The organism is Teichococcus oryzae, assembly GCF_008386565.1.
GTDB classification, from domain to species: Bacteria; Pseudomonadota; Alphaproteobacteria; order Acetobacterales; family Acetobacteraceae; genus Pseudoroseomonas; species Pseudoroseomonas oryzae.
Genome location: NZ_VUKA01000006.1, coordinates 1 through 55,733 on the forward strand (window position 1 = coordinate 1; position 55,733 = coordinate 55,733).

Below are 55,733 nucleotides of genomic sequence, written 5' to 3' on the forward strand. Positions count from 1 at the left end.
AGCGCCTCCTGCAGCGTCTGCCCCCGCGCACCGCCACCCCACAGCAACCCGCCACCCATCGCCAGAAGAAGCAGCGCGTTCCGGAGGGGGCGCGGTCGGGTCGGGAGCGTCATAGGGCCAGTCCTGCGGAAAGGGTCATCACGGCCGGGCGGAGGGCGTCAGCCCTTCGCTCCAGATATCGCCGGCTTCCGGCTGCAAGGGCGCCACGCTGGCGGCCTCGCCCCGGATCGCCTGAACGGTGGTGCCACGGGCGCCGCTGAAATCCGGCGCCGGTGCCTGGCCGCCGCAGCCGGCCAGCAGCAGCGCGGTTGGAGCGGCGAACAGCAAGGGAAGGCGCATCATCGGGACTTCTCCTCAGGATACCGGTGTTGTCGTGGCGCAAGCCAGAAAGCCCCGCACCGCCTCGCTGGCCTCCTGCGAAAGGCTGAAGCCGGAATCTCCGCGCAGCCATTCCAGAATGAAGCCGGCCAGTATCATGTGCAGGAAAAGCGCTGCCTTGTCAGGAGTCCAGGGCGCCGCCAGTTCACCACGATCCGCGACCATGCGGAACATTTCCCGCAGATTATCGCGAATCCTACGGTCCGCCTCGCGCCGGCGGGCAAGCGCCGGCTCCATCTCGGCGACATATTCGCAACGGTGGAGCATGATCGTCAGCAACCGCCGCTGGCCCGGATTGTTCTCCAGGTCTGCCATGGCAGTCGTGATCGCCTTCGCCATGCCTTCCAGGGGCGACATTTCCTGACACAGGCGCAGGCGCCGCATCATCTCGTCCTGGACCAGGACCAGCCTTTCATCGAGCGCCAGGAACAGGCCGAGCTTGTCACCGAAATGCCAATGAACCGCCCCTCGCGTGCAGCCGGCAACCCGTGCAACCTCGTCCAGGGAAGCCCTCGCCACGCCGCGCTCCAGGAAAACCTGCTCCGCGGCATCCAGCAATGCTGCGCGCGTTTCATCGGCTTCCTGTTTGGTACGGCGCGCCATTTGATATCTTGCTGTTGCGTAAGGTTACTTTATATACATACGCGAAGGTATCTTTACAAGCCGCCTGGCCCGCGCCCGGGCTTTTCTTTCTAGGAGGACGCATGACGCTCCTGTTCCGCCGCGGGCTTCCCGCGATCGGGCTCGCCCTGCTGGCTTTGCCGGCGCTGGCGGCCCAGCCGCCGGGCGGCGGCCCACCCCCCGCGGTCGGCGTGACGGCTGTGACCCCACGCGCCGTCACCGAAAGCAATGAGTTCATCGGCCGCATCGAGGCGATCAACCGCGTGGACATCGTGTCCCGCGTCACCGCCTTCCTGGAGAAACGCGAGTTCACCGAAGGCGCGGAGGTAAAGCAGGGCGACCTGCTGATCCGGCTGGAGCGCGGGCCGTTTGAGGCACAGCTGGCCCAGGCCAGCGCCTCGGTCGCGGAAGCAGATGCGCAATTGCAGAATGCCAGCGTCACGCTGAACCGAGCCCAGGCCCTATTGAACACGGTTGCGGGCCAGCGATCCGTTGTCGACAACGCTCTGGCGGCGCAGCGCAGCGCCCAGGCGCAGCTGATGTCGGCGCAGGCGCAGCAGCGGCAGGCGCAGATCAACCTGGACTACACGGAGATCCGCGCCCCCATCGACGGCCGCATCGGCCGCGCCATGGTGACGGAGGGCAATGTGGTGTCGCCCTCCTCCGGCACCCTGGTGACCATTGTCAGCCAAGATCCCATGTATGTGCTGTTCACCGTCCCGGTGCGCACCATGCTCGAAGTGCGCCGGCGCTATGCCGAGCGCGGCGGGCTTGAGGCCGTGACGGTGAAGGTGCATCTGCCGGACGGCACGCTGTATAGCGAAACCGGCAAGCTGGACTTCGTCGACATCAATGTGGGCCAGGACACTGACAGCATCACCCTGCGGGCGCGGATGCCCAATCCGGTGCTTCAGGGCGGGCTGCGCGGATTGACCGCCGGGCAGTTGGTGAGCGTGGTGATGGAAGCGATTGAGCCGGTGCCCATGCTGTCCGTGCCGCGCGCCGCGGTGATCACCGATCAACGCGGCGACTTCGTTTATGTGGTGGGCGCCGAGAACAAGGCCGAGCGCCGCGCCATCCGCATGGGTTCCGAATCCACGCCGCAATGGGCCGTGGTGCAGGAAGGCCTGCGCGAGGGCGAGCAGGTGGTCGTGGACGGGCTGCAACGGGTGCGCCCGGGCAATCCGGTCTCCCCGGCGCCTTGGCAGGGCGCGGGCCAGGGCGGGGGCGGCGCCGGCCGTCCGGCCCAGGGAGGCTGATCCATGTTCTCCGCCATCTTCGTCGACCGGCCGCGGCTGGCGATCGTCATCGCCATCGTGATGACCATCGCCGGGGCGCTGTCGCTGACCCGCATCCCCGTCTCGCAGTTCCCCGACATCGTGCCGCCGCAGGTGCAGGTCCAGGCGACGTATCCCGGCGCCTCGGCGGAAGTGGTGGAGGCCGCTGTGGCCCAGCCCCTCGAAGCGCAGGTGGTGGGCGTCGAGAACTCCATCTACATGCGCTCATCCTCGGGCAGCGACGGCAGCTACCAGCTGAACGTGTCCTTCCTGCTGGGCAGCGACGCCGACATCAACACCGTCAACGTCAACAACCGCGTCCAGGCGGCGATGTCGCTGATGCCGGAGGAAGTGCAGGCGCAGGGCATCCAGGTCCGCAAGCAATCCTCCTCCATCCTGCAGGTGCTGTTCATCTACGACACCGGCAACAATGGCTACGACCCGCTGTTCCTGACCAACTACGCCACGCTGAACCTGCTGGACGAGCTGTCGCGCACCCAGGGCGTCGGCTCCGCGACGCTGTTCTCGCGGCAGAACTACGCCATGCGGATCTGGTTCGACACGCAGCGCCTGGTCAGCCTGGGCCTCGCGCCGTCGGACATCATCACCGCCATCCGGTCGCAGAACGTGCAGGCGCCGGTGGGCCGCATCGGCGCGCCGCCCGTCCCCGCCGACCAGCAGGTGCAGCTGAACGTCCAGACGCAGGGCCGCCTCACCACGCCGGAGCAGTTCGGCGCCATCGTGCTGCGCGCCAACCCGGATGGCTCCGTGCTGCGCGTGCGGGACGTGGCGCGGGTCGAGATGGGGGCGCAGAACCAGGACGTTTCGACCCGCCTGAACGGGCAGGACGGCGTCGGCATCGGCGTCTACCTGGCGCCGGGCGCGAACGCCGTGAACGCCGCCGCGGCGGTGGGCGCCACGGTTGAGCGCGTGCAGGGCCGCGCGCCGCAGGGCGTGACCATCCGCCCGGTGTTCGACACCACCATCTTCGTCTCCGACACCATCAAGGAGGTCATCAAGACCCTTCTGGAAGCCTTCGTGCTGGTGGCGCTGGTGGTGTTCCTGTTCCTGGGCAACCTGCGCGCCACCTTCATCCCCATCATCGCGGTTCCTGTCAGCCTGATCACCACCTTCGCGGTGCTGCTGACGTTTGGCTACTCGGCCAACACCGTGTCGCTGCTGGCCATGGTGCTGGCGATCGGCATCGTGGTGGATGACGCCATCGTGGTGGTGGAGAATGTCGAGCGTGTCATGGAGGAGGAGCCGGAGCTTTCCCCGGCCGACGCCACCAAGAAGGCCATGGCGCAGATCACCGCACCGATCATCGCCATCACGCTGGTGCTGTTGTCGGTGTTCGTGCCGATCGGCTTCATCCCCGGCCTGTCCGGCGTGCTGTTCCAGCAATTCGCGGTGACGATTTCCGTCGCCATGGTGATCTCGGCGATCAACGCGCTGACGCTGTCCCCCGCCCTGTGCGCCATGTTCCTGCGGCATACCGGGCCGAAGCGGGGCATCATGGCCTGGGTGATGCGGCGCATCGACAATGTCCGTGATGGCTACGCCGCCGTGGTCGGGCGGCTGCTCCGGCTTTCCTTTGTGGCGGTTCTTCTGGTCGCCGTGTTCGGCGGCGCGGCGGGCTGGATCGGCTCCCGCGTGCCGTCGGGCTTCCTGCCTTCCGAGGATCAGGGTGCCTTCATTATCGCCTTCCAATTGCCGGATGGCGCTTCCCAGTCGCGCACCAGCCAGGTGGTGGCGGATATGGAGAACCGCCTGAAGGAGATGCCGCAGGTGCGCGATGCCGTCGCCATCATCGGCTTCTCGCTGCTCGACGGCGGCGCTTCCTCCTCCTCCGCCACCATGTTCGTGCAGTTGAAGGCCTTCGAGGAGCGCACGGAAGCCGGTGATTCCGTGCAGGCGCTGATCGGCCGCATCTTCGCCGAAAGCCAGCAGATCCGCGGTGCGCAGATCATCCCGATCAACCTGCCGCCGATCATCGGCCTGTCCACCGGCGGCGGCTTCGAATACCAGCTGGAAAGCCTGGAAGGCGCGCCGCCCACCGAGATCGGCAGCGTCATGCAGGGGCTGGTCGCCGCCGCCAACCAGGACCCGCGGCTGGCGCAGGTGTTCTCCACCTTCTCCTCCCGCGCGCCCTCGCTTTACCTCGACATCGACCGCGACAAGGCGCAGGCGCTCGGCCTCGCCATGTCGGACGTGTTCGCGGCGCTGCAATCCACGCTGGGCAGCGCCTTCGTCAACAACTTCAATCTGTATGGCCGGACCTGGCAGGTGCTGGTGCAGGGTGAGGCGGCCGACCGCCGCGATGCCTCCGCGCTGTGGAACATCCGGGTGCGCAACAGCCGCGGCGCCATGGTGCCGCTGCGCGCCTTCGCCAGCGCCCGCACCGTGACAGGGCCGCAATTCATCACCCGCTACAACAACTACCGCTCCATCACCGTGCAGGGCGGCCCGGCGCCGGGCGTGTCGTCGGGCGATGCCCTGCTGGCGATGGAGGAAGTCAGCCGCAACAACCTGCCGGCCGGCTACACCTTCGAATGGACGGGCACGTCCTATCAGGAGCGGCAGGCGGCGGGGCAGACCGGGCCCATCCTGGCCTTGGCGGTGCTGTTTGCCTTCCTGTTTCTGGTGGCGCTGTATGAAAGCTGGGTCATCCCGATCCCGGTGCTGCTGTCGGTCACGGTGGGCATCCTGGGCGCCGTGGGGGCGATCTGGCTGGCCGGGATGCCGCTCGACCTTTACGCGCAGATCGGCATCGTGGTGCTGATCGCGCTGGCGGCCAAGAACGGCATCCTGATCGTGGAGTTCGCCAAGGAACAGCGCGAGGCTGGCCATTCCATCCTGGAAGCTGCGCAGCAGGGCGCCAAGCTCCGCTTCCGGGCGGTGATGATGACCTCGATCGCCTTCATCCTCGGGCTCGTGCCACTGGTCTGGGCGTCGGGCGCCGCGATGCTGGCAAGGCGTGCGGTGTCCACGCCGGTCTTCGCCGGCATGATCGCCGCCTCCACCATCGGCATCTTCCTGATCCCGATGCTGTATGTGGTGTTCCAAAGGATGCGGGAAGCGACGCATCGCCGCTTCGGCGCCGGCCGCCACGCCGAGCCCGGGGACAAGCCGGCGCATTGACGGCAAGCCTAGAATGAAAATCGGGACGCCGGCGGTGGAACCGGCGTCCCTCCTGATCATTCAGAAAGCGCCGCCCTGTTCGGAGGGGCGGCGCTTTTTGTTGTCTGGAGGCTGCCGTGAGCGAAGCCATCACCCTTCCCACCCGCCCCACGGACGCCGAGACCCGGCACCCGCCGCAGCGCGGAGCAGGCCCCGCCCGCATCGTGATCGTCGGCGGCGGCGCCGGTGGCGTGCATCTGGCGACGCGGCTCGGCAAGAATCACGCGCTGCGGCGGCAGGCCGATATCCTGCTGGTGGACCGCGACGCCTCGCATCTGTGGAAGCCGCTTTTGCACGAGGTCGCGGCGGGCACGCTGGATGTCGGGCAGCAGCAGCTCGGCTTCGTCGTGCAGGCCAGCCGGCATGGCTTCCGCTACCTGCCGGGCGAGATGGAAGGGCTCGACCGCTCATCGCGGGAGGTCCTGCTGGCGCCGCTGCGCGATGCCGCCGGTGCCGAGGTGCTCGGGCCGCGCCGCGTGCCCTACGACGTGCTCGTGCTCGCTGTCGGCAGCCAGGCCAATGATTTCGGCATCCCCGGCGTCCGCGAGCATTGCCATTTCATCGACAGCCGCCGCCAGGCGGAAGCGTTCAACGAGGCGCTGCGCATGGAAACCATCCGGTGCCTGTCGGCCCAGGATGGCCGCACCCTGGACCTCGCCGTGGTCGGCGCCGGCGCCACCGGGGTGGAGCTGTGCGCCGAGATCGGCACGGCGCTCGACCTTGCCACAGGCTATGGCTTTCCCGGCCTGCGCGAGCGGCTGCGGCTGGCCTTGATCGAGACCGCGCCCCGCATCCTCGGCGGGCTTCCGGAACGGGTGGCCGAGGCGTCGCGGCGCGAGCTGGAGCGGCAGGGCATCCAGGTGCTGACCGGCGCCCAGGTGACGGCGGTGGACGAAGCCGGGCTGCAATTGAAGGATGGCCGCCACATCCCGGCGCGGCTGAAGGTCTGGGCGGCCGGCGTCGCCGCCCCGGCCTTTCTGCGCGGCATCGAGGGGCTGGAATTCGCGCGCACCGGCCAGGTCGTGACCCGTCCCACCCTCCAGGCCCAGGGCGATGACCGCATCTTCGTCATTGGCGATTGCGGCTGGCTGATCCCAGCAGGGGCGGAAAGGCCGCTTGGCGCCACCGCGCAGGTGGCGCAGCAGCAGGCTGTGCATCTGTCCCGCGCCCTGCCCGGCTTCCTGGAGGGCCAGCGCCTTCCCGGCTTCAGCTACCAGCATCGCGGGGCACTGGTCGCGATCGGGCATTACAACGCCTTCGGCAGCCTGGGCCGGCGCGGCCTGCTGGGCGGCGGCACCTTCGTGCAGGGGCGCCTGGCCCAGTTCAGCTATGCCTCGCTGTACCGCCGGCACCAGCTGGGGCTGCACGGCTTCTGGCGCTCCCTGCTGATCTGGGCCGCGGACGCGCTGCGCCGCGCTTCCACCCCGAAGGTGCGGCTGGAATGACCGGCTTCAGGCGGTGAACACCACCGTCTTGCCGCCATTCAGGATCACGCGGTCCTCCAGGAAGAAGCGGATGGCGCGGGCCAGCACCCGGCGCTCGATGTCGCGGCCCTTGCGCACCAGGTCGTCGGGCGTGTCGGCATGGCTGATGCGCTCCACGTCCTGCTCGATGATCGGGCCTTCATCGAGATCGGCGGTGACGAAATGCGCCGTGGCGCCGATCAGCTTGACCCCGCGCGCATGCGCCTGGTGATAGGGACGGGCGCCCTTGAAGCCGGGCAGGAAGGAATGGTGGATATTGATGCACCGGCCCGGCAGCTTGGCCGCCAGCCCGTCCGACAACACCTGCATGTAGCGCGCCAGCACCATCAGTTCCGACCCGGTGGCCTGGAACAGCCGCCAGATCTCGGCCTCCTGCTCCATCTTGGTGGCCTTGGTCACGGGCAGATGGTGGAACGGCACCCCGGTGAAATCGAGATGCGCATAGGTTTCGCGCGGATGGTTGGAGATGATCCCGGTCAGCTCCATCGGCAGTTCGCCGATCCGCCAGCGATACAGCAGGTCCGCCAGGCAATGGTCGAACTTGGAGACCAGCAGCATCACCCGCCGCTTCACCGCGCGGTCGCGCAGCGACCAGGCCATGCCGAAACGCTCCGCCACCGCTCCGAGGCTTCCGCGGAGCGCTTCCTCGCGGGTTTCGGAAGACACGTCGAACACCACGCGCATCAGGAAGCGCCCGGTGGTGACGTCATCCGATTGCTGCGCTTCCTGGATGTTGCCGCCGGCCTCGAACAGCGCGGTGGCCACCGCGGAAACGATGCCAGGCCGGTTGGCGCAGGTGAGTGTCAGGACATAGGAGGACGCGGGGGCGGTCATGCGGTGAATCCCGGGGGCAGCGAAAAGGAAGGCGGGTTAGGCATTCCGCGCGGTTCTTGCCAAGGCCGAATCGGCCCTTCCGGCGTGCGACATGCCTGTCCCCGGTGTAAGTGGCGGCATGCCCGAGCCTTCAGCTACCCTCTCCGCCACCGATCCCTTGCCCTGGGCCGCCATTCTCGGCGCTGGTCCCGCCGGGCTGATGGCGGCGGAAACGCTGGCCCGGGCGGGCTGCCGGGCGGTGGTGTTCGATCGCATGCCCAGCGTAGCGCGGAAATTCCTGGTGGCGGGGCGTGGCGGCCTGAACCTGACCCATTCCGAGGAACTGCCGGCCTTTCTCCGCCGCTACGGCCTGGCGGCGCCGTCGCTGCGACCCTCCATCGAGGCATTTCCGCCGGCCGCTCTGGTGGAATGGTGCGAGGCGCTGGGGCAGAAGGTGTTCACCGGCAGCTCGGGCCGCGTCTTTCCCTGCGCGATGAAGGCCTCGCCCTTGCTCCGGGCCTGGTTGGCGCGGCTGAACGCGCTTGGGGTGGAGATCCGTGCCCGGCATGACTGGCGCGGCTTCGCCGCGGATGGCGCACTGCGCTTCGCCACGCCCACGGGCGAGGTCCTGCAACGGCCCACCGCGGTGGTCCTGGCGCTGGGCGGCGCTTCCTGGCCAAAGCTCGGGGCCGATGGCAGCTGGGCACGCTACCTGCCCGAGGTGGAGGTCCATCCCTTCCGCCCCGCCAATTGCGGCTTCCGCATCGCTTGGTCGGCCCTGTTCCGGGAGCGCTTCGCCGGCGCGCCGCTCAAGCGGATCGTCCTGCATTTCGAGGGCCGTGTCGTGCCGGGCGAAGCCATCGTGACGCGGGACGGGATCGAGGGCGGCGCGGTTTACGCCCTTTCGGCAGCGCTGCGCGATGCCATCGACCGGCAAGGCGAGGCGCTGCCCCGGCTCGACCTGCGGCCTGACCTGAACCTGGAGGAAGTTTCGCGTCGGCTGGCGCAGCCGCGCCGCGGCCAGTCGCTGTCCGGTTTCCTGCGCAAGACGCTGGGACTGCCTCCTGTTTCCATCGGCCTGTTGCAGGAAGCGCTGCATGGCGGGGCCTCCCAGGCAGAGCTTCCTGGACTGGTTAAGGCGCTGCCGCTGCGGCTGGAAGCGCCGCAGGGCCTGGAGCGGGCGATTTCCTCGGCCGGCGGGCTGGCGCTGGCGGAGCTGGACCAAGGCTTCATGCTGAAGCGCCGCCCCGGCTGGTTCGCCGCCGGGGAAATGCTGGATTGGGAAGCGCCGACCGGCGGCTACCTGTTGCAGGCCTGCTTCGCCACCGGCCGATCCGCCGGGCTCGCCGCCGCCGCCTGGCTGCGGCGGACCGATCAGGGAGGCGCGTCCCTTCCCCGCGGATGAGCCTGGGTCAGGTCATCCCGCCAGATCCGCCCGCCCTTCATGACGAAGCGGATCTGCCGCACCAGGCTGATTTCCGATCGCGGATCGCCCGGCACCGCCACCAGATCCGCCTCCAGCCCCGTGGCCAGCCGGCCGATGCGGCCCGCCAGCCCCAGCGCCTCGGCGGCGGTTGCCGTGGCGGCTTCCAGCGCCTGTTCCGGCGCCATGCCGGCTTCCACCAGCAGCTCGATCTCCATCGCGCTGGGGCCCAGGGGTGAGGCCGGAGGGCCGACGAAATCGGTGCCGGCGGCGATCCGCACGCCGTGACGCAGGGCCTGCTGCAGGCTTTCCCGTTGCGCTGTCCGGTGCCTGCCCCAGGCCGAAGTGGCCGGCGGCGCGGCGGAGGCCGCCCGCAGGGCCGGCAACGACAAGGTGGGAACCAGGATGGCGCCGGCACCGGCCATGCGTCTCGCCGTATCGGCCGTGACGCCATGGCCATGCTCGACCGTGTCCACGCCAGCCAGGAGCGCCTGGCGCACGGCCGCATCGCCAATGGCATGGCTGGCGATGCACAGGCCGTTGCGATGCGCCTCCGCCGCCAGGGCCTGCATTTCCTCGTCGCTATAGGCGAGGCGCAGGCGTGCCGGATCGTCGCCCCAGGGCCGCAGCGTGTCGGTGTGCTCCCCGACGGAGCCGCCCACCTTGATGAAATCCGCCCCCTGGCAGATGCGCTCCCGCACGCGCTGGCGGCACGCATCCACGCCATCGGCATAGATGCCGAGCCCCTCAACCCAGCCCTGGGGAAAGCCGGCATGGTCCCAGGTGCCGGCGCGGGAGCAGATGAACTCGCCCGCCGCGACGATGTGCGGTCCGGGCAAGACCCCTTCCCGCACCGCGCGGCCCAGCGAGGGGCCGAGCGGCCCGCCCATGCAGCGGACCGCCGTGACGCCCTGCTGCAGCATCGCAGCCAGATCAGCCGTGGCGCGCGCGGCCCGGTAGGGCAAGGTCCATCCCCAAAGCGCCGCAGGATCGGCGAGGTCCAGCCCCCATAGATGCAGATGCGCGTCGATCAGGCCGGGCAACAGCCAGTGCCCGCCCAGGTCGCGCAGTTCCGCTCCGGGCGGCAGGGGCCGTTCGCCGCTGCGGCCGAGCCATTCGATCCGGCCATCGGCCACATGGATCTCGCCTGCGCCAGCACCTGCCCCGCCGCCAGCCACGCGGCCGAGGCGCGCAGCACCATCCGCTGCCGTGATGCCATCGCTGCCCTCCGTTCCCGTTCCAGCGCTCCGAACCGCAGCTTCCACTGGAATGAACTAACCGGCTAGTCCAGAATGTGGGGGATGAACCGCCGGCAAGGCGGCCCTGAGGAGGAACCATGTTCATCAACCGCCGCCAGATCCTGGGCTCCGCCCTGGCCGCAACCCTTCTTCCGCCCTTCGCCCTGGCCCAGGGTGGCGCCTATCCCAATCGTCCGGTTTCCGTGATGGTGCCCTTCGCGCCCGGCGGCTCCACCGATTTCGTGGCGCGGCTGCTGTCGCAGCATCTCAGCGCCCGCCTCGGCCAGCAATTCGTGGTGGACAACCGCGCCGGCGCGAGCGGCACGGTCGGCATGACCTTCCTGGCCCGCGCCAAGCCGGATGGCTACACGCTCGGCGTGGTGCCCAACGGCACCTTCGCCATGGCGCCCTTCATGTTCGAGAAGCTGCCCTACGACAACGAGCATGCCTTCGCGCCCATCGGCATGCTGGCCACCAATGCCATGTTCATCTGCGTTGCGCCGAACGCGCCTTATCGCACCCTGGCGGATCTGCTGGACGCGGCGCGGCAGAAGCCAGGCACCATCAGCTATGCCTCGGCTGGCTCGGGCGTCGCCAACCATCTGGGTGTCGAGCTGATGCTGGACATGGCGGACGCGCAGATGCTGCACGTTTCCTACCGCAGCGGCGCGCAGGGCGTGCAGGCGATCATGAGCCGGGACGTGGCGCTGTCCTTTGTCGATTCCGTGACGGCGGTACCCTATCTCCGCTCGGGGGAGCTGCGCGCCCTTGCCTTCACGGGTGCCGAGCGCAGCCGCCAGGCCCCCGATGTGCCAACGGTGGCGGAGGCCGCCAACCTTCCCGGCTACCGTTCCTCCACCGATTTCGGCTTCTTCGCCCCCGCCGGAACGCCGCAGCCGATCCTGCAGCAACTGGCGGAAGCGGCGCGGGCGATCATGCTGTCGGCGGAAGTTCGAGAGAAGCTGGAGCCGCTGTCCATCGACCCCGTGGGCGGCACGCCGGAGCAGTTCGGCCCCTATGCCGAGCAGGAACGCGCCCGTTGGGGCTCGCTGATCCGCAAGCGCAACATCAAGCCGGAATAAGCCACCGGCCGGGAGGGCCCGCATCCCTCCCGGCCACGGCCGGGATCAGGCCGGCTGGCGGATCTCGGTGCCGCTGTCCGGCCCAGCCTCGGGTTCCGGCCATGCGCCGCGGGCCGGCATCACCACCGTGGGGCGCGGCGGAGTCAACGCGATGCCCTCCGCGTCGAAGCGCTGCTTCAGGCGCAGGTTGAAGGCGCGGCCGACGCCCCATTGCTGCAGGGCACGGGTGCGGAGCCCGCCCATGATGGTGATGCCGTCCGGGGTGAACTGATCCACGCCCCAGATCGACAGCCCGCCCAGCATGTTGCCCGAGAAGGCAGGGTCGCGCTGCAATTCCTCGCCCACCTCGGTCATGATCCGCATGGCACGGTCGAGATCGGTGTCGTAGCCCACAACCACCTTCACCGTGTAGACGCCGAAGCCACGCGAACGGTTCTTCACCGCCTTGATCTGGCTGAACGGAATGGTGTGCAGCGCGCCCTCCCCGTCCCGCACGCGGACGGTGCGGATGGTGACGCTTTCCACCACGCCGGCACGGTCGCCCGTGTCGATCGTGTCGCCAATGGCGATGGTGTCCTCGATCAGCATGAAAAGGCCGGTGATCACGTCCTGCACGAGTTGCTGAGAACCGAAGGAGATCGCCAGGCCGATCACGCCGGCGCCGGCCAGCAGTGGCGCCACGTTGATGCCGAGATTGCTCATGATCGCGATCACGGTCAGCGCGCACAACACCACGAAGGCGAAGTTGCGCAGCATCGGCAGCAGCGTGCGGGCACGGGTGGAATGGTCCCGCGCGGCGCCGGATGGCGGCGTCGACAGGGCATGCTCGACGGCGGTGTCCACCAGGATCCACAGCACCCAGCCGATCAGCACCGCCACGCCAATGGCCGCCAGCGGCCGCACGATGGCCAGGCCGATGCCGCGGCTGGCCCAGGCCATGACGTCGATGTTCCAGATCTGCAGCCCCACCACCACCATGACGATCACCCCGGCGATGCGCAGCAGGATGCGCAGCAGCCCGAGGAAGCGCCATTGCAGCCGCCGCACCAGCCCTCCATTGCCGGAATCCAGGCCGTTCACCAGCTTCGCGAGGCCACCCGACAGCGCGAAGGTCACCGCCATGATCAGGGCGATGGCGCCCAGCGTCAGCAGGGCGCGCCCGAAGAACGAGCCCTGCCCCAGCCCGAAGAAGCGGGTGATCAGGTGGCCCGCCACCAGCGCGAGGCCGAGCAGGTGCCAGTTGGCGGCAATCTGCGTGACGACGTTGTGCAGCACGCCCTTGCGCTCGCCTTCCGCGCGGCTTTCCACCAGCAGGCGCTGCACGGCGCGGCGGTGGCGGATGATGAACATCAAGGCCACGATGCCGAGCGCGATATCCAGGGCGAGGGCCAGCAGCAGGGAAGCATCAGGGCCGATGATCCAGCGAAGGTCCGGGTCGCGGAAGCTGGAGCTGAACAAGGCCAGGCTCGCCATGGCCGCCAGCCAGGGCAGCAGGCGGCGCCGCGCATAATGGGTGGTCTGCCAGCCGCGCAGAGGCCCCAGCAGGAACAACAAGGGGAAGCCCAGGCGCCACGCCGCGGCGCCAACCAGCAGCGGGGTGGCGACGGCGAAGAACAGGCGCGCCTCCTGCCAGCCCCGCGGCAGCATCGCGGGCCATGCGAAGATGATGGCGGTGGCGACCGCCAGCGGCGTCAGCCGGCGCAGCATCTCCAGCCCGGCGCTGCGGAACAGGTCGCCCCGGTTGTCGGGATGGAAGCGCTCGCCATCCGGCCGGGGGCGCAGCCAGCGCAGGCGCGACAGGCCGTAAAGCGCCAGCGCCGCCAGGGCCCAGCCGGCACCGGCCCAAAGGGCGAAATCCAGCACGCCGCCATTGTTCCATGCGGTGCCCAGCCGACCGCTGATCTGTCGTGCCGCCCCGATGAAGCGGTTCTGCACGGCGCCGCCTTCCACCTGCTGCCGCACCGTCTGGCCGACATCGGTGAGGCCCGCCGCGACGGCACCCAGAAGGCCTTCCTGGGCTGGTGGCTCGGCCTCGGCGGGAGAAGTAACGGCCGGGGCCGCGCTCTGTGCCGGCGTGCCCTGTGCAGGCGCGCCTTGTGCTGGCGCGCCTTGTGTTGGCGGAATAGCCCGCTGCTGCGCGAGGCTGTCGCGCAGTTGCTCCAGTTGCCGCACAAAGGCGGCGCGGTCGGCGTCGCTGCGGAGGGTGCCCAGGATGCCATCCAGCGCGGCCACGGGATCGTCGGCCGCCTCGTCCGCCGGGCCAGCCTGCGCGGGGGCGGCCGGGGCCGCAGCCATGGTGGGCGCCTGCGCTTCCGCCGGAGGCGACAGCGCCAGGAACAGCAACGCGGCAAGAAACAACAGGATCGGGTGCTTGGGTCCGGCCACAGGGCCTCCTTCAGCGAAACGTTTGCCTGGGCGCGCTTTGTTCTCCCAGGTGCGCCGCGGCGCTAGGGGGACAGATCCAGGCGGTTCTCCAACACCACCAGGAAAGGCGCCTTGTCGGGCGGCGCCGGCAGCACAAGGCCGCTCCGGTCGGCAGGGAAGCGGCGCAGCGCCACCACGTCGATCACATTGCCGCCGACGGCCTGGATCTGCCCGGCGCCCGCCGCCACCACAAGATCGCAATGGAGCGGCCGGAACTGCCCTAGCTCGCCCAGCCGCTCCTGCCAATGCAGCAATGGCGAGGCCGAGCGGTCCGCACATAGCAGGTCACCCGCCCGCGGCGCGTAATGGCCTGGGTCATGCGGCACAAAGGCCGCCCGCTCGGGAGCCGCCCCGGCCTGGATCAGCAGCGGATCGAGGTAGCCGGCATGCGAACCGGAGGGCGGGAACACAAAGCCCGGCACGCCGGCCATGGACATGAGGTGGCTGATGAAGGCCGCGGACCAGGCAGGATATGCCCAAAGGGAGATGGAAGGCAGCATCGGGGGCGCCGCTTCCGCCGGGACCGCTTCGAGGGCATATGCGGCCGCTCCTGGGAAAGCGGGAGCCGAGGCCTGCATCAGGCCCGCGACCAGCGCATCATGAACCTGCTGGTGGCGCCGGATAACCCCTGGCCCGTCCAACGGCACGGCGTTCCAGTACAACAGCACCTTGTCGTAGAGGCGCGGATCGGCTTCCCGCGGAAGGGCCTCAGGCCACCCATCCAGCACGATGCCGCCCCAGTCGCGCCATTCCGCCAGGGCTGTGGCGACGAGCCTTCCGCGCCAGGGCGGCAATGCGGCCACATCCTCCGGCTGGGGTGGCGATGGCGCGGAAGCGCAGGCGGCCAGCGCCAGCGTGGCCAGCCCCACCAAGCATCCCCGCAGCCCTTCCGCCATGCCGCCACCTTCGCTCAAGCCGCGAGAAGCAACGCCGCAGTCAGGTCAAGGTCACCAATTGTTCCGCCTGCGGAGGAAAGTGGCGTCAGACGGCCATCCGGTTCAGGGTGCGGGCCCGCTCGGCGCTTGGGCGGCTGGCGGCCGGCGCGGCGGGCGGCGGAAGGTCCGGCGTGCGCGCCACCGGCGGGCGGCCGTCGCTGGTCGGAACAGGCAGCTTCGCACCCCAGAGGCGGCCCTTCACCAGCCGCCATACGAGATACAGCAGCACCGCCGCGCCGATCCCGCCAAGGGCGTATTTGGTGCCTTCCTCCCCCAGCCAGGCCACCACGAACCAGCCCGCGGCGACAAAGGAGCTCGCCCAAAGTCCGGCCGCGATGAAGTTCAGGATGGCGAAGCGGGGATGCCCCATGCCGGCAATGCCGCAGGCCGCCGAGGCCACGTTGCGCACGCCATAAACAAAGCGGAAGCTGAGCACGAACAGCGTGCCATAGCGGTCGAGGAAACGCATGGCCGAGGCCAGCCGCTTCTCGGCGTAGGGAATCCGCTTGACCGCCCGCACGCCATAACGGCGCCCCAGGGTGAACCAGAGCTGGTCGCCCAGGAAGGAGCCCAGCCAGACCGAGACGATCAACAGCCAGGGATCGATAAGCCCTGTCGCCTGCCCCGCCGCCGCCGCCAGGATCACAAAGGTTTCGCCTTCAAAGAAGGCCCAGGCAGCGGCCGCCAGATACGCCAAACCGCCCCAATCCGCCCAGAACTCGGCCACGCAGCATTCCCCCTCGCGGCCAGCGCCGCCGGCCAAACGATGCGGGAAATCGGCGGGGGAAGGAAACAGCAAATACGCGTCTCAGTACAAAAAAATTGCCTGCCCTCCCGCTGTTCAGGAGAAGGGCAGGCACTGGCGGCCGCGCCGCTGCATCGCAGCAGGCGCGGCCATCCTTGCCTCAGCCCCAGAAATAGTCGCTGGAGGACAGCGAGGTGGTGCCCGAGATCGTCACATGGGTCACGCTGCCATCGGCGGCGCGGATCGACCAGTCATCGCCGTCGTTCGACAGCTTCGCTCCGTCGCCGAAGCCCTTGAAGTTCACCTTGTCGCCTTCCGCGCGGCGGAAGTCGGTGATGGTCTCGTCACCCTGGCCCTTGCCGATGACAAAGGTGTCGGCGCCCTTGCCGCCTGTCAGCACGTCATTGCCACCCATGCCGTTCAGCACGTTGCGGCCGTCATTGCCGATGATCAGGTTGTCCAGCCCGTTGCCGTTGCCGTTGGCGTTGCCCCAGCCATAGAAGACCAGGTTCTCGACATTGTCCGGCAGCGTGTAGTCGTGGATCCAGGTGGTCACGGTATCCGTGCCGGCACCGGCCTTCTCCACCACGCGGTCGCTGGCGCTGAAGATCGAGTAGGTATCGTCACCCTTGCCGCCATGCATGGTGTCGCCGCCGCCCTGCGACTGGTACCAGTCATTGCCGTCGGTGCCGTGCCAGGTTTCGCTGCGGCTGCTGCCCCAGCTCTGCTGCGACCATCCGGCCGAAGCCTTAGCGCCCGAGCCATTCTGGCCACCATCGTCCGGGGTCGCGACGGGCGTTTCGGCCGGCGCTTCGCTTTCATTGCCGGTGGCGGGGCTGGAGCCCGAGCCGGAATCATTGTCGCCGGAATTGTCCTTGCCCGCGTCGGAATCCCAGTCGACCCCGTTAGAGGAACGGCCCGAGAAGGCGGACTTGAACGCCGAACCGGTCGCCGAATCGCTGCCGTCGGACAGGCGGCCGGGATAGGCGGCGTCGGAATCCCAATAGGTCTGGTAGACGACGTTGTGGCTGTCGAACCATTCCTTCGCGGCCTTCACGAAGCTGCCGGCATTGTTGCCCTGCGCGCCCCATTCGGAATAGGCGGTGGGCTTGCCATGCGCCTTGGCGAAGTTCTCCAGCCACTGCAGGCCGTACTTCTGATCGCGGATATGGGCGAAGGCAGCGGCGCCGTCATAGCTCTGCCACTGCGGATTGAAGTAGAAATCCATGCCGATGATGTCGACATAGTTGTCGCCCGGATAGGCCTTCGCCGGGTCCATGCCGCCATAGGCTTCGTTGACGTTCCACTCGAACTTGAAGCGGTCGGACACGGAGCGGAAGGTATCCACGAACTCGCGGAACGCGCCGATGAAGGCGTCTTCCTTGCCTTGCGCGGACCAGCGGAACCAGTCGCCGTTGAATTCCCACCCGGTGCGGACATAGATCGGGCCGCTGTCGTCGGAGCGGAGCAGGTTCTGCGCGACCTGCTTGTAGTACTTGTTGTAGTCGCCATTGGCGGCGGAATGCAGGTTGGCGCCGTTCACGGTGATCGGCACGGACCAGAACACCTCGCGTCCGGTCGGGCCCCACACTGAATCGACGGCCCAGCGCGAGCTGTCGACGAAGTCGCCCCAGCTGGCGGCACCAATCACCCCGTGAACACCATCCACATCGCGGCCAAGCCAGTTCTCGAACTGCTTCAGGCGCTGCGTGCTGTTTTCGACATAGACTCCGAGAAGAGCCATTTTGTGCTTCCTGTGCGTCGGGTACAGGCGTCCCATTCCTTGCTGTGGAGCACAGCAAAGTTGGAAAGCTTCTGTACGGGTTGCGCGAGGTTTGCTGGCGAATTGGCCGCCCGCCAGGCGCTCGGAACGCATCAGCCCTAGCTGCCCAGCGCGAACGAGTCGAGGCATTGCTGCAAGGCAACATGACGAAAACGTGTGGACGAATCGCGCAGTTGGGAAGTTTGCCGTGCAGCCCTACAGAATCTTGAACGTATTAAAAAAAAGAATTCGTGGATTTCTCCAGAAACGCGGCAACTCTGCGCGTCTTGCCACAACATCAATGGCGACTCAGCAGCACAAGAAGGCCGTTCTACCACTAATTGATGAGGCTTCTTCTGTAGCTGCCTATTCTACCATTAAGATATCCTGGTGTTTAATATTATCGTTTCAGGATCGTGCTGATGGTTTTCATCACGCAACCGGGCCGCCCCTGGGCGGCAACCTCCCCTTTCCGGTTGCGCTCAAGGCCGACGTTCCTGAAACCCTCCCCGTGCCGGAGTGGGTGGCGAGCGGGATTTTGTTCTGGAAAGGGAATTATTTTCGAAAGGAAGCTCCTCGGTGCTTTGGGCCTTGAGCCTGGCGCCGTCCGACCTTCCGGATCTTCTAAGACGAGGGGCCTGCTGCCTGCGCATGCTGGCAAGGACCGGCAAGCCAAGCCGAGAGCCTCTCACATCTTGTTACAATTTCAACTTACGGGAAACAAATACTCGCCTCGCGCGAACATCCGTGCAGAATATCATCGTCTTGCAGGAGGAACCTCCCGTGTCGTGCGAAAGCTTCTCCTCGACTGCTTCGGTTCCCCTGGCGGGCGCGCCTGGCGCGGCCCAGACCGGCGCGGCTTCGCAATTCGCCGAATTCATGGCGGCATGGCTGAAGCCCCTCCGGCCCGATTGGCGGCAGGCTTCCTCCAAGGATGCAGGCTGTTCCCCTGATGCCCGGTCCGGAGGCTGAGGAGCCACCGTCCCGGCGGCCCCACGGGCCATAGATTCCCCAAGGATGGGCGGCTCCTGGAACCATCCATCCCGGTGACGCGGCGTCAGTCTGCGTAAACGCCCGCATCCTGGATGATGGGCCGCCAGCGGGCCACCTCCTCGCCCAGGAAGCGACGGTGGAAGGCTGGGGTGGCGCGTTCCGGACTGGCGGGAGCTGTCACCAGTTCGCCGAAGCGGGCCAGCAGCCGCTCCTCCTTCAGGGCGGCGCGCAACGCTTCGGACAGGCGCTCCTGCACGGCCTCGGGCGTGCCGGCGGGCGCGTAAAGCCCGTGCCAGGTGCTCATGCTGATTTCCGGATGCCCGGCCTCGGCCGTGGTGGGCAGGTCCAGGCCCGGCACGCGCTGCGGCAGCGTCACGGCATAGGCCTTGATGCGGCCATCGCGGATAAAGGGCGCCGTGTTGGTGGCCTGGTCGCAGAACACATCGATGCGCCCGGCCATCATGTCGGTGATGGCGGGGGCGCTGCCACGGAACACCACCGTGGTCAGGGCCTGCCCAGCGGCGCGCTGCAGCAGCATGCCGCAAAGCTGGTTCGCTCCACCAAGGCCCGAATGCGCCAGGGTCAGCTTGTCGCCCTGCCGGCGGATCTCGGCCATCATGCCCGCCAGGTCGGTGGCCGGGAAATCCGGCCTCGCCACCAGCGTCATCGCCGCATCCGACACCAGCCCGAGCGGCGCGAAGCTGGTCTGCACATCATAAGGCAGCTTGCGGTACAGCGTGGCGGTGGTGGCGTGGCCGATATGGTGCATCAGCAGCGTGGTGCCATCAGGCCGCGCCTGCGCCACCCGGCCAGCAGCGATGGTGCCGCCCGCGCCTGTGACGTTCTCCACCACCACCGGGACGCCGAGTTGCCGGCCCATGCCCTCCGCCACCAGCCGGCTGATGACGTCGGTGGGGCCGCCCGCGGCAAAGGGAACGGTGATGGTGACGGCACGGCTGATTTCCTGCGCTAGGGCGGGAGCAGCCAACAGGGCGGCCCCGGCACCCAGCAGGGCGCGACGAGCGAGCATGGACATTCCTCCTTGTTGAAAGGCCGCGGCGGTTGCTCCGCCGTCGGCATGCTGGTCAGATATTGGCGCTGTGGATCGCGTCGCAAACCGCTTCCGTGACCTGCTTCGTGGTGGCGGTGCCACCGAGATCGGGCGTCAGCAGCCCCGATGCCGTCACGCGTTCCACCGCCGCCATCAGCCGGGCCGCGGCCTCCGGCTCGCCCAGATGCTCCAGCATCTGCGCGCCGGTCCAGAAGGTGGCCACCGGGTTGGCGATGCCCTTGCCCGTGATGTCGAAGGCCGATCCATGGATCGGCTCGAACATCGAGGGGAAGCGCCGCTCGGGATCGACATTGCCAGTGGGCGCGACGCCGAGGCTGCCGGCCAGCGCCGCCGCGAGGTCGGACAGGATGTCGGCATGCAGGTTGGTGGCGACGATGGTGTCCAGGCTCTGCGGCTTCAGCACCATGCGCATGGTCATGGCATCCACCAGCATCTTGTCCCAGGTGACGTCGGGGAACTCCTTTGAAACCTGCTCGGCGATCTCGTCCCACATCACCATGCCGAAGCGCTGGGCGTTGGATTTCGTCACCACCGTCAGCAGCTTGCGCGGCCGCGCCTGGGCGAGGCGGAAGGCGTAGCGCATGATCCGTGTGACGCCGACGCGGGTGAAGATCGCGACCTCCGTCGCCACCTCCTCCGGCAGGCCGCGATGCGCGCGGCCGCCATGGCCGGCATACTCGCCTTCCGAATTCTCCCGCACGATCACCCAGTCGAGGTCACCGGGCCCGCAATCGCGCAGAGGCGGCGTGACGCCGGGCAGGATCTTGGTGGGGCGCACATTGGCATACTGGTCGAAGCCCTGGCAGATCGGCAGCCGCAGGCCCCACAGCGTCACATGGTCCGGCACGTCCGGCGCGCCCACGGCGCCGAAGTAGATGGCGTCGAACTTCTTCAGCGTTTCCAGGCCATCGGCCGGCATCATCGCGCCCGTGCGCTTGTAGAAGTCCGAACCCCAGGGAAACTCCTCCACATGCAGCCGGAAGCTGCCCATGCGCCGCTGCAACGCCTCCAGCGCCTGAAGTCCGGCGGCAATGACCTCGGGCCCGATGCCGTCGGCCGGGATGGCGGCAATCGCGTATTCGCGCATGACTGGTCCTCCAACTGTTCGGGCGAGCGTAGCCTGGATGCGGGATGGTGTTTGCACGCGAAAGATTATGCAAATTATTGCATCAATCCCCTGCGCGGCGCAGGCTGCAATGCATGGAACTCAAGCAGCTACGCTGTTTTCTGGCGGTGGCCGAGGCCCTGAGCTTCGGCCGCGCGGCGCAGGGCCTGAACATGCTGCCCAGTGCGCTGGGCCGGCAGGTGCGGCTGCTCGAGGAGGAGCTGGGCTCGCCGCTGTTCCACCGCACCACGCGGCAGGTGACGCTGTCGGCCGCGGGCGTGACGCTGCTGCCCGAAGCACGCGCCATCCTGGAGCGGGCCGCCGGTGCGGCGAGGCTGGTGCGCGCCCTTGCCCCCCAGGGTGGCCCGTTGCGGATCGGTGCTATCGACAGCGCGGCGGCGGGGCTGCTGCCCGGGCCGCTGTCGCGCTTCCGGCAAGCCTTTCCCGGCATCCCGACCCAGCTGGTGGAGGCAAAATCGGCGCAGATCCTGCCCTGGCTGCGGGCCGGGCGCCTCGACCTCGGCTTTGTGCGGCCGCCGCAGCGGCCGGAGGGGCTGCAATGCCGGTGGCTGATGCAGGAACGGCCCGTGGCCGCCCTTCCCCGCCTTCACCCCTTCGCCGCCCGGCGGCGCCTGCGGCTGGAGGATCTTTCGCGGCAGCCCGTCATCCTGCCGCCACGCGCCACCCGGCCGCATAGCCGGGGCGTCGTGCTGCGGCTCTACGCGCTGCTCGGCGAGGCACCCCGGGTGGCGCAGGAGGCGGAGGAGAAGCAGACCATCATCGGCCTTGTCGCCGCCGGCATCGGCATTGCCCTGCTGCCGGAATGGGCGGCGCGGCTGCGGGTGCCAGGGGTGGTGTTCCGGCCGCTGGACCTGCCGGGCGAGGCGAGCCTGCCGGAATGGTCCCTGGTGGCGGCATGGCCCAGCGGCGCGGCGAATGCGGCACGGGACCAGTTCCTGTCCGTGTTGCAGGACGGGATCGGCTGATCTCCCCTCCCTTGGCTTGCCATCCGGCGATGGCGTCTCAGCCAGGACGGGCGGCGGCCCAGCGTGCCTCCTGTGTCCGGCCGCCATAGCCATAGGCATGCCCGTCCACGGCGTGGACAAGCACATAGCTTTCCTCATGCAGCGGACCGAGCAAGGACGCCATTCCATCAAAGGCGGAGCGCACGAAGCGCGCAGTGTCGTCCCGGGTATTGGTGCCGGCGGTGATCTTGATGTCCAGCCAGAAGGCGGAAAGCCCGGCTTCAGCAGGCCGCGCCCCGCCGGCGAACCACGCCACCGGCTCCGCAGGCTCGACCAGAACGGCCGTCACCCCGGGGTCCTTGCCCAGCGTCTCCGCGCTGGCACGGGCGGCGAAGGCGGCGATCTCGGCGCGCAGCTCGGGACGCGGCTCCGGCGTCACGTAGCGGATGGTGATCATCGGCATCTGACGGGTCCTTCAGGGCCATGGGTATGAGGAGCCCAGTCTGGATCTTTCGCCAGGGAAGCAGAACGCTATGGTTCGTGATAGCAAGCATAGCGGATTGCGATGATGCTCGATCTTGAATCCGTCCGGCTCTTTGTTCTGGCCGTGGAGTTCGGCAACCTGACCCGCGCCGCCGAAGCCGCCGGCACGGTGCAGCCGGTTGTCAGCCAGCGCCTCAAGGCCCTGGAAACCCGTCTCGGCCGGCGCCTGCTCGACCGCAGCCCCCGCCTGGTCCGTTTGACCGCCGATGGCCTCGCCTTTCTGCCCCGCGCCCGGGCCCTTCTCGCGGCGCATGACGAGGCGCTGACGCCGGCCGGCACCCCAGCCATCCGCGTGAAGGTGGGGTTCAGCGACCATGCGACCGGCGTCGCCCTTGAAGCGGTGCTGCGCCGCGTCCGCGTCGCCCTGCCACCTGAAGCGGTGCTGGAACTGCGCCTTGGCCCGTCGCTCGCGCTGCGTGGCGCCTTCGAGACCGGCGAATGCGACGCCATTATCCTCCGGCGCGAAGCCGGCGGCAGCGAGGGTGAGGTTCTAGGCACCGATCCTCTGGGCTGGCGTGCCGCGGCTGACCTCAGGCCGGAACAGGATGGTATGGTGCCGCTCGCCACGCTGGCCCCGCCCTGCGGCGTGCGGGCGGCGGCGATGCGGGCGCTCCATCAGGCGCGGCGCCCCTGGCGGGAAGCGTTTACCGCCGGTAGCTGCGTCGCCCTTCTCGCCGGGGCGCAGGCCGGCTTCGGCATAGCCCCCATGGGCCGCCTGGCGTCTGGCGGCACCGAAGACCGTGGCCCCGCGCTGGGGCTGCCACCCCTCCCGCCATCCGAGATCGTGTTGTTCGCCCGCACGGGAACGCCGGTTCTGGGCGCCGCCGCCCGTGCCCTTGCCGCCGGAATGCGGGCCAGCCTGGGCTAGGATGCCGCATCGACGGCGGGGACGAGCCGGCAAACAGGCGCGCGCCACGCACAGGACTGGCCGTTCATGATCGCACCGGCCGAGGCGACAAACCGCTCCGGATGGTGGCCCAAGGCCCTTCGCGTGAGCTCCGCAAGCAGCGGCTCCGCATCGCACGACAAAGACTGGATTTCCGCAGGCGAAGCGGCTGGCGTCCCCAACGGGATTCGAACCCGTGTTACCAACGTGAAAGGCTGGTGTCCTAGGCCTCTAGACGATGGGGACCTGCGCCAGTTCCGCGACGCAGCCTTTCGGGCTGCGGACGGGCGGGTAATTAACCCAGGCGTGGCGGTGCGTCCAGCCCCCCTGTGAACGGCGACGGACGAGATCACGCTTAAAGCGGAGCGGCGTCCTGGATATGCAGGGCCGCCGACACCTGGCCGTTCCAGGCTTCGGCCCGCAGCATCCCGGCGAGATGGAGCGGCGCGCCGCGGCTGCCCAGCAGCAATTCCGCCAGCGGCCCTTCCTTGGCCCGGAAGCACACCGCCTTCAGCCGCCCGCCCGTTTCCCCTTCGATAAAGGCGCGGATGGTATTGCCTTCCTTGCCGACACGGTCGGCGCGGCCGATCCGCACCCGAGGCAGCGCGAAGACCGGCTCCTCATTGCCTGCGCCGAAGGGGCCGATGCGGCTGATCTGCGTGGCCAGCTCGGCCGTCGCGGCTGGCACCAGAAGCGTGCCATCCAGCATCAGCTCGGCGCTGGCCGGAAGGTTCGCGGCATGGGCCAGGCGCTCGTTGAGGAAGGCATGCACCTCCTCCCGCCGCTCGGCGCGGAAGGAGAAGCCGGCCGCCATGGCGTGGCCGCCGCCCGTCTCCAGCAACCCGCCCTGGCGCGCGGCGATGATCGCGGCGCCCAGATCGACGCCCGGCACGGAACGCCCGGAACCCTTGGCCAGCCCTTCCGCCAGCCCGGCCACGCAGGCCGGCCTGTTGAAGCGCTCCTTGACCCGCCCCGCCACGATGCCGACCACGCCGGGATGCCATTCCTCGCCGCAAAGCAGCAGAACCGGGTGGCCGGCCTCCGCTTGCGCCTCGGCCTGGGCATAGGCCGCGGCCAGAATGCTGCCTTCCACCTCCTGCCGGCGGCGGTTCACGACATCGAGGCGCTCGGCCATGATGCGCGCTTCCACCGGATCGTCGCAGCACAGCAGGCGCAAGCCCAGATCCGGCTCGCCGATGCGCCCCGAGGCGTTGATGCGTGGGCCAAGCAGGAAGCCGAGCGTGTAGGTGGAAGGCAGGTCGCGGGCTTGCGCCACCTCCAGCAGCGCGGCGATGCCGGCGCGCTGCCCGCGCGCCATCACCTTCAGCCCCTGCGTGACAAAGGCGCGGTTCAGGCCGGTCAGCGGCATGACGTCGCACACCGTCGCCAGCGCCACGAGGTCCAGCAGGTCCAGCAGCCGGGGCTCGGGCCGGTCGGCGAAGAAGCCTTCGCGCCGCAATTGCCGCAGCGTCGCGATCGCCGCCATGAAGCTGACGGCCGCGGCGCAGAGATGGCGCAGTCCGGAGCCGCAATCGAGGCGGTTCGGGTTCACCGCCGCGGCGATGCGCGGCACCGGTCCTTCCGCCTTGTGGTGGTCCAGCACCACCACGTCGGCGCGGCCCTCGGCCGCTTCCAGCGCCGCATGGGCGGCGATGCCGCAATCCACGCACACGATCAACGTGGCGCCCTCGGCGCAAAGGGCCGCGATGGCGGTGGGATTGGGGCCGTAGCCTTCCTTCAGGCGGTCCGGAACATAGGGACGCACGCTGCATCCCAGTTCCCCCAGGAAGCGGGCCGTCAGCGCCCCCGCGCAGGCGCCATCGACGTCGTAATCGCCGAACACCGCCACCGTCTCGCGGTCGCGGATCGCCTGGGCGAGCCGCGCCGCGGCGGCATCCATGTCGATCAGGACCGAGGGATCGGGCAGCAGGGCGCGCAGCGTCGGCTCCAGGAACAGCTCCGCCTGCTCGGGCGCAACGCCGCGCGCCGCCAGCAGCTGACCCAGCAGTTCCGGCAGCCCCAGCCGCTGCGCGATGGCCAGGCCCATGCGCGCATCCGCCTGGCGCCAGGACCAGCGCCGGCCGGACACGGATTGGGCGACGCCGAGCACCGCCTTCGGTGCCTCCGGCGGCGCCTGCATGGCCCCGCCCGGAAGATCAGCCAACAAAAGCGCTCGGCTTCAGGCTGATGTTGTGATGCGCCTCGACATAGCGGACCGTGCCGGTCTTGCTGCGCATGATGATGGAATGCGTGTAGGCGGAGGTCGGGCCGCGGCGGACGCCATGCAGCAGCGGACCGCCGGTGACGCCGGTGGCGGCGAACATCACCTCGCCCCGGGCCATGTCCTCGACGGCGAACTTCTTGTTCGGGTCGGTGATGCCCATCTCCCTGGCGCGGGCGATCTGCGCGTCATCCTCGTACAACAGGCGGCCCTGCATCTGGCCGCCGATGCAGCGCAGCGCGGCGGCGGCCAGCACGCCCTCGGGCGCGCCGCCGGAACCGAGGTAAAGATCCACCCCCGTTCCCGCCTGCGACACGGCGATCAGGCCGGCCACGTCGCCATCGGGGATCAGCATGATGCGCGCGCCGGCCTCCCGGCAGGCGCGGATGATGTCCTTGTGGCGGTCGCGGCCGAGGATGCAGACCATCAGGTCATTGACCTCGGCCTTCTTGGCCTTGGCCAGCTCGCGCAGGTTCTCGCCCGGGGAGGCATCGAGATCGACCACGCCTGCCGGCAGGCCGGGGCCCACCGCGATCTTGTCCATGTAGATGTCGGGCGCGTGCAGGAAGCCGCCATGCTCGGCCACCGCCAGCGTCGCGATCGAGTTCGGCCCGCCGGTGGCGCAGATGTTGGTGCCTTCCAGCGGATCGACAGCGATGTCGACCTCGGGGCCGCCGGAGCCAATCTTCTCGCCGATATAGAGCATCGGCGCTTCGTCCATTTCGCCCTCGCCGATCACCACGGTGCCGCTGATGGCGATGGTGTCGAAGGCCTTGCGCATGGCGTCCACGGCGGCGCCATCGGCGGCGTTCTTGTCGCCGCGGCCGATCCAGCGGCTGGCGGCCAGCGCCGCCGCCTCCGTCACGCGCACCAGTTCCAGGGCGAGGTTGCGGTCTACGGGCGTCGTATCGCGGCGCATGGTGGCCTCCTGAGCTACGCGGGGAAGCGGCCCCCGCGGCCGAGCTATGGGCGGAACAGTCGCGTCAAAGCCAATCAAAGCGTTTCAATGCGGATCAGCGCCGGGGGTTCCAGCACCGCCTCCAGCGCCGCGATGCGGCCCAGCGCGTCGCGCATCGCAGCCTCCCCGCAGTCGTGCGTGGTCAGCACCACCGGCACCGCCCCCACCGCCGAGCGGCCGCGCTGGATCATGGATTCCAGGCTGATGCCATGGTCGCGCAGCACGCCGGTGACGTCGGCGATGACGCCCGGCCGGTCCAGCACCATCAGGCGCAGGTAATAGGCGCCCTGGTGGCTTTCCATCGGCCGGGACGGCACTGAGGAAAGCGACGCGGCGGCCGCGCCCCAGACCGGCGTGTGCCGGCCACGCGCGATGTCGATCAGGTCCGCCACCACCGCGCTGGCGGTCGGGCCCGCGCCGGCGCCGCGGCCTTCCAGCACCACGCGGCCCACGAAATCGCCTTCCGCCACCACCGCGTTGTAGACGCCATCCACCACGGCGATGGGATGCGAGACGGGCACCATGCAGGGATGCACGCGGGCCGCGACGCCCCCTTCCCCCGCCTCGGCGATGCCGAGCAGCTTGATGCGGTAGCCGAGCTCCTCGGCCAGCGCGATATCGGTCGCGGTGATGTTGCGGATGCCTTCCACATGCACCGCGCCGAACTCCACCGGGCGGCCGAAGGCCAGCGCCGCCAGGATCGCCAGCTTGTGCGCGGCATCGACGCCGTCGATGTCGAAGGACGGGTCGGCCTCAGCATAGCCGAGCTTCTGCGCCTCGGCGAGCACGTCGCCGAATTCGCGCTTCTGCTCGCGCATGCAGGTGAGGATGTAGTTGCAGGTGCCGTTCAGGATGCCGGTGACGCGGGAAATGCGGTTCGCCGCCAAACCCTCGCGCAGCGCCTTGATCGCGGGGATGCCGCCCGCCACCGCCGCCTCATAGGCGAGCGCGGCGCCGGCTTCCTCGGCCTGACGGGCCAGTTCCGCGCCACGCAGCGCCAGCAATGCCTTGTTGGCTGTGACCACCGGCCTGCCCGCCGCCAGCGCGGCTTCAACAAGGGCCCGGGCCGGTCCGTCCGAGCCACCGATCAGTTCCACCACCACGTCGGCCTCGGCCTCACGCGCCATGGCAACCGGGTCGTCATACCAGCGCAGGCCATCGAGCGGCACGCCGCGGTCGCGGCCGCGATCCCGCGCCGAAACCGCGGTGACAATGATGGGGCGGCCGGCACGGGCGGCGATCAGCTCCGCATTGGCGCGCAGCACGGAAAGCACCCCGGCACCCACGGTGCCCAGGCCGGCGATGGCAACGGAAAGCGGAGCAGTCATTCTTTCACCAGTTCAGCAGGAAGCTTCGGTGCCTCGGCCGGGCCACCATTGTCGGTCTGCAGGAAGGCGCGGATGCCGCGCAGCGCCTGACGGATGCGTTGGGTGTTCTCCACCATGGCGATGCGGACATGGCCGTCGCCATGCTCGCCGAAGCCGAGCCCCGGCGCCACCGCCACCCTGGCGCGCGCCAGCAGCAGCTTGGAGAACCCGACGCTGCCGAGATGGCGGAACCGCTCGGGGATCTCGGCCCAGACGAACATGCCGGCCTCCGGCACGGGCACGTCCCAGCCGGCCTGCTTCAGCCCCTTCACCAGCACGTCCCGGCGGTCGCGGTACAGGCGGCGCATCTCCTCGATGCAGTCCTGCGGCCCGTTCAGCGCGGCGGTGGAGGCGACCTGGATCGGCGTGAAGGCGCCATAGTCGAGATAGGACTTCACCCGCGTCAGCGCCGCGATCAGCCGCGGATTGCCAGCGGCGAAGCCCATCCGCCAGCCCGCCATGTTGTAGGTCTTGCTCATCGAGGTGAACTCGACCGCGACATCCCTGGCCCCCGGCACCTCCAGGATCGAGGGCGGCACGCGGCTGCCGTAATACAGCTCCGCATAGGCGAGGTCGGACAGGATGAAGATCTCGTGCCGCTTCGCGAAGGCGACGACTTCCCGGTAGAAGTCGAGGTCCGCCATCAGCCCGGTCGGGTTGGACGGGTAGTTGATGATCAGCGCCGTCGGCTTCGGCACCGAATGGCGCACCGCGCGGTCCAGCGCCTGCAGCATCGCCTCATCCGGCGTGTGCGGCACCGAACGGACGGAGGCGCCGGCGATGATGAAGCCGAACTGGTGGATCGGATAGGACGGGTTGGGCACCAGGATGGTGTCGCCGGGGGAGGAAATGGCGGCCGCCAGATTGGCCAGGCCCTCCTTGGAGCCCAGCGTCGCCACGACCTCGGTATCCGGGTCGAGCTGCACGTTGAAGCGCCGGGCATAATAGTTCGCCAGCGCCCGGCGCAGCCCCGGAATGCCCTTGGACGCCGAATAGCCATGGGTGCTGGGGTTCTGCACCGCCTCGATCAGCTTGGCCACGATGTGCGGCGGCGTCGGGCTGTCGGGATTGCCCATGCCGAGATCCACGATGTCCTCGGCGGCCGCGCGCGCCTTCGCCTTGGCCTGGTTGACCTCGGCGAAGACATAGGGCGGCAGGCGGCGGATGCGGTGGAATTCCTCGGTCATTGCGATGCGGTCCGTGACGCTGGTTGCGGCCAGGATAGTGCAGATCGCCCGGCTGCGGAAACGATGGGGGTGGCCGTCCTTACAGCCGGGGCGGCGCCGGGGCCAGGAATTCCGCGGGCGGCGGTTCCGGCGCGGCGGTGCCCGGATCCTCGGGAAGGCCCGGCGCGTCCGGCATGACGGAGGGGGATGGCGCGCCCACCGGCGGCGCGGCGGAAAGGCGCGCCGGGGCCGGCGGGCTGGCGGGGATCAGGCCGCTGCCTTCGGTTCCCGCCGGGCGTTCCGGCAGCGGCTGGCCGGGCTGCACCGGATCGCGGGACTGGCTGCGCGCATCGGCCAGGGCGCGGCTTAACGCTTCCCGCGCCGAAGGGCTGCCGCGCGGCGGCGGCGGCGGCACCGATGCCAGGTTGGGATAGTCCAGGTCGGAGCCCGGCGGCAGGGAGCGGCCCTGCAATGGCTCGCCGAAGGCGTTGCGGAAGAATTCGCCCGGCCCCTCGGCGGGCGAGCCCACGCAGGCCGACAGCGCGAACAGGCCGCACAGGCTAGCGGCACGCGCCCAGGCGCCCGGTTGATGCCGGCCGGTCCGGACACTACCCTCTAGACGGCTCCATCCGGTGCGCTGCGCCATGGTTCGTCCCATCCTCACCATCGGCCCTGGGCATTAGCCCGAAAGCCGGGGCGGGCGGAAGGCCAGGCCGGCGCCAAGGGGGTTTGGGCCGAAGGAATGCAGGCGCCCGGCAACGGCGCGGAGGGACGCATGGACAAGAATGAAACGCCGCAGGATTCCGGTCCCTTCCGCATGCCTGACCCAGCCCTGGTTTCCCGCACCATGGCGGATGTGGCCGAGCGCGGCCAGCGCATCGTCGCCGACTTCCTGAAGCGGCAGGCGCAGGACGGCGCCCATGCGGCGGTTCCCGGCGCCGACCCGATGCAGATCGGCCATGCCTTCATGGAGATGTCGGCCCGCCTGATGGCCAATCCGGCACGGCTGGTGCAGGCGCAACTCGGCTTCTGGCAGGATTACCTGACGCTCTGGCAGAACACCGCCCGCCGCATCTGGGGCGGCGACACGGCGGAGCCGGTGATCGCCGAGGACAGCAAGGACCGGCGCTTCAAGCACGAGGCCTGGCGCGAGAACGAGGTCTTCGACTTCATCCGCCAGTCCTATCTGCTGTCCGCCCGCTACATCACCAATGTCGCCCAGGCGGCCGACGACCTCGATCCCAGGACGGCGCAGAAGATCGATTTCTACACGCGGCAATTCGTTGACGCGCTGAGCCCCTCCAACTTCCTGATGACCAACCCCGAGGTGCTGCGCAAAACCGCCGAAACGGGCGGCGAGAACCTGTTGCGCGGCCTGCAGAACCTGCTGACGGATCTGGAACGCGGCAAGGGGCGGCTGCGCATCCGCATGACGGACGAGAAGCAGTTCCGCATCGGCGAGACCATCGCCGTGACGCCGGGAAAGGTGGTGTTCCAGAACGCCCTGATTCAGCTGATCCAGTACACGCCGACGACCGAGAAGGTTTTGAAGCGGCCGTTGCTGATCATTCCGCCCTGGATCAACAAGTTCTACATCCTCGACCTGCGGCCCAGGAACAGCTTCATCCGCTGGGCCGTGGAGCAGGGCCACACGGTTTTCGTTATCTCCTGGGTCAATCCGGACGAGACGCTGGCTGCGAAATCCTTCGAGGACTACATGCTGGAAGGCCCCTATGCCGCGCTCGACGCGATCGCGCAGGCCACGGGGGAAAAGGCGGTCAACGCCATCGGCTATTGCCTCGGCGGCACGCTGCTGGGCTGCACCCTGGCGCATATGGCCGCCAAGCGCGACAACCGCATCAGGTCGGCCACCTTCTTCACCACGATGCTGGACTTCGCGGAGGCCGGCGAGCTTTCCGTCTTCATCGACGAGGAACAACTGCAATCGCTGGAATCCAGGATGCAGAAACGCGGCTATCTCGAAGGCCGCGAAATGGCGACAACCTTCAACATGCTGCGCGCCAATGACCTGATCTGGTCCTTCGTGGTGCAGAACTACCTGATGGGCCAGGAGCCCTTCCCCTTCGACCTGCTGTTCTGGAACGACGACAGCACACGCATGCCGGCGGCCATGCACAGCTTCTACCTGCGGCGCATGTACCAGCAGAACGACCTGGTGAAGCCCGGCGGCATCACCCTGGCCGGCGTGCCGCTGGATCTTTCGAAGATCAAGGTGCCGGCTTATTTCCTGTCGACGCGGGAAGACCACATCGCGCCGTGGAAGAGCACCTATCGCGGCACCCAGCTGCTGTCCGGCCCGGTGCGGTTCGTGCTCGCCGCGTCCGGCCACATCGCGGGTGTCACCAATCCGCCCAGTTCCGGCAAATACAGCCACTGGGTCGGCGACAGCCTGCCCTCCTCCCCCGGCGAATGGTTCGAGGCGGCGACCGAACTGGCCGGCTCCTGGTGGCCGGACTGGCAGCGCTGGGTGGCGGCGCAGGACAAGGCCCAGGTGCCGGCGCGGCAGCCCGGAAGCGGCGCGCTGCCGGCGCTGGAGGATGCGCCGGGCAGCTATGTCAAGGTGATGGCGACGGATTGAAAGGAACGCGCCGCCCGGGTGGGCGGCGCGAGCCGTCAGCGGCCGCTGTCGCGGAAATCCGCCTCGCGCCAGGAACGATCCCGGCGGTCGCCACGCGGCGGCACCGGGCCACGGCTGGGCCCCTGGGGGCGGCCCTGGCGCTGCTGGCCCGGGCCGGCGTTCTGCGGGCGGCCCCGCCCGCGCGGCGGCTGCGGCTTGGCCTTAGGCAGGCCGGCGGCGGCCTCGGCCTTGGCGGCCGGGCTGCGGCGGTCCTCGGCGGGGATGCGCATGGCGATCAGCTTCTCGACCGCCTTCAGCTTCGCCACCTCATCCGGGGCGCAGAAGGCGATCGCCTCGCCGCTCGCGCCGGCGCGCGCGGTGCGGCCGATGCGGTGGACATAGGCTTCCGGCGTGTCCGGCAGGTCGAACTGGAACACATGCGTCACGCCATCCACGTCGATGCCGCGGCTGGCGATGTCGGTGGCCACCAGGATCGGCGCGCGGCCGTTGCGGAACTCCGCCAGGGCACGCTCGCGCTGGCCCTGGGAACGATCGCCGTGGATGGCGTGGGCATTGATGCCGTCCAGCACCAGATGCTTGGCGACGCGGTCGGCGCCATGCTTGGTGCGGGCGAACACCAGGGCGCGGCCGATGCCGGGCTGGCGCAGCAATTCCGACAGCAGCACGCGCTTCTGGGACGCATCAATGTGGATCAGCCGCTGATCCACCCGCTCGGCTGTCGAGGCAACCGGGGCCACCGACACCTTGGCCGGGTCCTTCAGAAGCTCATTGGCGATCTTGGCAATCTCGGCCGGCATGGTGGCGGAGAAGAACAGCGTCTGCCGCTTGGAGGACATCATGCCGGTCAGCTTGCGGATCGCGGGCCAGAAGCCGCGGTCCAGCATCTGGTCGGCCTCGTCCAGCACCAGGATCTCCACGCCCTGCAGGCGGGCGACGCCGGTCTGCACATGGTCGAGCAGGCGGCCCGGGGTGGCCACCAGAACGTCCACGCCGCGCTGCAGCGCCTGCACCTGCGGCCGCGCACCCACGCCGCCGAAGATCACGGTGGAGGTCAGGCCGAGATGGCGGCCATAGGCCCGGACATTTTCGGCGATCTGCGAGGCCAGTTCGCGCGTCGGCGACAGGATCAGGGCGCGGCAGCCACCGCGCGGCGCCTGGGCGCGGCGGGCGGCCAGGTGGTGCAGCAGCGGCAACGCGAAGGCGGCGGTCTTGCCGGTGCCGGTCTGGGCGATGCCCAGCAGGTCGCGGCCTTGCAGCACCAGCGGAATGGCCTGGGACTGGATCGGGGTGGGAGTGGTGTAGCCTTCCTCGCTCAGGGCACGCAGCAGCGGCTCGGCGAGGCCCAACTGGGCGAAGTCGGGGGTGGTCACGTCGGTCATCAGCACATCCAGAGAAAACGGCGCGCGCCATGACGGCCGCACCGGTTGCGGGTCAGGACGCCCCGCGTGTCTGGGTCGTACCGGGAAGAGAAGATCCGGACGGTTGCGCCCGGGGCCCTGACCAGAACCGAAGCCCGGCGATGCGGAGCTTTGCGGTCATTCACGCGGTCAGGACGCGGCCAGATGGCCCTTGGCGGCTCCGGCGGCGCTGATATGCGCGCCATGAAGCCATGATGCAAGCGCGAAGAAATCTGCGCTGCAAAAAGCGGCCGGGATGTTCGCCATCCCGGCCGCCCCGTCAGACGCCGTTAAGCAGCCTGCTTCTCGCCTTCCAGCACCGGCTGGACAGGGCGGGACGCCGCGATCGGGATGCGGCGGGGCTTCAGCGCCTCCGGCACCTCACGCTTCAGGGCGACGTGCAGCAGGCCGTTCGCCAGATCCGCGCCTTCCACCTGGATGTGGTCGGCCAGCACGAAGCGGCGCTCGAAAGCACGGCCAGCGATGCCGCGATGCAGATAGCGGCGGCCCTGGTCATCCTCGGCCTTGGCCTTGCCGCTCACCAGGAGGACGTTGTCCTGGCTGGTGATATCGAGATCGTCCGGCCCGAAGCCGGCCACGGCCATGGTCAGCACGTAGCTGTCATCGCCGGTCTTCTCGATGTTGTACGGGGGATAGGCCGGGCCTTCCGCGGCGGCGCGGGCGGTGTCCATCAGGCGGGCCAGGCGGTCGAAGCCGATGGCGGAACGGAACAGCGGAGCAGTGTCGAAAGCATTCATCGTCAAGCACCTTCTCGATCAAGCAAGGTCCTGTTGCATGGCGATCCGGCGTTTCCGGGCCCCCGATCGGGCGACCCGCTTGCAACCGTCTCGCGCCGGCAACCCCGAGAGCCGGGCGCTGCTGGCAGAGCATGAAATAGAAAACGCCGCCCCCTGGTTCAAGGGGCGGCGTGGCCGTAAGGCGTCAGAAAAAAGGGCCGGATCAGCCCTTCTTGCGGGCGCCGATGCCGGCGAACTTCTTGTTGAACTTGGCGATCTGCCCGCCCGTGTCGATGATGCGCTGCTGGCCGGTCCAGGCCGGGTGCGACTTCGGGTCGATATCGAGCCGCAGGGTGTCACCTTCCTTGCCCATGCAGGACTTGGTCTTGAAGGTGGTCCCATCGGTCATGATGATGTTGATTTCGTGGTAGTCGGGATGAATGTCGGGCTTCATGGCGATCGCTTTCTCGATGGAGCAGCCGATGCCGACCGGCCGCGCGGAAGCGCCGCTTCTACAGGCCCCGACCGCCCGGCGCAACCATTGGACGCGCGGCCATGAGAAGCGACAGCCGGATAAAGCTTCCCGGCTCCAGCCTGGTGGTCCTGATCCGGTTTAAGACTTAATCTTCGCCGCACCGAAGCAGGCGAGACCCGCATGAACATCCTTTCCATCCAGTCCTGGGTTGCCTACGGCCATGTCGGCAATGCCTCGGCCATGTTTCCGCTGCAGCGGCTCGGCGCCGAGGTCTGGGCGGTGAACACGGTGCAGTTCTCCAACCACACCGGCTATGGCTCCTGGCGGGGGCAGGTCTTCGGGGCGGATCTGGTGCGGGACCTTGTGGACGGAATCGCCGATCGTGGCGCCCTGCCTCGCTGCGACGCCGTGCTGTCCGGCTACATGGGCGACGCGGCGATCGGCGAGGCGGTCCTCGATGCCGCCAGCCGCGCCAAGGCGGCCAATCCCCGCGCCCTTTATTGCTGCGATCCGGTGATCGGCGATGTGGGCCGCGGCGTGTTCGTGCGCCCGGGCATCCCCGAATTCATGCGGGACCGCGCCATGCGGGCCGCCGACATCGTCACCCCCAACCAGTTCGAGCTGGAATGGATGACCGGCCGCCCCGTTTCCACGCTGCACGAAGCCAAGGCGGCGGTGGAGGCGCTGCGCGCCACCATGGCGCCCGGCGGCCCGCGCTGCGTGCTGGTGACCTCGCTGCAGGTGGCCGAAACGCCGGAAGACCAGATCGAGATGCTGGCCGCCGGGCAGGACGGCACCTACCGCATCCGCACGCCGATGCTGCCGATCTCGGTGAACGGGGCCGGCGACGCCATTGCCGCGCTGTTCCTGTTCCACCGGCTGCGCAGCGGCTCGACGGCGGATGCCCTCGCCGCCGCCGCGTCCTCCATCTACGGGCTGCTGCGCCGGACCGCCGAAGCGGCCTCGCGCGAGATCCTGACGGTGGAGGCCCAGGACGAGTTCGTCACGCCGAGTCGCGTCTTCGTGCCGGAACGCTGCTGAGGCCGCTTCCCGCCACGGCGTGCGTGGCGGGTTGGCAGGTTCAGCCGCGCTTGACGTTGAGCGGCACCGCCATGCCCTGCCGGAAGCCGGACAGGTCGCTGCGCCAGGCGCTGTCGATCAGGTACTGGCCGAGCGGGTAATAAGGCACGTCCACAAAGAACTGCTCCTGGATCTTCCGGCCGATCGCCTGCTGCGCGGCGAGCTCGGGCGCGTCGAACCACTGGTCGCGCAGGGCTTCCAGCTTCGGCGCATCGGGCCAGCCGAACCAGGCGCCATCCGCATTGCCACGCAGCAGCGGGTGACCGCCGGGATTGGCGAGGTCCATGCCGCCGAACAACGCCACCAGCATGTTCCATCCGCCCTGGGCCGGCGGGTTCTTGTTGCTGCGGCGGCTGAGCAGCGTGCCCCAGTCGGAGGTGACGGTTTCCACCTTGAAGCCCACACGTTGCAGCAGGTCGGTGGCGACGGCGGTGAGGTTGTTGTTGTTCACAACGTCGGTGGGATGCAGCATCACCACCGTCTCGCCCTTGTAGCCGGCTTCCTTGAGGGCGCGCTTCGCCGCCTCCAGGTCGCGCGGGCTGGTCAGCGCCTGCATGCCGGCATCTGAGGCCAGGGGGCTGCCTTCCGGGAAGCAGCCGACATCCTCGCGCCAAAGGTCGCGGTTGTCGCCCATGATGGCTGTCATGAAGTCGATCTGCCGCAGCGCCGGCCACAGGGCGCGGCGGATGGCCGGGTTGTTGAAGGGCGGATGCAGGTGGTTCGGGCGCAGCATCGCCAGCGTGCCGCCGGCGTCGATGCGATCCACCATGATGTTGCGCGCGCCCTTCAGCAACGGACGGAGATCGGGCGCCACCTGCTCCCACCAGTCGACCTCGCCCGATTGCAGGGCGCCGGCAGCCGTTGCCGGATCGGGGATGACCTTCCATTCCAGCCGCTCGAAATGGGCGAGCTTCGGACCCGCCGTCAGGCTGACGGGGCCGTTCGGGGCGGGGCTGTACCGGTCGTAGCGGCTGTAGACGAGCTGGCTGCCGGAAATCCGCTCCGCCGCCACGAAGCGGTACGGGCCGGAGCCCACCACCTCGGTCACGGCACGGCCGGGCTCCTGCTGCGCGAAGCGTTCGGGGAAAACAAAGCAGGGATAGGAGGAGGCCTTGGCCAGCGCCTCCAGCATGGGTCCGAAGGGGCGCTTCAGCCGCATCTCGAAGCGGCGGTCATCCAGGACGCGGATCTCGTCGAGCCTCGTGGCCAGCGTCTGGCCATGCGCGTCCCGTTGCATCCAGCGGCGGATCGAGGCCACGGCATCCGCCGCCCGCACCTTCTCCCCGTCATGGAAGGTCGGGCCGTCGCGCAGGGTGAAGGTCCAGCGCTTGCCGTCATCCTCGACCACATGGCCTTCCGCGAGCTGCGGGTGCGGGCGGGACTGCGCATCCAGCCCGTACAGCGTGTCCCAGCAGAGATGGGCGTGGTTGCGCGTCGGATAGGCGGTGGTGGTCAGCGGATCCAGGATGCTCACATCCGCCTGCGGGATGAAGCGAAGCACCTGGGCGGCGCTGCCCTGGGCCAGGCTCGGCCTGGCAAGCCCGCCAAGCGCCACGGCGCCCGCGGTTGCGGCCAGGAAGCTGCGGCGCTGCATGATGTCCTCCATCAATCGGTGGCGCGCATTCTGCACATCCCGGGCGGTCCGCAGAAGATGCATCGCGCTCCGTCGCGGCGCCTGTTTCGCTCCGGCATCTTCACCGGACCTGCCGCTAGCGCAGCGTGGGCGTCGTCGCCGGCTGCGTGCCCCAGCCCGACCGGGCATCGAGGCTGTCGATCACCTCGACCAGCCGGCCCGTGGCCAGCGCCGCGTCCGGCAGGGGGCCGGGCTCGTTCAGGCGCTGCAAGGTGCGCTCCTGCCCCGCCGGGAAGATGGCGGCCGGCAGGACCGGCACGCGGCCGGCCTCGATCGCCTGGGCCGCCGCGGTGAGGATGCCGACAAGCTGCTCGGGCACGGCGGATTCGGCGATGCCCAGGACCTGCCGCACCTCCCGCACGCCGCTGCCCAGCGCCATCACCGTGCCGCCCGGCACCGCGCCGTAGCGCGCATCCTGGGTCAGGGTGTGGGCCAGGTATTCCAGGCGGGCCGCGGCGCGGGCCATGGCGGCGGGGCGGCCATGCAGGGCGGCCCCCTCATCGGCGAAATCGGCGGCGGCGAGGCGCGCGGCGCCACGAAGCGGGTCGTCGGATGCCGGCACCAGCGCCAGCGGAACGGCCATGCGCGATGGCGGAGTGCGCAGCTCCGCACAGCCAGGCAGCAGGACAGTCCCCAGCAGGAGCGCCAGGACAGGCGAAGCGAATCGGTGCATGGATGGCGGAACTCCGGCAGTGCGGGCAGAGAATGCCGCAACCGGCGGAGCCCGCCAAAACCGGTTCAGCGCGGCCAGCGCAGCCGCGCCTCCTCCAGCAGTTCCTGGGGCGGCCCGAATTCCCAGTCGCGCAGCGCCATCCGGGTGGCGGCATTGGCTTGGGGAATGCGCGGCAAGGCCGCCAGGCGCGACCGCAGCCCGGCCGCGTCCATGTCGGGCGGCGTGCCGCCGGCAGCCAGCAGGGCCATGGCATCGATCACCCGCTGCGGCGGCACCGCGTCCGGAATGTTGAGCGCCGCGCGCACATCATGCCGTGCCGCCTGCAACGCCGGAGCGGTCAATGTTCCCATTTCCCGCCGGCTCCGGCCGGCCGGGATCTCGACCGCGAGGAACTCAAGCTGCGCCACGGCCAGGGCCGCCGCCGCCGGATCGCCCCGCGATGCCGTGTCAAAGAAGCCGGCGGCGCCGCGAAGCGCCGCCTCCACCGGGTCGGCGGGGGCCTGGGTGGTGGCGGCGGGCGGCAGCGTCACAGCCGGCGGCGGCGTGACGCAGGCGGCCAGGCCGGTGCCCAGCGCCAGCAGCCACGCGCCGCGTCTCAGCCGACGAGTGAGGTGCGGTGCCGCTTGCCCAGTTCCACGTAATGCGCCGTCGTGGCCTTCCATTGCGCGCGCTCCTCATCCCCCATCACCCGCACCAGGCGGGCGGGGCTGCCAAGCCACAATTCGTTCGGGCCGATGCGCTTGCCCGGCGGCAGCAGGCTGCCGGCGCCCAGCATGCCGCCTTCCTCCACCACCGCGCCGTCCAGCACGGTGGCGCCCATGCCGATGAACGCGCCGTTCTTCAGCGTGCAGGCATGGATGATGCAGGCATGGCCCACGGTCACGTCCTCGCCGATGATCGCCGGCAGCGTGCCGCGCGCGACATGCACGATGGTGCCGTCCTGCACGTTGCTGCGCGCGCCCACGCGGATGAAATTGGTGTCTCCGCGCAGGACGCAATGGTACCAGATGCTCGCATCCGGCCCGATTTCGACATCGCCGATCACCGCGGCGGTGGGGGCGACAAAGGCGGTCGGGTCCACCGATGGAAGGCGGCCCTCGAAGGGAAGCAGGTTGCTCATGGGTGTTTGCGTCATCCTCCTGGGGTGCCCCGCCCTCGCCTCATGGTCCGGCCGGGGGAAGCCTTTTGTTTGTCAGGCCGCGGCGCGAACAGCCTCGCCCAGCCCCAGCATCAGGCCGATATTCTGCACCGCCGCGCCCGAGGCACCCTTGCCCAGGTTGTCGAGCCGCGCCACCAGCACCGCCTGGCCCCGCGCGTCATTGCCGTAAACGCGCAGCTCCAGCTTGTTGGTGTTGTTCAGCGCCTCCGGCTCCAGCTTGCCATCCGTGGTGGGCGGCAGCACCGAAACAAAGTCGGAGCCGGCGTAATACGCCGCCAGCGCCTCGTGCAGCGCCTCGGGCGAGGCGTTGCCGGCCAGCAGGCCGAGATGCAGCGGAACGGACACCAGCATGCCCTGCCGGAAGGCGCCGACGGAGGGCACGAAGATCGGCCGGCGGCTCAGCTTCGAATAAGCCTGCAATTCCGGGACGTGCTTGTGCTCCAGCGCCAGCCCGTACAGCTCGAATGCCGGATGCTCGCCTTCCTCGAAGGTTTCGATCATTGCCTTGCCGCCACCGGAATAGCCGGACACGGCATTCACCGTGACGGGATAGTCAGACGGCAGCAGCCCCGCCTCCACCAACGGCCGCAGCAGCAGGATGCCGCCCGTGGGATAGCAGCCCGGATTGGCGACGCGCGGCGCGGCGGCAATGCGGTCCCCCTGCCCCGGCGCCAGCTCCGGAACGCCATACACCCAATCGGGATCGACCCGGTGCGCGGTGGAGGCATCAAGCAGCTTGGGCGCGTCGGCGCCGAGGGAGGCCGCCATGGCGGCGCTTTCCTTCGCGGCGGCATCGGGCAGGCACAGCACCACCAGGTCCACCTCGGCCATCAGGGCGCGCTTGGCTTCGGGGTTCTTGCGGCGCTCCGGGTCGATGGAGCGGAGGGCGACGCCCGGCAGGGCTTCCAGCCGCTGGCGGATGCCCAGACCGGTGGTCCCAGCCTCGCCATCGATGAAGATCGTCGGAATCGTGCCCTTGGCCATCTGGCCCTCCTGTGAGGCTCGGTGGTCGATCGGTAGCATGAAACGGAAAATGAGAAAGGGCGGGCCCTCGCGGACCCGCCCTTTCCGATGCAACAACCCTTGCGCAGGGCCGGCGCGACGCCGGCCCGCCAGCGTCAGCGCTTGCTGAACTGGAAGGAACGTCGGGCCTTGGCCTTGCCGTACTTCTTGCGCTCGACCACGCGCGGGTCGCGGGTCAGGAAGCCGGCCTTCTTCAGGATCGGGCGCAGGCCCGGCTCGAAATTGGTCAGGGCACGGCTGATGCCGTGGCGCACCGCGCCGGCCTGGCCGGACAGCCCGCCGCCATTCACCGTGCAATACACGTCGAACTGCTGGTAGCGGTCGGCCACCAGGAAGGGCTGGGCGATCAGCATGCGCAGCACCGGGCGGGCGAAGTAGCGCGAGGCCGGCTTGCCATTGATCTCCACGGTGCCCTTGCCGGGCTTCACCCACACGCGGGCCACGGCATCCTTGCGGCGGCCGGTGGCGTAGGCGCGGCCGAACTGGTCCTTCTTCGGCTCACGCGGGGCCTGGGCCTCGCCGGCGGCCGGGGTGCCGGCGACCAGGTTCTTCAGCTCGGACAGCGAGGTGGCGGTCGTCTGTTCGCTCATGGTCTTCAGGCCACCTTGTTCTTGCGGTTCAGGGCGGCGACGTCCAGCGTCTCCGGCTGCGCGCCGGCATGCGGGTGCGAAGGCCCGGCATAGACGTGCAGGTTCTTCATCTGCTGGCGGCCGAGCGGGCCGCGCGTGATCATGCGCTCCACGGCCTTCTCGATGACGCGCTCCGGAAAGCGGCTGTCGAGGCGCTCACGCAGCGTGCGGCCCTTGATGCCGCCCGGATAACCGGTGTGCCAGTAGAAGACCGATTGGTCGGCCTTGTTGCCCGTCACCTGCACCTTGTCGGCGTTGATGATGACAACGTGGTCGCCGCAATCGACATGCGGAGTGAATTGCGGCTTGTTCTTGCCGCGGAGGCGATTGGCAACGATGGCGGCGAGACGGCCGAGCACGAGGCCCTCCGCATCGATCAACACCCAGCCCTTCTTCACCTCCGCCGGCTTCAGCGAGCGGGTCTGCGTTTGCAGCACGGTCTTATCCTGAAATTGGCGATATGAATTGAGCGCGGCTTATCGCCGCAGAGCCTTCCCGGGTCAAGGAAAATTACTGTGGTATCATAATACCACAGTCAGTCGGGAGGTGGATTGGGCGGCAGCCGGCGGGCGAAGAAGGCCGCGATCGCAGGCCCCGTCACCAGCACCAGGATGAAGCGGGCCATCTGCATCGCCATGATGAAGGGCATGTCCACTTGGCTGGTGGCGGCGATGATCGCCACCGAATCCGCGCCGCCGGGGCTGGTCGCCAGATAGGCGGTCAGGGGATCGATGCCCGCCACGGCGCTCAGGATAACGGCGAACACGCCGCAGGCGGCGATCAGCGCCAGGGTGGAGGCCATCACCCTCGGGAAGGCGCGCGCCGCATGCGCCAGGATGGGCCGGGTGAAGCGCAGCCCGATGCTCCAGCCCACCGCGGCATAGCTGGCGGCGAGCAGCCAGGGCGGCAGTTCCACCTGAAGGAGGCCGTAGCCCTGCAGCAGGGCCGCCACAAACATCGGCAGCAGGATCGGTCCGGCGGGAAGGCGCAGCACCCGCGCCAGCGCCGCGCAGCCGAGGCCGACCAGCAGGGTCAGAACCAGCGCGCCCCAGGCCACGGGCGGGAACCAGGGCGCTGCCTCGGCCGTCACGGCCGCCACCGGCGCCACCTCCCCCACCCAGAACCGCGCCACCAGGGACGCGATGACGGCCACCAGTGCCACCCGCAGATACAGCATGAACGCGACCAGCCGCACATCGGCACCATGCGCCTCCGCCATCAGCATCATGGCCGAGGCCGCGCCCGGGGAGGAGCCCCAGATCGCGGTGGTGCCGGGCAGCACCTGGCGCCGCGCCAGCAGCCATCCGAGCAGGCTGCTCACCACCAGCACCGCAACCACGCCCGCCAGGATGACGGGCCAGTCGGCGGCCAGCTCCGCCAGCACCTCCCGGTGCAGCGAACGGGCGATCAGGCAGCCGATGATCCCCTGCGCCAGGGTGAAGGGCCAGGCCGCGATCCGCAGCCGCCCCTCCGTGACCGCCACCAGGATGCCGCCGCCCATCGCGCCCAGCAGCAGCGCCGCCGGCAGGCCGAGCCGGTCCAGCACCACCACCACCAGCGCCGTCAGGCCGAGCAGCGCTGCCCAGCGCCCCGCCAGCGGCCAATGCGCCAGGGTGGGGCGGCGGGCCTGTAGGAGGCGCCGGAACATTCCGTTCAGGCCCCGAACAGGCGGTGGCGGGGCGGCAAGGGCGGGTCAAGGCGGACAGGCATCATCGGCGATCTCCCCGGCGCGACCGTGCCGCATCGCAGCATGGGCAGGCCCGGTCAATCCTGCCTCCTTAGCTGCACCGCCCCCAGCGCCCCCGGTCGAAATGGAAATGGTCCCGGTGGGCGGCGTTGTAATCAGGGCCAAGGACGGCCTTGAAGAAGCGGCAGCCGCCATCGCGCAACTCGCGCAGGAAGGCGCCGGCCTCGGCGCGGTCCCAGTCCCGCGGCAGGCGGATCTCCCGGCCATTCGCCAGGACGAAGCCGGTGACATCCAGCGCATTGGCCGTGGCGTGTTCCGACCGGCGCCCCGCGCTGCGATGGTACACGTTGCGGCAGGCATAGCTGCCGAGATGCCGCACGGCGACGACGCGGCTGTTGAAGTGCCGCGCGGCGGCCGGCTGCAGCGCATGCCGCTCGAACAGCGCCCAGGCGGCGGCCAGCGGGCAGGTCACGACCGGACGGGACGGCCGGAAGGCGATCCCCTCCCCGTCCAGCCGCACCACGTTTTCCAGCGGGCAGCCCACCTCCGAGGGACGATCGGGCAAGGGCTCCACCGCGCGGCCGGACACGGCGAAGGCGGCGAGGCAGGTTTCCGGCTGCAACGCCATCCGCGCCAGCTTCCAGCCGGTGAGGATGTTGGGCTCGGCATGCAGTTCCAGCGGGGCGGCCGGGTCCCATCGCGGCGGGGGCCGCCAGGCGCCGCTCCAATAGGCACCCGCCAGCGCCACGGGCGCCAGCAACAGCAGAACCAGCATCGTTCGGCGGAGCATGGCCGGAAAATGGCCCCGCCGGTGCCAGGGGCAAGGCCCGCGCCCCCCTCGCCTCTTGCCGGGGCGGCGCAGTGCCGCAAAGCTGCCCGTCTGGCCGCCAGGGAGTCCTTGCCGTTATGCCCGTGCTGAACCGCATCGCCGATTTCCACGCCGAGATGACGGCCTGGCGACAGGATCTCCACCGCCATCCGGAGCTGGCCTTCCAGGAACACCGCACTGCCGGCATCGTCGCGGAGAAGCTGCGCCAGTTCGGCGCGGACGAGGTGGTGACCGGCCTCGGCGGCACGGGCGTGGTGGGCGTGATCCGGGGCGCGCGGCCCGGCGGCAGCATCGGCCTGCGCGCGGACATGGACGCGCTGCCCATCACGGAGGAAACCGGCGCCGAATACGCCTCCGCGACACCCGGCGTGATGCATGCCTGCGGCCATGACGGCCACACCACCATGCTGCTCGGCGCCGCGCGCTACCTCGCCGAGACGCGCAACTTCGCCGGGACCGTGCATGTGATCTTCCAGCCGGCCGAGGAAATGGGCGGCGGTGCCGAGGTGATGCTGAAGGAGGGGCTGTTCGAGCGCTTCCCGATGGATCGCGTCTTCGGCATCCACAATTGGCCCGCCCTGCCCGCCGGCACGTTCCATTGGCGCGAGGGGCCGCTGATGGCGGCCGTCGCCGATATCGAGATCACCATAACCGGCCAGGGCGCGCACGGCGCCATGCCGCACCAGGGCAATGACCCGGTGGTGATCGCGGCGACCCTGGTATCCGCCCTGCAATCCATCGTGGCGCGCAACGTGGAGCCGGTGGAGGCCGGCGTCGTCACCATCGGCCGGATCGAGGGGGGGCACGCCTTCAACGTCATTCCCGAAAGCGTCAGCCTGCGCGGCACGGCGCGCTGGTTCCGCCCGCATGTCGGCGACGTGCTGGAAAGGAAGGTGACGGAGTTGGCCACCGGCATCGCCAGCGCCTTCGGCGCCCGCGCGGAGGTGCGCTTCACCCGCATGTACCCGGCCACGATCAACGAAGAGGAATCGACCCGCCTCGCCGCCCGCGCGGCCGCCGCCGTGGCCGGGGCGGAACGCGTGGCCGAATTGGCGCAGCCGACCATGGGAGGCGAGGATTTCGCCTTCATGCTGAACGCCCGGCCCGGCGCCTACCTGTTCCTGGGTGCCGGACGCACCGGCAGCGATCCCGGCCTGCACCACCCGAAATTCAACTTCAATGACGAGTTGCTGCCGATGGGGGCCTCCTTCTTCGCGACGTTGGCCGAGCAGCTGCTGGCGAAGGACGCGCCATGAGCCGCGCCCTTTCCCTGGCGCTGACCGGCGACAGCATCCTGCAGCGGCGCCTGCTTTCCACCACCGATCCCGAGCTGCGGCCGCTGTTCGACCGCATCCGGGCGGCGGATGTGGCCTTCACCAACCTTGAAGTGCTGGCCAATGATTTCCGTGGCGACCCGTCGCAGGAATGCGGCGGATCGCATTTCGGCGCCCATGCCTGGGTGCTGGACGAACTGCGCGAGGCCGGCTTCGACCTGTTCGCCGCGGCCACCAACCATTGCCTGGATTATTCGATCTCCGGCCTGCTCCACACCATCGAGGCGTTGGAAGCGCGCGGCCTCTGCTTCGCCGGCATCGGCCGCAACCTGGAGGCGGCGCGGCGCCCGGCCTATTTCGACCACCCGAACGGCACGGTGGCGATGCTGTCCTGTTCCTCCACCTTCCAGCCGGGCAACGAGGCCGGCCAGCAGATCGCGGACATGCAGGGCCGCCCCGGCCTCAGCCCGCTGCATTACGACACGATGCACGAGGTGACGCCGGAGCAGCTCGCGACGCTGCAGCGGATCGCCGAGGAGCTGGGGCTGGAAAAGCAGCGGCAGCAGATCCTGAAGCTCGGCTTCGGCCACCCGCCGGCGGAAGGCGTGTTCCCCTTCGGCAAGATGAACTTCCGCGCCGCCGAGCGCGCCGCGCTGCGCCTGACGCCGCGCGGGAGGGACATGGACGGCATCGCGCGCTGGGTGCGGGAAGCGCGGCTTTCCGCCGACCTCGTGCTGGTCAGCCTGCACGCGCATGAACAGGGCGAGGACAAGGAGATCCCCGCCGAGTTCATCCCCGCCTTCGCCCGCCGCATGATCGAGGAAGGGGCGGACCTCGTGGTCGGCCATGGCCCCCACCTGCTGCGCGGGCTGGAGATCCATCAGGGCCGGCCGATCTTCTACAGCCTCGGCAACTTCATCGGCCAGAACGAGCTGGTGCCGCGCATCCCGGGCGATTCCTATGAACGCTTCCGTGCCGACCTGTCGCTGACGCCGGGCGCTGTGTACAAGGTCCGCACGGCGGATGACACCAAGGGCTTCCCTGCGGATCGCCGCTTCTGGGAAACCGTGGTGCCGCTTTGCCGCTTCGAGGATGGGCGCCTGGCCGGGATGGAGATCCTGCCGGTCAGCCTCGGCCTCGGCGAGGCGGCCCATCGGCGCGGGCGGCCCCGCCTTGCGGAGGGCGCGGAGGCCAGCGGCATCCTGGAACGCTTCGCGGCCTTGTCGGCGCCCTATGGCACCCGGTTCGAGATGGCGGAGGATCGCGCGCGCCTCCTGCTGCCGGCACGCTGAGGGGGCGCTTCCCCAGGCATTCCCCAGGGCATCCTCCGGGTATTCCCTGGGGCATTCCCTGGGGCATTCCCTGGTGCCTCGCGCATCCGGCGGCTTGACGGTGCCATGTCCTTGACGTTCCCTGTTGCGCCAGGGCCTGCCGAAGGCACGCCGCCGCACAACCCCGGAGAATGCGCCATGCCTGCTGCCTCGCCGCTGTTGTCCCGCCGCGCCCTGCTCGGCACGGGCGGTGCCCTGCTCGCCGCCCCGAGGCTCGCCGGGGCGCAGGGCAGCCGCGTGCTGCGCTTCGTGCCGCAGGCCGACCTCGCGGTGCTCGACCCGGTGTTCACCACCGCCTCGGTCACCGTCAATCACGGCCTGATGGTGTTCGACACGCTGTATGGCTGGGACAAGGATTACCAGCCGCAGCCGCAGATGGCCGCCGGGCACCGCATCGAGGATGACGGCCTCACCTGGATCATCACCCTGCGCGACGGGCTGACCTTCCATGACGGGGAGCGGGTGCTGGCGCGGGACTGCGTGGCCAGCATCCGGCGCTGGGGCGCGCGCGACATGTTCGGCCAGGAGGTGATCGCCCGCTCCGACGAGATCACCGCGGTGGACGACAAGACCATCCGCTTCCGGCTGAAGAAGCCTTTCCCGCGCCTTGCCATGGCGCTGGGCAAGTCGGCCCCCAGCCTGCCGGTGATCATGCCGGAGCGGCTGGCGAAGACCCCGGCCACCACGCAGGTGACGGAAATGGTGGGCTCCGGCCCGTATCGCTTCCTGGCCAATGAACGCATGGCGGGCGCCCGCGTCGCCTATGCCCGGTTCGAGGGCTATGTGCCCACCCCGCACGGCACGCCAAGCCGCACCGCCGGTCCGAAGATCGCGCATTTCGACCGTGTCGAGTGGAATGTCATCCCCGACCAGGCCACCGCCGCCGGCGCGCTGATGAATGGCGAGGTGGACTGGGTGGAAACCACCTCCAGCGACCTCGCCCCAATGCTCGGCCGCTCGCGCGATGTCAGGGTTTCCTACAGCGACGAGCTGTACCAGACGATCCTGCGCTTCAACCACCTGCACCCGCCCTTCAACAATCCTGGCGTGCGCCGCGCCCTGCTCGGCGCCATCAACCAGGAGGACATGATGCAGGGCGCCTACGGCACCGATCCGCGCGGCTGGAAGGCCGGCACGGGGGTGTTCACCTCCGACAGCCCGATGTCGAGCGATGCGGGGCTGGCGCCGCTCCAGGGCAAGCGCGACTACGCCAAGGTCAAGCGGGACCTCGCCGCCGCCGGCTACAATGGCGAGAAGATCGTGATGCTGCAGGCGGATGATTATCCGACGCTGCGTGCCCTGGCCGAGGTGTCGGCGCATGTGATGCGCGAATGCGGCATGAATGTGGAAACCCAGTCGGGCGACTGGGGCACCGTCAGCACTCGCCGCGCCAACCGCGAGGACATCACCAAGGGTGGCTGGAGCGCCTTCTGCACCGGCCTGAGCTATTCGCTGGACCCATCCGGCCATCTCGGGCTGCGGGCGAATGGCGACAAGGCCTGGTTCGGCTGGCCCACCAGCCCGGAGCTGGAGGCGCTGCGCCAGGAATGGTTCGGCGCCGAAGGGATCGAGGACCAGAAGCGCATCGGCCGCGCCATGCAGGAGGTTGCCATGCAGGAGGTGCCCTACATCCCGCTCGGCGAATACCGCCGGCTGCAGGCGTCGCGCACCGATCTGACGGGCTTTCCCCTGGGCGCGGCCAATTTCTGGGGCGTGCGGCGCGGCTGACGCCCATGTGCGGACGGTATTTCCAGTACCGGGACATCGGCCAGGTCGCCGAGCATTTCGAGGCCGTGCCGCCCCTGCCCAACATCGCCCCGTCCTGGAACGTGGCGCCGACGCAGGATGCGCCGGTGCTGCGCCGCCATCCCGAAAGCGGCGCGCGGCATCTGGGCTCGCTCCGCTGGGGATTGGTGCCGCGCTGGGCGCGGGATGCGTCAGGCGGCGCCAGGCTGATGAATGCGCGCGCGGAAAGCGTGGCGGAGAAGCCATCCTTCCGGGATGCCTTCGCCCGCCGCCGCTGCCTGGTTCCGGCCGACGGCTTCTATGAATGGCGAACCGAGGGCAAGGCCAAGCAGACCTATGCGGTGGCGCTCAGGGATGGCGCGCCCATGGCGCTGGCCGGGTTGTGGGAAGGCTGGAAGTCGCCGGAGGGCGAGTGGCTGCGCAGCTTCTCCATCATCACCACCGAGGCGAACGCCAAGCAGGCGCTGGTGCATCACCGGATGCCGGTGATCCTGCCGCGGGAGGACTGGCCCGCCTGGCTGGGGGAGGCCGAGGCCGCGCCGGAGGCGCTGCTGGACCTGCTGCGCCCCTGCCCGCCGGAATGGCTGTCCTGCTGGCCCGTGGACAACCGCGTCGGCCGCGTGGCGGAGAACGATCCCGCCCTGCTGGGCCGCGATCCCCTCGCCACGCCGCCGCCGGAGCTGGACGACCCTCCGGTGGTTCAGGAACCGCGATAGGCGCCGAGGGACCAGGGCCAGCAAACTGGCGGCATGCGACAATGCCCCCGCTGGACGCAGCCACGGCCCGAGGGCGATGGCCAGGCCGCCATCCTCGCCCCCGGCGCCATGTCGCGCCAGTCCACCCGGCCGTAAGCGCCGCCTCAGTCCATCCGCATCTCGGCGATGTCCACGGCCGCCTTGAAGCGGGCGAACTCGGCGGCCAGGAAGGCGCGGGTGCTTTCCGGGGTGCTGTCGTCACGCGGGTCGGTGCCGCTGTCCGACAGGCGGCGGCGCACATTCTCGTCCTTCAGGGCGGTGTTGGCGGCCTGGTTCAGGGTGGCGGTGATGCCGGGCGGCAGGTCCTTGGGGCCGACCATCACCGTCCAGGTGGACAGCTCGTAGCCCGGCACCCCCGCTTCCTGCAGCGTCGGCACATCGGGGAAGGAGCGGTCCCGCGTCGTCGTGGTCACCGCCAGCAGCCGCAACGCGCCGTCGCGGATCTGCCCCACCACGGAGGCGATCTGGTCGAAGGCGAACAGCACCTCCTGCTTGATCAGCGCTTCCGGCACCGAGGCGCCGCCGCGATACGGGATGTGCGTCGCCGGGGCATCGGCCAGCTTGGAGAACAGCGAGGAGGCCAGATGGCTGATCCCGCCGACGCCCGAGCTGGCATAGCCTTCCCGCCCCTTCCCTTCCCGCAGCCGGGCCACGAGTTGCTCCACCGAGGTGATGCCGGACGCCGTCGGCACCACCACGCCGAGCGCGCTGGTGCCGATCACGGCGATGGGCGTGAAATCCTCGGCCGGGTTGTAGGGCGCGACCTTGGGCTGCGCAGAAGGCGCCACGCCGAGGGTCGAGGCGGAGCCCACCAGCAGGTTGTAGCCATCCGGCTTGCTGCGGCGGACATGCTCGGCCCCGAGCGCGCTGCCGGCACCTGGCTTGTTCTCCACCACCACCCTGCCCTGCGGCCCCAGCGCGGGGCCCATGCGGTCGGCCAGCAGGCGTCCGGCCAGGTCGGTGGCACCGGCCGGTGCGAAGGGCACGGTGATGGTGATGGTGCGGTCGGGATAGCCGGCCTCGGCGGCGCGGGAGGGGGAAGCGGCCATGGCCGCCGCCGCGCCCAAAATGCCGAAGGCGAAGGGCCGCCGGCCCAGGGGGGACAGGCGATCCGCTGGAAAGGACATGTGGACGTTCCTTGTTCTGATTTGGCCGGGCACACTCTCCATAGGCGCTGCCAAAAGAGTCAACGGGATTGTCGACAAAATTGGGAACAGTTATGTTGCCGGCCGGTGGGACGGCCTACCATCATCCCACAGGAGGCTGCCCACCATGGCCGCGCCCGTTCGCGCCGAAACATCCACCGCCGAGACCTCCGCCGCTGAGGCACCCCCCGCCACGGCCTCCGCCATCCTGGCGGCGCTGGAAGAGGACATCGTCTTCGGCCGCCTGCATCCACGCGAACGGCTCATCGAGGAGGAGGTCGCCGCCCGCTTCGGCGCCACCCGCCATGCCGTGCGGCAGATCTTCACCGAACTGGAGCGAATGCGGCTGATCGAGCGCATTCCCCATCGCGGCGCGCTGGTGAAGGCCTACAGCCCGGCCGAGGTGCAGCAGCTCTACGATCTGCGGGAAATGCTCGAAACCCAGGCGGCCCGGCTGATCCCGCTGCCGTTGAGCAGCGCCGCGCTGCCACCGCTCCATGCCTTGCAGCAGCGCCACGCGGCCGCCGTGGCGGCGGGGGATGCGCGCGCCGTGTTCCGCGCCGACCTCGCCTTCCACCGCGCCATCTATGCCCATTGCGGGAATGTCTTCCTCGCCGAAACCATCGAGGAACTGGGCCAGCGCGCCCAGGTGATTCGCTATGCGACGCTGCGCAGCCAGGCCAGCATGGAACGCGCGCGTGACCAGCACGCCGCCATGCTGGACGCGCTGCGGCAGGGCACGCGGGACGTGCTGGTGGCGCTCTGCGCCGCGCATTTCCGCCCGGCCCGCGAAGCCTATCTCGGCCAGCACCCCGATCTGCTGCGCTGAACACCAGAACAACCCTGAAGGACGCCCTGCCCGTGACCGATGCCCCCAAGGATGCCCCGATCGGCCTGAACCGTGGCCTGACCAATTACGGCGACACCGATTTCGCCCGCTACCTGCGCCTGTCCATGGCCCGCTCCATGGGCCTTTCCTCCTCGCTTCTGAAGAAGCCGGTGATTGGCATCGCCGCCACCTTCTCCGAGTTCAACAACTGCCACCGCGGCGTTCCCGACCTCGTTGAGGCGGTGAAGCGCGGCGTGCTGGCCGCGGGCGGCCTGCCGCGCGAGTTCCCGACCATCTCGCTCGGCGAGCCCTTCCTGAACCCGACCGCCCTGGTGTTCCGCAACCTGATGGCCATGGACACCGAGGAGATGGTGCGCGGCCAGCCCATGGATGCCGTGGTGCTGGTGGGCGGCTGCGACAAGACGGTGCCGGCGCAGCTGATGGGCGCCGTCTCCGCCGACGTGCCGGCCATCCAGGTGGTGACCGGGCCGATGTCCACCGGGCGCTGGCGCGGCGAGCGCCTCGGCGCCTGCACCGATTGCCGCCGCTTCTGGGGCAAGTTCCGCGCCGGCGAGATCGACGCGGAGACGGTGGAGGAGATCGAGGGCAACCTGGCCACCACCGCCGGCACCTGCGCGGTGATGGGCACCGCCTCCACCATGGCCTCCCTGGCCGAGGCGCTGGGCATGATGCTGCCGGGCACCGCCGCCATCCCCGCCGTGCATGCCGACCGCATCCGTGCCGCCGAGGCCTCCGGCGCCGCCGCCATGATGCTGGCGGCCAAGGACATCCGGCCGTCCCAGATCGTGACCGAGAAGTCGGTAGAGAACGCGCTGCGCGTGCTGCTGGCGATCGGCGGCTCCACCAACGCCATCATCCACCTGACGGCCATCGCTGGTCGGGCCGGCATCAAGATCGACCTGAACCGCCTCAACACCCTGTCCGACGAGACGCCGGTGCTGGTGGACCTGAAGCCCACCGGCCCCTTCTACATGGAGGACCTCCACGCGGCGGGCGGCATCGGTGCCGTGCTGCGCGAGCTGCGGCCCATGCTGCATCTCGACGTCATGACTGTCAGCGGCCAGACCCTGGGCGAGCGGCTGGATGCCGAGCCCGGCTATGTGGACCGCGCCGTGGTGCGCGCGCGGGAGGAGCCGTTGCAGCCGCAGGGCGGGCTGGTCGCGCTGTTCGGGTCGCTCGCGCCGCGCGGCGCCATCCTGAAGCGCGCCGCTGCCGATCCGTCGCTGTTCGAGAAGGAAGGCCGCGCCGTCGTGTTCTCCTCGCTGGAGGATCTGGCGGCGCGGATCGACGATCCGGATCTCGACGTGCAGCCCGAGGATTTCATGGTGCTGCAGAATGCCGGGCCGCTGTCCCAATCCGGCATGCCCGAGGCCGGCTACCTGCCGATCCCGGGCAAGCTGGCGCGGGCGGGGGTGAAGGACATGGTGCGGATCTCGGATGCCCGCATGTCCGGCACCGCCTATGGCACCATCGTGCTGCATGTCGCGCCGGATGCAGCCTCGGGCGGGCCACTCGGGCTGGTCCGCAACGGCGACCGCATCCGCCTTTCCGTCAAGGAGCGGCGCATCGACCTGCTGGTGGCGGAGGACGAACTGGAACGGCGGCGCGAAACGCAGCCCGACACCTCGGCCAAGGCGAAGCGCGGCTATGCGCGGCTTTACCGTGAACAGGTGCTGCAGGCGGATGAAGGCTGCGACCTCGCCTTCCTGCGGGCCGATCCGGAGGGCTGAGGCCGAAGGAGGCGCCATCGCCAGCGCCTCCGCCTGATCCCATGGGGCGGGGCTTGGCCCCGCCCTGCCGGGCCGCCCCTTCACCGCCGCGCCGGCCCGCCCTATATCGGGCCAGCCGGAAGGACGACCTTCCCTCGCACAGGCAACCCGGCCGGGACGACCCGCCATGCTTTCGGGGAGTCCCGCATCCATGGCCTGGATCTACCTTTTCCTGGCTGGCCTGCTTGAAATCGGCTGGGCGGTCGGCCTGAAATACACCCATGGCTTCACGCGCCTGGTTCCCAGCCTGCTGACCGGGGCCAGCATGATCGCCAGCCTCGGCCTGCTCGGCATCGCGCTGCGCAGCCTGCCGCTCGGCACGGCCTATGCCATCTGGACCGGCATTGGCACGCTGGGCACGGCCATTCTCGGCATCCTGCTGTTCGGCGAGGCGGCGACGGCCGCCCGGCTCGCCTGCATCGGGCTGATCGTTTGCGGCATCGTCGGACTGAAGCTGGCCGCGTAAACTTCTTTGCTTCGGCATGGCATGATGCCAGGAGGGAACCTGTCGCCACGCCCGCCAGGACCCATGCCATGCCCGGACCCGCCGCACCCGCCTTTGTTGTGGACCAGGAGCGGCATTGGTCGCGCCTGATGCAGATGGCCGAGCTGGGCGCCATACCGGGCCCTGCCCCGGAGGACCGGGGCGTGAACCGCGCCTGCCTGACCCCGCTGGACCGCGCGGCGCGGCGCCTGCTGATCGGCTGGGCGGAAGCGGCCGGCCTGTCCGTCAGCATTGACGAGATCGGCAACCTGTTCCTGCGGCATGAGGGCGGCGATCCCGGTGCCGCGCCGGTGCTGACCGGCAGCCACATGGACACCCAGCCCAATGGCGGCCGCTTCGACGGCATCTGGGGCGTGCTCGCGGCGTTCGAGGCCGTGCAGTCCATCCGGGAGGCCGGCATCGCCACCCGCCGCCCGATCGAGGTGGTGGCCTGGACCAATGAGGAAGGCGGCCGCTTCGCCCCTGGCTGCATGGGCAGCATGGCCTGGGCCGGCGCGCAGCCCGCGACGGCCTGGGACGCCGTCACCGACACCGCCGGCATCAGCTTCCGCCAGGCCCTCGACGAGCATCTGGCGGCCGAGGCCGACCTGCCGCGCCGTGCCCTGGGCCCGGCGGGCCGGCCGCCGCATGCCTATGTGGAGGCGCATATCGAGCAAGGCCCCCTGCTGGAGTCGGATGGGCTCGATATCGGCATCGTCACCGGCATCCAGGGCAGCCGCTGGTTCGGCGTGGAGATCCGCGGCAAGACCGACCATGCCGGCACCGCGCCGCTGCGGCTGCGGCAGGACGCGGTGCAGGACATGGTGCGCGCCATCACGGCGCTGAACCGGCTCACCCATGACCCGGCCGATGTGCTGCGCTTCACCGTCGGCAAGGTCGAGGTGCTGCCCAACAGTTCCAACACCGTGGCCGACACGGCGCGCTTCTCGATCGACCTGCGGCATCCCGACGCGGCGGTGCTGACGGCGCGCGGCGATGCCGTCGCCGGCGTGGTGCAGGCGGCGATGCGGCATTGCCGCGCCACGGTGCAGGAACGTTTCAACGCCCTGCCCACCACCTTCCCGCCTCTGGTGCCGGATGCGGTGGAACGCGCGGCGGCGGCGCAGGGATTGCGCGCCCGGCGCCTGGCCTCGGGCGCCTTCCATGATGCGCAGTTCCTGGTGCCTGTCTGCCCGGCCGGCATGATCTTCGTGCCCAGCCGAGGCGGGATCAGCCATCACCCGGCGGAATACACCAGCCCCGAGCAACTCGCCGCCGGCACTCGCGTGCTCACCGCCACCCTGCTGGACCTGGCGCGGGACTGAAAACGGGAGCGAAGGAAAAACGGCCGGCAGTTTCGCTGGATCGAAGCCAGGGCTAGGGCGTGCCGATCTTCCGGGCATGAAGGCGTTGCTCCAGGCGGGACAGCACGGCGGAACAGGCGTCCAGCTCGCTATCCGGCAACCCATCCAGCAAGGCTGCCTCGGCCGCGCTCAAACGCGCCTCGATCCTCGCCGCGGCGGCGCGGCCTTCCGGGGTCAGCACCAGGCGGCGTGCGCGGCGGTCGCCCGCATCCATTTCCCGCCGGACCAGCCCGGCCGCGCCCAGATTGTCCAGCAGGCGAACCAGGCTGGGGCCTTCGATGGCCATTGCCGCCGCCAGGTCCTTCTGCCGCAATCCTTCGCCGGAACGGTGCAGGCCGATCAGGGCGCGCCACCCGGAATCGGGGAAGGTGTCCTTCTGGATTTCCGCATCAACCGCCTGGCGCCACAGCCGCGCCAGTCGCAGCAGCCGCAGGCCGAAGGCTGTCCGCCTGTCAGCCGCTTCCATTCGCATCAGTATCGATCGGTTCCCAATCAATGAACCCGCAAGAACCAGGCAACGGGCATCAGGCTACCAGCGGCGCGGTGGGCCGCAATCCAGGTGCACGAAGCCATCGCGGCGGTAGAGGCCGACCCCCCCAACCTGCATCTCCGCCGCCAGCCGTGCCACGCCATAGGCATTCGAGCCGGGCAGGCGGAAATCGGCGGCCATGCCGGACATGTGGAGGCTGACCTCGGACACACGGCTGGTGCGGAGGGCGCTGTTGTGCTCCGGCGTGCGGTAGCCGCTGGAGATCTGGTAGAATTCCGTGTTGCCCAGGCCCTCGGCGACAACATGCAGCACGTCGAACAGCCGCGGGTCCATCGGTGTCACCTCGGCGGCGGACAGGTCGCGAAACACCCAATCCAGCTTGTGCAGCGCTTCCCGGTCGTAGCGGCCATCCCGGAAATAAACCCCGTCGAAGCTGTCTTCCGTCGCCACGCGCTGCACCCGCAGGCTGCGCAGCGGCGGCAGCGGCGGCTGCGCCCGCGCCGTGCCAGGCACCGCGCTGCAGGCCAGCAGGCCAAGCCCGGCGGTGATGATCTCACGCCGGCCCATCATGGCCGGATCGCAGCAGGGGCAGGTGTCGGGATGGGATCGGCGGAACATCACTCGGTCATGGTTGTTGAGGGGATGGCGACGATGCGGATGGCAAGGCGCGCCGCACTGGCCGGGGCCTGCGGTCCATGGGCGGCGGCAATGGCGGAACAGGCGCCTGCCCGCCTTGGGCCGGCGGCGTCCCATCCTTCAGAAGCGAGCAATAGCCGCAATCACCCCTCCTTCACCAGAACGGCCAGGTAGAACAACCGAGTTTCAGCAGGCCAGGTCGACGCCGTAACACCGGTAGCGCGGCTGTTCTGGTGATCGCAGTTGCCCGGGCATTGCGGCCGCATGGCACGCCGGCACCCGCCGCACGGCATCCTAATGCGCCGCCCGGCAGCCCGCCAGCGTTAAAGCAACTTGTCGGCCCCGCCCGCAAAGCCACTGATTATCATGGTTGAATTTAGCGCGGCGCTTTGCCGCCCTTAAGGATGGCGAAGGGGCTGGGCCGCGGCGCCTCCGCTTCCTCGGCGGAGCCTGCCAGCTCCGCCGGCAGCTCCGCGCCCGGTGCGCGGGGGTAAGGGTCCAGCGCCAGGGAAAGCTGCTCGGCCAGTGCCTCGCCCAGTTCCATGATGCCGTCCTCGGTCGGGATCTCGTCCGGGCCGTCGGGGTCGTCGCCGGGCTCCTCGCCGCGCGGCAGGAAGCGCAGATCCACCGGCTCCCGCACCGATTGCGCCACCGGCTCCAGCGTCACCACGCAGCTTTGCACCACCGCGGCCTCCAGGGTGCCGCGCACCCGCACGGTGCCCCCCGGCTCCGGCCGCAACTCCAGCTCGGCCTGCAGCCGCTCAACCGCCGGGATGCCGAACCGCTTCGCCAGGGCGGCGCATTCCTCGGGGGTGGCGAAAAGGCTGCGGCTGCGTCCCTCCGGCGGCACGGCGGCAAATGGAAGGGGGCGCGGGAACTCGGCTTCGGGGATCAGGGTCATGCGGGCACCTCCTCCGGCGCGGGAAAATGGGCCTCGCCCCGCAGCAGCGCATCCAGCGGCAGCCTGGTCAATGCGGCATCGGCGGCGAGCGAAAGGGCCGCGAGGCGCCGCGGCTCCGGCGCCTCGGGCGGCAGGGTGCCGCGCCAGACATTGCGGGCCAGCGCCGTGGCCAGGGCGGCGGCGTCCCTGGCCTGCAGCGGTGCCTCATAGGCCTGGGCGCGGCCATGGAAGGCTTCCCACATGTTCTTCACCCGGCGGGCGATGGACATGTCCCCCACCCCCATTTCGCGCAGATTGTGATCCATGTCGGCGAACATGGCGTCGAACACGGCCTGGGCGATCGACGGGCCACGCGGGTCCGGGTCGCGATGGAGGCGGCGGATCAGCAGCGCCACATGCAGGCCGATCAGGTCGAACCGGCCATCCAGC

51 protein-coding genes and 1 tRNA gene (1 of these 52 running past the window's edge) are annotated in these 55,733 nt (G+C 69.5%); 18 read left to right on the top strand and 34 right to left on the bottom strand.

Features of this window, described 5'->3' with window-relative positions:
* Positions 1-138 precede the first annotated feature (138 nt).
* The gene (locus tag F0Q34_RS12945) at positions 139-342 is read right to left on the bottom strand and encodes a hypothetical protein (RefSeq protein ID WP_149812651.1); all 204 of its coding nucleotides are present in this window, start codon (positions 340-342) and stop codon (positions 139-141) included.
* 12 nt (positions 343-354) lie between these two features.
* Positions 355-981, bottom strand: coding sequence for a TetR family transcriptional regulator (locus tag F0Q34_RS12950; protein WP_149812652.1), 627 nt, complete (start codon positions 979-981; stop codon positions 355-357).
* 101 nt (positions 982-1,082) lie between these two features.
* Between F0Q34_RS12950 and F0Q34_RS12955 the strand changes: the two genes are divergently transcribed.
* From F0Q34_RS12955 to F0Q34_RS12965, 3 genes are all read left to right on the top strand, one after another.
* Positions 1,083-2,258, top strand: coding sequence for an efflux RND transporter periplasmic adaptor subunit (locus F0Q34_RS12955; RefSeq protein ID WP_149812653.1), 1,176 nt, complete (start codon positions 1,083-1,085; stop codon positions 2,256-2,258).
* Positions 2,259-2,261: 3 nt separating this feature from the next.
* Positions 2,262-5,417: an efflux RND transporter permease subunit gene (locus tag F0Q34_RS12960; RefSeq protein WP_149812654.1), complete on the top strand. Its 3,156-nt coding sequence runs from the start codon at positions 2,262-2,264 to the stop codon at positions 5,415-5,417.
* A gap of 116 nt (positions 5,418-5,533) precedes the next feature.
* Complete coding sequence (locus F0Q34_RS12965) at positions 5,534-6,901, top strand: NAD(P)/FAD-dependent oxidoreductase (protein WP_241665469.1); 1,368 nt, start codon at positions 5,534-5,536, stop codon at positions 6,899-6,901.
* A gap of 6 nt (positions 6,902-6,907) precedes the next feature.
* Here F0Q34_RS12965 and purU read toward each other — a convergent pair whose 3' ends face one another.
* Positions 6,908-7,774 carry a formyltetrahydrofolate deformylase gene (gene purU, locus F0Q34_RS12970; protein WP_149812655.1) on the bottom strand — a complete coding sequence of 289 codons (867 nt, stop codon included), beginning with the start codon at positions 7,772-7,774 and terminating at the stop codon, positions 6,908-6,910.
* Between the two features lie 118 nt (positions 7,775-7,892).
* Between purU and F0Q34_RS12975 the strand changes: the two genes are divergently transcribed.
* A complete protein-coding gene (locus tag F0Q34_RS12975) occupies positions 7,893-9,158 on the top strand; it encodes a BaiN/RdsA family NAD(P)/FAD-dependent oxidoreductase (RefSeq protein ID WP_149812656.1) in 1,266 nt (421 codons plus the stop codon).
* On the opposite strand, the gene F0Q34_RS12980 is transcribed toward F0Q34_RS12975, so the two are convergent.
* Positions 9,128-10,312, bottom strand: a complete 1,185-nt coding sequence (locus tag F0Q34_RS12980; RefSeq protein ID WP_161600872.1) for an amidohydrolase family protein — start codon at positions 10,310-10,312, stop codon at positions 9,128-9,130. The two genes, F0Q34_RS12975 and F0Q34_RS12980, sit on opposite strands and share 31 nt — an antisense overlap.
* 200 nt (positions 10,313-10,512) lie before the next feature.
* Here F0Q34_RS12980 and F0Q34_RS12985 point away from each other — a divergent pair, with 200 nt between their 5' ends.
* Positions 10,513-11,496, top strand: coding sequence for a Bug family tripartite tricarboxylate transporter substrate binding protein (locus F0Q34_RS12985; protein WP_149812658.1), 984 nt, complete (start codon positions 10,513-10,515; stop codon positions 11,494-11,496).
* A 45-nt stretch (positions 11,497-11,541) separates the two neighbouring features.
* Here the strand turns inward: F0Q34_RS12985 and F0Q34_RS12990 are convergent, their stop codons facing one another.
* The 4 genes from F0Q34_RS12990 to F0Q34_RS13005 all read right to left on the bottom strand — a co-directional run bounded on the left by F0Q34_RS12990 (position 11,542) and on the right by F0Q34_RS13005 (position 17,344).
* Positions 11,542-13,881 carry a mechanosensitive ion channel domain-containing protein gene (locus F0Q34_RS12990; protein ID WP_149812659.1) on the bottom strand — a complete coding sequence of 780 codons (2,340 nt, stop codon included), beginning with the start codon at positions 13,879-13,881 and terminating at the stop codon, positions 11,542-11,544.
* 62 nt (positions 13,882-13,943) lie between these two features.
* Entirely contained in the window at positions 13,944-14,834 is an 891-nt protein-coding gene (locus F0Q34_RS22340; protein WP_241665470.1) for a DUF2272 domain-containing protein, read from the bottom strand.
* Positions 14,835-14,901: 67 nt separating this feature from the next.
* A complete protein-coding gene (locus F0Q34_RS13000) occupies positions 14,902-15,654 on the bottom strand; it encodes a DedA family protein (protein ID WP_241665471.1) in 753 nt (250 codons plus the stop codon).
* A gap of 106 nt (positions 15,655-15,760) precedes the next feature.
* Complete coding sequence (locus F0Q34_RS13005) at positions 15,761-17,344, bottom strand: glycosyl hydrolase (protein ID WP_161600873.1); 1,584 nt, start codon at positions 17,342-17,344, stop codon at positions 15,761-15,763.
* A gap of 226 nt (positions 17,345-17,570) precedes the next feature.
* Here F0Q34_RS13005 and F0Q34_RS13010 point away from each other — a divergent pair, with 226 nt between their 5' ends.
* Positions 17,571-17,957, top strand: coding sequence for a hypothetical protein (locus F0Q34_RS13010; RefSeq protein WP_149812661.1), 387 nt, complete (start codon positions 17,571-17,573; stop codon positions 17,955-17,957).
* 462 nt (positions 17,958-18,419) lie between these two features.
* On the opposite strand, the gene F0Q34_RS13015 is transcribed toward F0Q34_RS13010, so the two are convergent.
* Together F0Q34_RS13015 and F0Q34_RS13020 are read right to left on the bottom strand one after the other, a co-directional pair.
* Complete coding sequence (locus F0Q34_RS13015; protein ID WP_149812662.1) at positions 18,420-19,385, bottom strand: tripartite tricarboxylate transporter substrate-binding protein; 966 nt, start codon at positions 19,383-19,385, stop codon at positions 18,420-18,422.
* A 55-nt stretch (positions 19,386-19,440) separates the two neighbouring features.
* Positions 19,441-20,514, bottom strand: a complete 1,074-nt coding sequence (locus tag F0Q34_RS13020) for a tartrate dehydrogenase (protein ID WP_149812663.1) — start codon at positions 20,512-20,514, stop codon at positions 19,441-19,443.
* A 113-nt stretch (positions 20,515-20,627) separates the two neighbouring features.
* Between F0Q34_RS13020 and F0Q34_RS13025 the strand changes: the two genes are divergently transcribed.
* Positions 20,628-21,518: a LysR family transcriptional regulator gene (locus tag F0Q34_RS13025; protein WP_149812664.1), complete on the top strand. Its 891-nt coding sequence runs from the start codon at positions 20,628-20,630 to the stop codon at positions 21,516-21,518.
* Between the two features lie 37 nt (positions 21,519-21,555).
* On the opposite strand, the gene F0Q34_RS13030 is transcribed toward F0Q34_RS13025, so the two are convergent.
* On the bottom strand, positions 21,556-21,960 hold the full coding sequence (locus F0Q34_RS13030; protein ID WP_149812665.1) for a tautomerase family protein: 405 nt from the start codon (positions 21,958-21,960) through the stop codon (positions 21,556-21,558).
* A gap of 105 nt (positions 21,961-22,065) precedes the next feature.
* Between F0Q34_RS13030 and F0Q34_RS13035 the strand changes: the two genes are divergently transcribed.
* Complete coding sequence (locus F0Q34_RS13035; RefSeq protein ID WP_149812829.1) at positions 22,066-22,908, top strand: LysR family transcriptional regulator; 843 nt, start codon at positions 22,066-22,068, stop codon at positions 22,906-22,908.
* Positions 22,909-23,096: 188 nt separating this feature from the next.
* Here F0Q34_RS13035 and F0Q34_RS13040 read toward each other — a convergent pair.
* The 6 genes from F0Q34_RS13040 to F0Q34_RS13065 form a co-directional block, all read right to left on the bottom strand.
* A tRNA-Glu gene (locus F0Q34_RS13040) sits at positions 23,097-23,172 on the bottom strand.
* A gap of 109 nt (positions 23,173-23,281) precedes the next feature.
* The gene (gene recJ / locus F0Q34_RS13045) at positions 23,282-25,066 is read right to left on the bottom strand and encodes a single-stranded-DNA-specific exonuclease RecJ (RefSeq protein WP_149812830.1); all 1,785 of its coding nucleotides are present in this window, start codon (positions 25,064-25,066) and stop codon (positions 23,282-23,284) included.
* 16 nt (positions 25,067-25,082) lie between these two features.
* Entirely contained in the window at positions 25,083-26,066 is a 984-nt protein-coding gene (gene glpX / locus F0Q34_RS13050; RefSeq protein WP_149812666.1) for a class II fructose-bisphosphatase, read from the bottom strand.
* Positions 26,067-26,140: 74 nt separating this feature from the next.
* The gene (locus F0Q34_RS13055) at positions 26,141-27,433 is read right to left on the bottom strand and encodes a homoserine dehydrogenase (RefSeq protein ID WP_149812667.1); all 1,293 of its coding nucleotides are present in this window, start codon (positions 27,431-27,433) and stop codon (positions 26,141-26,143) included.
* The gene (locus F0Q34_RS13060) at positions 27,430-28,659 is read right to left on the bottom strand and encodes an LL-diaminopimelate aminotransferase (RefSeq protein WP_149812668.1); all 1,230 of its coding nucleotides are present in this window, start codon (positions 28,657-28,659) and stop codon (positions 27,430-27,432) included. Before F0Q34_RS13060 ends, F0Q34_RS13055 begins: the two co-directional genes overlap by 4 nt.
* Before the next feature lie 79 nt (positions 28,660-28,738).
* Positions 28,739-29,284, bottom strand: coding sequence for a hypothetical protein (locus F0Q34_RS13065; protein ID WP_149812669.1), 546 nt, complete (start codon positions 29,282-29,284; stop codon positions 28,739-28,741).
* A 129-nt stretch (positions 29,285-29,413) separates the two neighbouring features.
* Here F0Q34_RS13065 and F0Q34_RS13070 point away from each other — a divergent pair, with 129 nt between their 5' ends.
* Positions 29,414-31,237 (top strand): PHA/PHB synthase family protein, encoded by a 1,824-nt coding sequence (locus tag F0Q34_RS13070; protein WP_149812670.1) that lies wholly within the window; start codon positions 29,414-29,416, stop codon positions 31,235-31,237.
* A 35-nt stretch (positions 31,238-31,272) separates the two neighbouring features.
* Here F0Q34_RS13070 and F0Q34_RS13075 read toward each other — a convergent pair whose 3' ends face one another.
* The 3 genes from F0Q34_RS13075 to rpmE all read right to left on the bottom strand — a co-directional run bounded on the left by F0Q34_RS13075 (position 31,273) and on the right by rpmE (position 33,825).
* Complete coding sequence (locus F0Q34_RS13075; protein ID WP_149812671.1) at positions 31,273-32,616, bottom strand: DEAD/DEAH box helicase; 1,344 nt, start codon at positions 32,614-32,616, stop codon at positions 31,273-31,275.
* Positions 32,617-32,924: 308 nt separating this feature from the next.
* Complete coding sequence (locus F0Q34_RS13080; RefSeq protein WP_149812672.1) at positions 32,925-33,392, bottom strand: Hsp20 family protein; 468 nt, start codon at positions 33,390-33,392, stop codon at positions 32,925-32,927.
* A gap of 202 nt (positions 33,393-33,594) precedes the next feature.
* Positions 33,595-33,825 carry a 50S ribosomal protein L31 gene (gene rpmE / locus F0Q34_RS13085; protein ID WP_149812673.1) on the bottom strand — a complete coding sequence of 77 codons (231 nt, stop codon included), beginning with the start codon at positions 33,823-33,825 and terminating at the stop codon, positions 33,595-33,597.
* Positions 33,826-34,026: 201 nt separating this feature from the next.
* On the opposite strand from rpmE, the gene pdxY reads away from it, so the two are divergent.
* On the top strand, positions 34,027-34,887 hold the full coding sequence (gene pdxY / locus F0Q34_RS13090; RefSeq protein WP_149812674.1) for a pyridoxal kinase PdxY: 861 nt from the start codon (positions 34,027-34,029) through the stop codon (positions 34,885-34,887).
* Between the two features lie 40 nt (positions 34,888-34,927).
* Here the strand turns inward: pdxY and F0Q34_RS13095 are convergent, their stop codons facing one another.
* The 9 genes from F0Q34_RS13095 to F0Q34_RS13135 form a co-directional block, all read right to left on the bottom strand.
* Entirely contained in the window at positions 34,928-36,520 is a 1,593-nt protein-coding gene (locus F0Q34_RS13095) for an ABC transporter substrate-binding protein (RefSeq protein WP_149812675.1), read from the bottom strand.
* Positions 36,521-36,635: 115 nt separating this feature from the next.
* Positions 36,636-37,142, bottom strand: coding sequence for a hypothetical protein (locus F0Q34_RS13100; protein WP_149812676.1), 507 nt, complete (start codon positions 37,140-37,142; stop codon positions 36,636-36,638).
* A 155-nt stretch (positions 37,143-37,297) separates the two neighbouring features.
* A complete protein-coding gene (locus F0Q34_RS13105; RefSeq protein ID WP_161600874.1) occupies positions 37,298-37,894 on the bottom strand; it encodes a hypothetical protein in 597 nt (198 codons plus the stop codon).
* A complete protein-coding gene (locus F0Q34_RS13110) occupies positions 37,828-38,352 on the bottom strand; it encodes a gamma carbonic anhydrase family protein (protein WP_149812678.1) in 525 nt (174 codons plus the stop codon). The genes F0Q34_RS13105 and F0Q34_RS13110 overlap by 67 nt, the downstream gene beginning before the upstream one ends.
* A 72-nt stretch (positions 38,353-38,424) precedes the next feature.
* On the bottom strand, positions 38,425-39,375 hold the full coding sequence (argC, locus tag F0Q34_RS13115; RefSeq protein WP_149812679.1) for an N-acetyl-gamma-glutamyl-phosphate reductase: 951 nt from the start codon (positions 39,373-39,375) through the stop codon (positions 38,425-38,427).
* A gap of 134 nt (positions 39,376-39,509) precedes the next feature.
* Positions 39,510-40,004 (bottom strand): 30S ribosomal protein S9, encoded by a 495-nt coding sequence (gene rpsI / locus F0Q34_RS13120; protein WP_149812680.1) that lies wholly within the window; start codon positions 40,002-40,004, stop codon positions 39,510-39,512.
* Between the two features lie 5 nt (positions 40,005-40,009).
* Positions 40,010-40,480: a 50S ribosomal protein L13 gene (rplM, locus tag F0Q34_RS13125; protein ID WP_149812681.1), complete on the bottom strand. Its 471-nt coding sequence runs from the start codon at positions 40,478-40,480 to the stop codon at positions 40,010-40,012.
* A gap of 98 nt (positions 40,481-40,578) precedes the next feature.
* Positions 40,579-41,691, bottom strand: coding sequence for an AbrB family transcriptional regulator (locus F0Q34_RS13130; protein WP_149812682.1), 1,113 nt, complete (start codon positions 41,689-41,691; stop codon positions 40,579-40,581).
* 130 nt (positions 41,692-41,821) lie between these two features.
* Positions 41,822-42,505: an extensin-like domain-containing protein gene (locus F0Q34_RS13135; protein ID WP_241665472.1), complete on the bottom strand. Its 684-nt coding sequence runs from the start codon at positions 42,503-42,505 to the stop codon at positions 41,822-41,824.
* Positions 42,506-42,636: 131 nt separating this feature from the next.
* On the opposite strand from F0Q34_RS13135, the gene F0Q34_RS13140 reads away from it, so the two are divergent.
* The 4 genes from F0Q34_RS13140 to F0Q34_RS13155 all read left to right on the top strand — a co-directional run bounded on the left by F0Q34_RS13140 (position 42,637) and on the right by F0Q34_RS13155 (position 47,626).
* Positions 42,637-43,815: a M20 aminoacylase family protein gene (locus tag F0Q34_RS13140; RefSeq protein ID WP_149812684.1), complete on the top strand. Its 1,179-nt coding sequence runs from the start codon at positions 42,637-42,639 to the stop codon at positions 43,813-43,815.
* Positions 43,812-45,125 (top strand): CapA family protein, encoded by a 1,314-nt coding sequence (locus tag F0Q34_RS13145; RefSeq protein ID WP_149812685.1) that lies wholly within the window; start codon positions 43,812-43,814, stop codon positions 45,123-45,125. The genes F0Q34_RS13140 and F0Q34_RS13145 overlap by 4 nt, the downstream gene beginning before the upstream one ends.
* A gap of 177 nt (positions 45,126-45,302) precedes the next feature.
* A complete protein-coding gene (locus F0Q34_RS13150) occupies positions 45,303-46,892 on the top strand; it encodes an ABC transporter substrate-binding protein (RefSeq protein WP_149812686.1) in 1,590 nt (529 codons plus the stop codon).
* A 5-nt stretch (positions 46,893-46,897) separates the two neighbouring features.
* Positions 46,898-47,626, top strand: a complete 729-nt coding sequence (locus F0Q34_RS13155) for an SOS response-associated peptidase (protein WP_149812687.1) — start codon at positions 46,898-46,900, stop codon at positions 47,624-47,626.
* 143 nt (positions 47,627-47,769) lie between these two features.
* On the opposite strand, the gene F0Q34_RS13160 is transcribed toward F0Q34_RS13155, so the two are convergent.
* Positions 47,770-48,792, bottom strand: a complete 1,023-nt coding sequence (locus F0Q34_RS13160; RefSeq protein WP_149812688.1) for a Bug family tripartite tricarboxylate transporter substrate binding protein — start codon at positions 48,790-48,792, stop codon at positions 47,770-47,772.
* A 145-nt stretch (positions 48,793-48,937) separates the two neighbouring features.
* Here F0Q34_RS13160 and F0Q34_RS13165 point away from each other — a divergent pair, with 145 nt between their 5' ends.
* The 4 genes from F0Q34_RS13165 to F0Q34_RS13180 all read left to right on the top strand — a co-directional run bounded on the left by F0Q34_RS13165 (position 48,938) and on the right by F0Q34_RS13180 (position 53,238).
* A complete protein-coding gene (locus tag F0Q34_RS13165; protein WP_149812689.1) occupies positions 48,938-49,639 on the top strand; it encodes a GntR family transcriptional regulator in 702 nt (233 codons plus the stop codon).
* Positions 49,640-49,671: 32 nt separating this feature from the next.
* Positions 49,672-51,390: a dihydroxy-acid dehydratase gene (locus tag F0Q34_RS13170; RefSeq protein WP_149812690.1), complete on the top strand. Its 1,719-nt coding sequence runs from the start codon at positions 49,672-49,674 to the stop codon at positions 51,388-51,390.
* 190 nt (positions 51,391-51,580) lie between these two features.
* A complete protein-coding gene (sugE, locus tag F0Q34_RS13175) occupies positions 51,581-51,895 on the top strand; it encodes a quaternary ammonium compound efflux SMR transporter SugE (protein ID WP_149812691.1) in 315 nt (104 codons plus the stop codon).
* A gap of 68 nt (positions 51,896-51,963) precedes the next feature.
* Positions 51,964-53,238 carry a M20 family metallo-hydrolase gene (locus F0Q34_RS13180; RefSeq protein WP_149812692.1) on the top strand — a complete coding sequence of 425 codons (1,275 nt, stop codon included), beginning with the start codon at positions 51,964-51,966 and terminating at the stop codon, positions 53,236-53,238.
* A 52-nt stretch (positions 53,239-53,290) separates the two neighbouring features.
* On the opposite strand, the gene F0Q34_RS13185 is transcribed toward F0Q34_RS13180, so the two are convergent.
* From F0Q34_RS13185 to F0Q34_RS13200, 4 genes are all read right to left on the bottom strand, one after another.
* A complete protein-coding gene (locus F0Q34_RS13185; protein ID WP_149812693.1) occupies positions 53,291-53,749 on the bottom strand; it encodes a MarR family winged helix-turn-helix transcriptional regulator in 459 nt (152 codons plus the stop codon).
* Positions 53,750-53,806: 57 nt separating this feature from the next.
* On the bottom strand, positions 53,807-54,385 hold the full coding sequence (locus F0Q34_RS13190; protein ID WP_149812694.1) for a YcbK family protein: 579 nt from the start codon (positions 54,383-54,385) through the stop codon (positions 53,807-53,809).
* A 394-nt stretch (positions 54,386-54,779) separates the two neighbouring features.
* On the bottom strand, positions 54,780-55,304 hold the full coding sequence (locus F0Q34_RS13195; RefSeq protein WP_149812695.1) for a YceD family protein: 525 nt from the start codon (positions 55,302-55,304) through the stop codon (positions 54,780-54,782).
* A protein-coding gene (locus F0Q34_RS13200; protein ID WP_149812696.1) for a ubiquinol-cytochrome C chaperone family protein crosses the window boundary here: on the bottom strand, positions 55,301-55,733 show its 3' portion. It continues 122 nt past the right edge of the window; 433 of the gene's 555 nt are visible here — the last part of the coding sequence; its start codon lies beyond the right edge, outside the window; its stop codon occupies positions 55,301-55,303. Before F0Q34_RS13200 ends, F0Q34_RS13195 begins: the two co-directional genes overlap by 4 nt.

Excerpts from the sequence above, each read along its gene's own strand:
- F0Q34_RS13180 (WP_149812692.1), top strand. The coding sequence starts at position 51,964 with ATGCCCGGACCCGCCGCACCCGCCTTTGTTGTGGACCAGGAGCGGCAT.
- F0Q34_RS12945 (WP_149812651.1), bottom strand. The coding sequence starts at position 342 with ATGATGCGCCTTCCCTTGCTGTTCGCCGCTCCAACCGCGCTGCTGCTG.
- F0Q34_RS12955 (WP_149812653.1), top strand. The coding sequence starts at position 1,083 with ATGACGCTCCTGTTCCGCCGCGGGCTTCCCGCGATCGGGCTCGCCCTG.
- F0Q34_RS13185 (WP_149812693.1), bottom strand. The coding sequence starts at position 53,749 with ATGCGAATGGAAGCGGCTGACAGGCGGACAGCCTTCGGCCTGCGGCTG.
- F0Q34_RS13020 (WP_149812663.1), bottom strand. The coding sequence starts at position 20,514 with ATGCGCGAATACGCGATTGCCGCCATCCCGGCCGACGGCATCGGGCCC.
- F0Q34_RS13095 (WP_149812675.1), bottom strand. The coding sequence starts at position 36,520 with ATGCAGCGCCGCAGCTTCCTGGCCGCAACCGCGGGCGCCGTGGCGCTT.
- rpmE (WP_149812673.1), bottom strand. The coding sequence starts at position 33,825 with ATGAAGCCCGACATTCATCCCGACTACCACGAAATCAACATCATCATG.
- F0Q34_RS13150 (WP_149812686.1), top strand. The coding sequence starts at position 45,303 with ATGCCTGCTGCCTCGCCGCTGTTGTCCCGCCGCGCCCTGCTCGGCACG.
- F0Q34_RS13005 (WP_161600873.1), bottom strand. The coding sequence starts at position 17,344 with ATGGCTCTTCTCGGAGTCTATGTCGAAAACAGCACGCAGCGCCTGAAG.
- sugE (WP_149812691.1), top strand. The coding sequence starts at position 51,581 with ATGGCCTGGATCTACCTTTTCCTGGCTGGCCTGCTTGAAATCGGCTGG.
- F0Q34_RS12960 (WP_149812654.1), top strand. The coding sequence starts at position 2,262 with ATGTTCTCCGCCATCTTCGTCGACCGGCCGCGGCTGGCGATCGTCATC.
- rpsI (WP_149812680.1), bottom strand. The coding sequence starts at position 40,004 with ATGAGCGAACAGACGACCGCCACCTCGCTGTCCGAGCTGAAGAACCTG.
- F0Q34_RS13160 (WP_149812688.1), bottom strand. The coding sequence starts at position 48,792 with ATGTCCTTTCCAGCGGATCGCCTGTCCCCCCTGGGCCGGCGGCCCTTC.
- F0Q34_RS12975 (WP_149812656.1), top strand. The coding sequence starts at position 7,893 with ATGCCCGAGCCTTCAGCTACCCTCTCCGCCACCGATCCCTTGCCCTGG.
- F0Q34_RS13145 (WP_149812685.1), top strand. The coding sequence starts at position 43,812 with ATGAGCCGCGCCCTTTCCCTGGCGCTGACCGGCGACAGCATCCTGCAG.
- F0Q34_RS13065 (WP_149812669.1), bottom strand. The coding sequence starts at position 29,284 with ATGGCGCAGCGCACCGGATGGAGCCGTCTAGAGGGTAGTGTCCGGACC.
- F0Q34_RS13105 (WP_161600874.1), bottom strand. The coding sequence starts at position 37,894 with ATGGAAGGCCACGACGGCGCATTACGTGGAACTGGGCAAGCGGCACCG.
- F0Q34_RS13075 (WP_149812671.1), bottom strand. The coding sequence starts at position 32,616 with ATGACCGACGTGACCACCCCCGACTTCGCCCAGTTGGGCCTCGCCGAG.
- F0Q34_RS13100 (WP_149812676.1), bottom strand. The coding sequence starts at position 37,142 with ATGGCCGTTCCGCTGGCGCTGGTGCCGGCATCCGACGACCCGCTTCGT.
- F0Q34_RS13060 (WP_149812668.1), bottom strand. The coding sequence starts at position 28,659 with ATGACCGAGGAATTCCACCGCATCCGCCGCCTGCCGCCCTATGTCTTC.
- F0Q34_RS12950 (WP_149812652.1), bottom strand. The coding sequence starts at position 981 with ATGGCGCGCCGTACCAAACAGGAAGCCGATGAAACGCGCGCAGCATTG.
- F0Q34_RS13110 (WP_149812678.1), bottom strand. The coding sequence starts at position 38,352 with ATGAGCAACCTGCTTCCCTTCGAGGGCCGCCTTCCATCGGTGGACCCG.
- F0Q34_RS13130 (WP_149812682.1), bottom strand. The coding sequence starts at position 41,691 with ATGTTCCGGCGCCTCCTACAGGCCCGCCGCCCCACCCTGGCGCATTGG.
- argC (WP_149812679.1), bottom strand. The coding sequence starts at position 39,375 with ATGGCCAAGGGCACGATTCCGACGATCTTCATCGATGGCGAGGCTGGG.
- F0Q34_RS13140 (WP_149812684.1), top strand. The coding sequence starts at position 42,637 with ATGCCCGTGCTGAACCGCATCGCCGATTTCCACGCCGAGATGACGGCC.
- F0Q34_RS13135 (WP_241665472.1), bottom strand. The coding sequence starts at position 42,505 with ATGCTGGTTCTGCTGTTGCTGGCGCCCGTGGCGCTGGCGGGTGCCTAT.
- F0Q34_RS13165 (WP_149812689.1), top strand. The coding sequence starts at position 48,938 with ATGGCCGCGCCCGTTCGCGCCGAAACATCCACCGCCGAGACCTCCGCC.
- F0Q34_RS12985 (WP_149812658.1), top strand. The coding sequence starts at position 10,513 with ATGTTCATCAACCGCCGCCAGATCCTGGGCTCCGCCCTGGCCGCAACC.
- F0Q34_RS13030 (WP_149812665.1), bottom strand. The coding sequence starts at position 21,960 with ATGCCGATGATCACCATCCGCTACGTGACGCCGGAGCCGCGTCCCGAG.
- glpX (WP_149812666.1), bottom strand. The coding sequence starts at position 26,066 with ATGCGCCGCGATACGACGCCCGTAGACCGCAACCTCGCCCTGGAACTG.
- purU (WP_149812655.1), bottom strand. The coding sequence starts at position 7,774 with ATGACCGCCCCCGCGTCCTCCTATGTCCTGACACTCACCTGCGCCAAC.
- recJ (WP_149812830.1), bottom strand. The coding sequence starts at position 25,066 with ATGCAGGCGCCGCCGGAGGCACCGAAGGCGGTGCTCGGCGTCGCCCAA.
- F0Q34_RS13035 (WP_149812829.1), top strand. The coding sequence starts at position 22,066 with ATGCTCGATCTTGAATCCGTCCGGCTCTTTGTTCTGGCCGTGGAGTTC.
- F0Q34_RS13195 (WP_149812695.1), bottom strand. The coding sequence starts at position 55,304 with ATGACCCTGATCCCCGAAGCCGAGTTCCCGCGCCCCCTTCCATTTGCC.
- pdxY (WP_149812674.1), top strand. The coding sequence starts at position 34,027 with ATGAACATCCTTTCCATCCAGTCCTGGGTTGCCTACGGCCATGTCGGC.
- F0Q34_RS13155 (WP_149812687.1), top strand. The coding sequence starts at position 46,898 with ATGTGCGGACGGTATTTCCAGTACCGGGACATCGGCCAGGTCGCCGAG.
- F0Q34_RS13190 (WP_149812694.1), bottom strand. The coding sequence starts at position 54,385 with ATGTTCCGCCGATCCCATCCCGACACCTGCCCCTGCTGCGATCCGGCC.
- F0Q34_RS13080 (WP_149812672.1), bottom strand. The coding sequence starts at position 33,392 with ATGAATGCTTTCGACACTGCTCCGCTGTTCCGTTCCGCCATCGGCTTC.
- F0Q34_RS13015 (WP_149812662.1), bottom strand. The coding sequence starts at position 19,385 with ATGCTCGCTCGTCGCGCCCTGCTGGGTGCCGGGGCCGCCCTGTTGGCT.
- F0Q34_RS13070 (WP_149812670.1), top strand. The coding sequence starts at position 29,414 with ATGGACAAGAATGAAACGCCGCAGGATTCCGGTCCCTTCCGCATGCCT.
- F0Q34_RS13055 (WP_149812667.1), bottom strand. The coding sequence starts at position 27,433 with ATGACTGCTCCGCTTTCCGTTGCCATCGCCGGCCTGGGCACCGTGGGT.
- F0Q34_RS13025 (WP_149812664.1), top strand. The coding sequence starts at position 20,628 with ATGGAACTCAAGCAGCTACGCTGTTTTCTGGCGGTGGCCGAGGCCCTG.